The following is a 55,335-nucleotide window of genomic DNA, read 5'->3' on the forward strand; positions in this document are numbered from 1 at the left end:
CGAGAACCATTGCAGCTGAACCGAGAACACCAGGATCAGCAGGATCGCGAACCAGAAATTGGGAATGGCGATACCCACCTGGGTGAGGCCCATCAGGCCGACATCGCCGAGCTTGTTGTGGCGCGCGGCGGCCGTGACGCCCACCAGCAGCGCGAGCACCGTGGTCAAGGCCATCGCGAGCAGCGCGAGGGGTACAGTGAGCGCGAGCCGTTCCAGAATCAGGTCGAGCACCGGCGAGCTGTAGGCGTAGCTGTCGCCCAGGTTGCCCGTCAAAAGGCCGGCAATCCAGTGCCAGTAACGGGTCCAGGCGGGCTGGTCGAGGCCGAGCTTGGTGGCGAGGGCGGCCACCGCCTCGGGCGCGGCGTCTGGCCCCATGAGCATCTGCGCGGCATTGCCGGGCAGGATCTCCAGGACGAGGAAAACTATGACCGAAGCGCCGATCAACGTGGCGATCAGCGTGGTGAGGCGCTTGAGAATGAACAGGCTCATGGGGCGGGGCGCAGCATAACCCGACTCCTGCAACAAGCGTGCCTTGTTCGCGATAATCGGGTATGGCCCTCATGATCACCGACGAATGCATCAATTGCGATGTCTGCGAGCCCGAGTGCCCGAACGATGCCATCTACATGGGCGCGGAGTTCTACGAGATCGACCCGAGCAAGTGCACCGAATGCGTCGGCCACTTCGACGAGCCGCAGTGCGTGCAGGTGTGCCCGGTCGCGTGCATCCCGATCCATCCCGAGCACGTGGAAAGCCGCGAGACGCTGTGGCAGAAGTTCGAACGGCTCGCCGCGGCCAAGGCCGCCGCGGCTGCCGCTGCTTCAGAGCCGCAGCCGCGGACCGAGACGCCCTCAGCTGGCGCTTGAGTTGGACGAGGTCTTCCGCTTTTTCTTTTTGCTGCCCTCGCCGGGCGCAGATGCTTGTTTCCCGTTGGCCGAGCCGCTGAAGCGCGCGCTCGACTTGTGCGGCTCGGCGCCGAGTTTTTGCGCCCGAGCCCGCGCCAGCTGCTCGGAGGATGCGAGCCGGCGTTCGTTGATGGCGGCTTGCCGTGCCTCGTGGGCCGACCTTCGGCTGCGCTCGTAGGCTTCTTTTTCCTCCGACAGTCTGATGCGCTCCAACTGGTCGGCGCGCGCCTCGGCCCTTTGCGTGCCAGCCTCCGAGGCACGGCGGTCCGCATCGGTGCGCGCGTCGTCGACTTTCACCGGCCTGCCGCCCTCGCAGGGGCGGTCGGTGTAGGTGTTGCCGCAGCGGTAGGCTTCGGCCCTTCCTTGCGCTGTGGCGGACAGGCAGAAAGCACCAGAAGCTACCAAAAAGATAGCAACGGCCATTTTTCCGGCGGTGGTTTTTCTTTCCATTTGTTTTTCTCTCCCTCTTTCTCTCGCTCTCCCGCCCTCTGGGCCGGCTGACTAGGGGGCGGCGGGCGCGCCTCCATCGCCGGGCTCTCGCCGCGGCGGTTTGGGCCGGGGCGGTTTGCTCGTGTGAATGATCAAGGTGGCTTTTTCCATCTCGCCCGCCACCAGTGCGGGTGCCGCGTGCAGGGTGCGCGCAATGGCGTCTTCGATGGCTTCGCGCTGTTCCTTCAGCGGCTTCTTGAGCACCCAGTTGATGACCTCCGACTTCACGCCGGGGTGGCCGATGCCCAGTCGCAGGCGCCAGTAGTCGCCGGTGCCCAGCTGTGCGTGGATGTCGCGCAAGCCGTTGTGGCCGGCGTGGCTGCCGCCGAACTTGAGCTTGGCTTGGCCGGGCACCACGTCGAGCTCGTCGTGCACCACGAGGATCTCCTCGGGCGCAATCTTGAAGAATCGCGCGAGCGCGCCCACCGATTTGCCCGACAGGTTCATGAAGGTCTGCGGTTCCAGCAGCCAGACGCTTTGCCCGCCGATGTTCGCGCGTGCCGCGAGGCCGTGATAGCTGCGCTCGGGCGCGAGATTGAGTTTCCAGTCGCGCGCCAGGGCGTCGATCCACCAGAAGCCGGCGTTGTGCCGGGTGGCTTCGTATTCAGGACCCGGGTTACCGAGGCCGACAAACAACTTGATCATGAGGGGAATTATCTCGCCGGCCCCAAAGCAAAAGGCCCGCACGAGGCGGGCCTTTTGCAGGGACGCGAAGAGAATTTACTTCTTCGCGGCGGGCTTTGCCGTCTTGGCGGCAGGCTTGCCATTGGCAGCCGGTGCGGCGCCTTCGGCTGCTGCGGCGCCTTCAGCGGCGGGTGCCGGCTCTTCGGCGACCAGCGGCGGCACGGCCGACACGACGACCGGGTTCAGCTTGCCGTGGCTCACGAACTTCACGCCCTTGGGCAACTTGATGTCGTTGACGTGCAGCGTGGCGTTCTTCTTCAGGCCGGAGAGATCGATCTCGATGAACTCGGGCAGGTCGGTCGGCAGGCAGCTGATCTCGAGCTCGGTCATCACGTGGTTCACGAGGTTGTGGTCGAGCTTGACGGCGTCGGACTCTTCTTCACCCTTGAAGTGGAGCGGCACCTTCATGTGCAGGCGGGTCTTGGCATCGACGCGCTGGAAGTCGATGTGTTGCACCAGCTGGCGGAACGGGTGGTATTGCACGTCGCGCAGCAAAACCTTGCTGGTGGCGCCGCCGAGTTCCATTTCGAGGATCGACGAGTGGAAGGCTTCCTTCTTGAGGGCGTGCCACAGCGCGTTGTGATCGAGCTCGATCAGCTGGGGCTGGCCTTCACCACCGTAGACGATACCGGGCGTCTTGCCCGAGATGCGGAGACGGCGGCTCGCACCCGTGCCCTGCTTTGCGCGCTCAAAAGCGACGAATTTCATAACAACTCCTGTGAGAGTCCACCGCGACCAGTGCGACTCCGGTTCAACAAGGGCGCCGTTCCGTAAAAAAGGAAGGTGGCGCCCGCTTTTTGCTCGGTCAGAACAGGTTGTCCTGGTCCGAGAACAAACTCATCACCGACTCGCCCTTGGCAATGCGCTGGATCGTTTCGGCGATCAGCGGTGCCACGGAGAGCTGGCGAACCTTTCCGCACGCCAGGGCGCCGTCGGAAAGGGGAATAGTGTTGGTCACGACCACTTCGTCGAGCGCGGAGTGGGTGATGCGCTCGATGGCCGGGCCCGAGAAGATCGGGTGCGTGCAATAGGCGTAGACGCTCTTTGCGCCGCGCTCCTTGAGCACCTCGGCCGCTTTGACCAGCGTGCCGGCGGTGTCGATCATGTCGTCCATGATCACGCAGTTGCGGCCATCGATCTCGCCGATCACGTTCATGACCTCGCTCACGTTGGCCTTCGGGCGGCGCTTGTCGATGATGGCGAGGTCGCAGTTCAGTTGCTTGGCCAGCGCACGTGCGCGCACCACGCCGCCAACGTCGGGCGAAACCACGATCAGGTCTTCGTAGTTCTTCTGGCGCAAGTCGCCCAAGAGCACCGGCGACGCGTAGATGTTGTCGACCGGAATGTCGAAGAAGCCCTGGATCTGGTCGGCGTGAAGGTCCATGGTGAGCACGCGCTCGACGCCCACGGTTTCCAGCAGGTTGGCCACCACCTTGGCCGAGATCGGCACGCGGCTCGAGCGCGGGCGGCGGTCTTGGCGGGCATAGCCGTAATAGGGAATCACTGCGCTGATCCGCTCGGCCGAAGCGCGCTTGAGCGCGTCGACCATGATCAGCAGTTCCATCAGGTTCTCGTTGGTCGGTGCGCAGGTCGACTGCACCACGAACACATCGCGTGCCCGCACGTTCTGGTTGATCTCGACGGTGACTTCACCGTCGGAGAAGCGACCCACGCGTGCGGCACCCAGCGAGGTGCCGAGGTTGTGCGCGATTTCCGCGGCCAGGCCAGGATTGGCGTTACCGGTGAAAACCATGAAATCAGGGTTATTAGCCTGCATGAGCGCGTCCCGGCAGTGCGAATTGGCTTTTAGGAAGCCGCCAAAGAGTTTGAATCGTGGCGACCCAGGGGCCGCCGATTATTGCAGCGGGTGGGCTGCAAAAGAAGCACTGCGGCCGGTGGGCCGCAGTTTGAAGCGCTGCGGCGGTTAAACCGCAGCCTGAAGAGCGCTGCGGCGGGTGAGACCGCAGCCTGAAAAGATTTGGCAGGGGAGAAAGGATTCGAACCTTTGCATGCTGGAATCAAAATCCAGTGCCTTAACCAACTTGGCGACTCCCCTACACGGGTCGATGGTTTTCACCACCAACCGACATATGTCGCGTCGGACCCATGACGATCCGACCTATCTTCAGGTCGCCCATCCCCAAAGTGGATGAACGGCCAGGTTGCTGCATTGGCGAACCTGCCAGCCCGCTGGGGCCTCGGCCAGTTCCGCTTTTTGCGGCCCTTGCGGCATTTTCGCGAATACCGAACTTCCGGAGCCGGTCATCCGGGCTTTGAGTCCTTGGGCGCCGAGCCATTCGATGGCGTCGGAGACCGCGGGGCAAAGCCGCTCTGCAACCGGCTGCAGGTCGTTGTGGCCGAAGTCGAAAACCTTGAAAGCGCTGCTTTCTGGGTCTTGGGCTTCAAGCTGTTCGCTATCTGCAGCAAAGCCCGAGATTATAGCAACAGGAGTTGCGCGTTGAAGGTCCGGTGCAGAAAAAATTAGCCGGGTATCGAGTCCCTCGGGTGGCTTGACCACCACGAACCTTGCCGAAGGCACGTTCACGGGGGTGATTTTTTCGCCGATTCCCTCGACCCACGCGTTGCGCCCGTCGAGGAAAAACGGCACGTCGGCGCCCAGTTTCACGCCGATTTCGGCCAAGCGCGACAGCGGCAGGTTCAGCTTCCACAGCCGGTTCAGGGCCAGCAGGCAGGTCGCGGCATCGGAAGAACCCCCGCCCATGCCGGCCTGCGCCGGCACCTGCTTGGCAATACCGATGTGGGCACCCTGGCCCGGCGCCGCATGCGCCTGGAGCGCGCGGGCGGCGCGCAGAACAAGGTCGTCGGCCGGCAGTTCGGTCGTGAGGTCTTCGCGGCTGAGCTGGCCGTCGTGGCGCAACTCGACGTGGAGCGTGTCACACCAGTCGATCAGCATGAAGACTGACTGCAGCAGGTGGTAGCCGTCTTCGCGCCGGCCGGTGACGTGCAAAAAGAGGTTGAGCTTGGCCGGTGCAGGAAGGTCGTAGATCGCCTTCATGACCGTTCGAACACGATGCGCAGGTCCGCCGTGGGGCTGGGGGCTTCGCGGGTGGCCTGCAGGCGACCGTTGGCGATCTGCCCCAGGTCCGGGCGCCAGCCGGGCACGCGGTCGTCGCGGCCCGCAAGCCAGCCGAAGAGAGCGCCCACGGGGATCGCGGCGCCGGTGGCAGCTTCGATCAGCGCATCGACGGATTCGTAGCGCCGAGTCTCGCTGCCATTCTTGAGCAGGGCTTCGCCCGGTGACCAATGCAATTGGGCCAGCGTGCTGCCGATCGGGCTCGTGAGCGAGAGTTCGCCGGTCTCGGGCGAGCCGCGCAATTCGAACAGGGCGGAGAAGGTTTGCACAGGCTGGCTGTCGATGCGCAGCGACATGCGGCCGCTCCATGCGTCCGTGCCCTGGGGCCGCGTGCCGCTCGGGAGTTGTGCGCAGCCGGCCGCAAGCAGCAGCGCCGCGACCCCCGCCGCCAGCACGCTGCGGCGGCCACCCTGAAGCCGGGGGGGGAGCATGGCCGTCACGGCTTGACCCGCAAGCGCTTGAGCGTCTCCTGCAGGGTCTCGTTTTCAGCATCGCTCAACAAGGCCTCCTTCCAGATCGTGACCGCGCGGTCCTTCTGTCCGGTGGCCCAGAGCACTTCGCCAAAATGCGCGCCGATTTCCGGATCGGGACGGGTCTTGTAGGCCGCCTCGAGGATGCGAATGGCTTCGGTCGTGTTGCCCAGCCGAAACTCCACCCAGCCCAGGCTGTCGGCGATGAAAGGGTCTCCGGGCGCAAGCTGCACCGCTTTCTGGATCAGCGTACGCGCCTCGTCGAGGCGGATCTTGCGATCCGCGAAGGAGTAGCCGAGTGCGTTGTAGGCATTCTGGTTCTCGGGCTTGAGCTCGATCAGCCGGCGCAGCAAGCGCTCCATTTCATCGAGGCGGTTCAGCTTTTCGGCCACCATGGCCTGGTCGTAGACCAGGTCGCTGTCGTTGGGAGCAGCGGCGGAAGCCTGGGCCAGCATGTCGTAGGCCGCCTGGTATTGCTTGGCGTCGCGCAGCAGTTGCACTTCGGCAAGGAATTTCTGCTTCTTGTCCTCTGCCGTGCGCTCGGGCAGGCCGCGCACGAGTTCGCGCGCCTGGGGCAGCTTGCCCTGGCGCGCCAGGAGGCCCGCGCGGCGCGTCTGCGCAACAACCAGTTCGTCGGTGCTGTCGACGCGTGCAAGCCAGCGCTCCGCGGCCGTGAAGTCCTTGCGGCGTTCCGCCAACTGCGACAGAACGAGGAAGGCCTGCGTGGTGCCACGCTGGCGATCTTCCGCATCTTTCTGGTTGGGCGCCAGATCGACATAGCGCTTGAGCGACGTTTCGGCCGCCGCGTCCTGTCGAGCCTGGGCCTGGAGGCTGCCGAGCAGCAGCCACGGCTCGGCCAACTCCGGCCGGGACGTGGTGAGCGCCTGCAATTGCGCGGTGGAATCGGCGTAGCGGCGGTTTTCGACCAGCACGCGTGCGTAGGCAATGCGCAGGTCGGGCGAGGCCTTGGGGTTGTTGGCCAGATGGCGCGTGACGATCGGTTCGGCGAGCGGCTGGCCGGGGTCGATCATCTCGAGTGCCAGCGCGGCGGGCGCGTCTGACGCGGGGTCGATCTGCTGGCCCTTGAATGCGGCGTCCAGCGCACCGGAGGTGTCGCCCGCATTCAGGCGCAGGCGCCCGACTGTCGCCCAAGCCAGTCCGCCTGTGGTGGGACTCTTGAGCTCGTCCACCAGGGCCTGCTCGACCACCGACGCAGCCAGCTTCTTGTCGGAGGCGCGCGAATAATTGCGCGCGATCACCGCCATCAGCATCGGCCTTTCGATCTGTGGCGTGGCCGCGATCTCGGCGCGCAGTGGCGCGACGGTTTCACCGATGCGATTGAGCGCAATCAGGATCTGAAGTTCGATGCGGCGTGCATCGCGCGAGTTGGGCAGCGTTTCCTGCCACGCACGGGCGGCCGCCAGGGCCGCGTCGCCTGAGCGCGATTGCAGGGCGATTTCGACCGCGCGCTGGAACAGCTTTCCGTCGCGCAGCCGCCGGGCCGCGTCGAGCACCAGCGCATAGCCCGATCCCGGATCGCCGGAGCGCGTGGTCATCTCGCCCATCAGGATCTCGTAGAACAGTTGCGCAGTCAGGGCCGAGGGCTGCGCGGCGGGTTCGCTCGCGGACTTTGCGTCGGCTGCCTTTACGGCGGGTGCCGGAGCAGGCCTTGTTCCCGGCCGAGATGGTGTCGGCCGCTCGATGATGGGGGCCGGACTCTTGGGCGCGGCGGGGTCGGAGGTTTGCGCTTGAACGGCGCAAGCCAGCAAGACGAGAGACGCGGCCGCCGCAAGGCGGTGTCGGCGGAGCGATGGAATCATCGAACCATAATAATCCAAGCTTTTGAGCCAGCATTACGTGGGGCTTCGTCGCAGCCCGGAGATTTCAATTTCATGCCTGAGCTTCCAGAAGTCGAAGTGACGCGGCGCGGTTTTGCCGAACGCATCGCCGGTGCACGCATCGATGCGGCCCGCCTCGGCAAGCCCCTGCGTTGGGCGCTGATGGTCGCACCCGAAGCGCTGGCCGGGCGCCGGGTGCTGCAAGTGCGCCGGCGCGGCAAGTACCTGCTGATCGACCTGGACCGCGGGCTGCTGCTGCTGCACCTGGGCATGTCGGGCAGCCTGCGCTTCGACGCGGCGCTTCCCGCACCCGGGGTTCACGACCACTTCGACCTGGTCACCGACCGCGGCACGCTGCGGCTCAACGATCCGCGCCGCTTCGGTGCCGTGGTCTACGTGGAGGACGAGGCGGCGCCCTGGGCCATCAAGCTGCTCGGCGGCCTCGGCATGGAGCCGCTGGGCGACGCGTTCGATCTGGATGCGTTTCATGCCGGCCTTCGCAAGCGCCGGACGGCAGTCAAGCAGGTGCTGCTCGCCGGCGACGTGGTGGTGGGCGTCGGCAACATCTATGCGTCCGAGGCGCTGTTTCAGGCGGGCATCCGGCCGACGCTTTCGGCTGCGCGGATTAGCCGGCCGCGCGCTGCCAAGCTCCATGCGGCAGTGCGCGAAATATTGGCCAGGGCAGTGGAAAAGGGCGGCAGCACGCTGCGCGACTTCTCCAACGTCGACGGGCAGAACGGCTACTTTCAACTCGAAGCCACGGTTTATGGCCGGGCAGGTGAGCCCTGTCGGGTCTGCGCAACGCCGATCCGACAGCTGCGCCAGGGCCAGCGTTCGACTTACTATTGCCCAAATTGTCAAAAATAGTGCTTCGGACCGGCGCGTTCGAATATCCTGCACACGGTTGCTTCACAGCTTGCGATGCTATATTTGTAAGTTGTTTCTTACATATTCCCTTTGAGCCGCTCTTTCAATCAACAACTCGATCAGCACGGTGCCTGGCGAAGCAATTTTGCGCATCGCCTCCAGTGGCTGACCCGCTGGCTGACCGAAAACGAGCTGCTCGACCAGGCCGTGGCCGAGCGCCTGCGCGGCTTGGAGCTGCAGATCCGCAACAGCAAGGTCATGGTCGCCTTCGTGGCCGAGTTCTCGCGCGGCAAGTCGGAGCTGATCAACGCGATCTTCTTTGCGGGCTACGGGCGGCGCATCATGCCGGCCAGCGCGGGGCGCACGACGATGTGCCCGACCGAACTGGGCTATGACGCCGCGCAGCCCCCAAAGCTGCGGCTGCTGCCGATCGAAACCCGCCTGGAACCCCATTCGCTCACGCACTGGCGCGAGAAGCCCACGCGCTGGACCGACATCGCGATCGACGTGGAGAACGCCGAGCAACTGGCACAGGCCATGGGCAAGGTGGCCGAGGTGCGCTGGGTCAGCAAGGACGAGGCGCATGCGCTGGGCTTCTGGAACGAAGAGACGCCGGACGACAACCCGGTGCAGGACGCCGAAGGCCGCGTCGAGATTCCACGCTGGCGCCATGCCATCCTGAACATGCCGCATCCCTTGCTGGAGCAGGGGCTGGTGATCCTCGACACCCCGGGCCTGAACGCGATCGGCGCTGAACCCGAACTCACGGTGAGCCTGATCCCACAGGCGCATGCGGTGGTCTTCATCCTGGGCGCGGAGACCGGCGTGACGCGCTCCGACCTGTCCATCTGGCGCGAGCACCTGGTCACCGAGAGCGAAGGCAGCGACACGCGCTTCGTGGTGCTCAACAAGATCGACACCATGTGGGACTCGCTCAGCACGCCCGCGCAGATCGAGCTGCAGATCGAGCGCCAGCGTGAAGTGGCGGCCAAGTTTCTCGAGGTTCCGCTCGTGCAGGTGCTGCCGGTATCGGCGCAAAAGGGCCTGCAGGCCAAGATCCAGCGCGACCCGCGGCTGCTCGAAGCCAGCCGTTTGCCGGCACTGGAAACGCTGCTCGCCGAAGGCGTGCTCGGCAAGCGCGAAACCATGCTGCGGCTTGCCGTCGATGCAGGCATGGTCGCGCTGCGGGTGGAGGCCGAGCGCATCCTGAAGGTGCGACAGCGCGACCTGTCCGAGCAGGCGCTGGAGCTGCAGGGCCTGCGCGGCAAGAATATTTCGGTTATTCGCCACATGCGTGGGCGCATCGACCAGGAACAGACCGAGTTCGAGGGCAGCAACACGCGCATCCTGGCCCTGCGCTCGGTGCAGGGCAAGCTGCTGCGCGAGGTTTACGCCGTGCTCGGCCGCACGGCCCTCAAGGCCGACATGGTGCGGCTTTCTGGCGCGCTCAAGCGCCCGGGCATCAAGCTCAACGTGCGCAAGGTGTATGGCGAGACTTTTGACGCGCTGCGCAACAACCTGCGTGAAGTGCAAGCGACCACGGCCGAAATCCAGTCGATGCTGCACGCCACATTCCGCCAGCTGAACGCAGAGCAGGGCTTTAACTTGCAAGCACCCGCCGAGCCGGACCTGAGCAGCTTCGAACAGGAGCTGAGCCAGATCGAACGCAGCCATATTCACTATCTGGGCGTCGGCAATCTGCTGAAGCTGGCGCAAGCGGACTTCTGCGACAAGCTCGTCCGTGCGCTTGCGAGCCGCCTGCGGCTGGTCAACGAAGCGGCAATGACCGAGGTAGAGCGCTGGAGCAAGGGCGCCAGTGCGCAGATCGATGCTCAACTGAAGGAGCGCCGCCGCAACTTCACCAAGCGCATCGAGGCGATCGAGCGCATCCAGAATGCGGCCGGCAACCTCGACGAACGCCTGCTCGAGCTTTCCGCGCAGGAGAGCAGCCTGGCCGAGTTGCATGTGCGGCTGCAGGAATTCACTTCGATGATCACGCAACAGGGAAGGCCCGCCGCCGCGGCTGCCGCCATCGGCGAACTGCGTGCGGCCTGAACCTACGGTGTTGTCCACCGCGGCTAGCGAACTGCAAGCACCCACCGGTTTCGCCGAGCAGATCGTGGCCTGGCAGCGCACCCACGGCCGCAGCGAATTGCCGTGGCAGAACACGCGGGATCCCTACCGCGTCTGGCTTTCGGAAGTCATGCTCCAGCAGACCCAGGTCTCGACGGTGCTCGGGTACTTCGCGCGCTTTCTCGAACGCTTTCCGACCGTGTCGGCACTGGCTGCGGGCACCGAGGACGAGGTGTTCGGACTCTGGAGCGGCCTCGGCTACTACAGCCGCGCGCGCAACATGCACCGCTGCGCGGCGGAGGTGGTGGCGCGCTTCGGCGGCGAGTTTCCGCGCACGGCCGCCGAACTCACGACTTTGCCCGGCATCGGCCGCTCCACCGCCGCGGCGATTGCGGCCTTCTGCTTTGGTGAGCGGGTCGCGATTCTCGACGGCAACGTGAAGCGCGTGCTGACGCGCGTGCTCGGCTTTGGCGGCGACATGTCTTCGTCGGCGCAGGAGCGCGCGCTATGGGGTCAGGCCACGCAACTGCTACCGCCCGCCGAGCAGAAAGAAGCCATCGCGAGCTATACGCAAGGAGTGATGGACCTGGGCGCCACAGTCTGCCTGCCGCGCAAGCCGAGTTGCATGATCTGCCCGGTGAGCCCGAGCTGCGTGGGACTGAGGGAGGGGCAACCCGAGCGCTACCCGGTCAAGACCCGCAAGCTGAAGCGCAGCGCCCAGTCGCTCTGGGCGTTGTTGGCGCGCGATGCAGAAGGCCGTATCTGGCTCGAGAAGCGCCCCGCGAAGGGCATCTGGGCGGGGCTCTATTGCCTACCGGTGTTCGACACTCGCGAAGAGTTGCTTGCCGCGCTGCCGCCCGCCGAGCAGGACCACACGCAGGACCTGCCGCCCTTCGTGCACGTGCTGACTCACAAGGACTTGCATCTTCACCCGGTGTTGCATCACAACGGCGGCCAGCCGCAGGGCGATGCCGCGCGCTGGGTGGATGCGCAAGAGTGGGGCCGCCTGGGACTGCCAGCGCCCGTGCGCAAGCTGCTTCTAGAGAGCAGCGCAAGTTAGCGTTCTGACTCCTTCGTGGAACACCGAGGAACCGGCTTCGCCGGGCCTCTGGTGTTGCCCCCGGTAGGGGGTTGGCGTAGCGACACGAAGTGCGCGAAGACTGGGGGCGAGCCTATACGGCGTCGAGTTCGCGGTGCCGCTTGAGGGCGCCCCAACGGGTTCCGAAAGCGCGCGCCAATTGTTCGACCAGGAATACCGAGCGGTGCTGGCCGCCCGTGCAGCCGATGGCCACGGTCACGTAGCTGCGATGGTCCCGGGCCAGCGCATCGAGCCAGCGCGAAAGAAATTGCTCAATGTCGTCGTACATGCGCGCCACATCGTCGTGCTCGCGCAGCCATTCGACCACCGGCGCATCACGGCCCGTGAGCGGGCGCAGCGTGGCCACGTAGTGCGGATTGGGCAGCATGCGCACGTCGAATACGAAGTCGGCGTCCAGCGGCACGCCGCGCTTGAAGGCGAATGATTCGAACACCAGCGTCAATGGACTCTGCGGCGCAGAGATCAGTGCCTTGATGTAGCTCTGTAGCTGAGCCGGGCGGATGAGGCTGGTGTCGATCACGTCGGCGCCGTCGCGCAGGTCAGCCAGCAGCTCTCGCTCGAGTTCAATGGCTTGAACCAGCGCGCGCTCCTGTTCGGGAGCATCGGTGCGGCCCTCCTGGCGCGAAAGCGGATGGCGCCGGCGGGTTTCCGAGTAGCGCCGCAGCAGTGCGTCTGTGGTCGCGTCGAGAAAAAGCGATCGCAGCGAGACACCGTCCTGCCGCAAGGCATCGAGCTGCTGCGGAACGATGGGCAGCGACACACCGCTGCGCACGTCCATCGCAATGGCGACCCGCGTGGCCTGCTGTTCGTGCTGAAGGGCTATGAACGGCGTCAGCAGCTCGGGCGGCAGGTTGTCGACGCAGTAGTACCCGGCGTCTTCCAGCGCATGCAGTGCGACCGACTTGCCCGAGCCCGACATGCCGGTGATGAGCACCAGGTCGAGGTCCATCACAGCGCTGCCGAAGTCTTGTGGCCCAGCATTTCGCGGGCATGCGCCAGCGAAGTCTGCGAAACCTTCTCGCCGCCGAGCATGCGGGCAATTTCGCGCGCGCGGTTGTCGTCGTCGAGCCGTGCGACGCCGCTTTCGGTGCGCGGGCCGTCCTGGCCCGCTGCGGTCGTCTGGCGCTTGGCCACCACCAGGTGGTGATCGGCGCAGGCCGCCACTTGCGGCAAATGGGTCACGGCCAAAACCTGGCGGTCGCGCCCGAGCTGTTTCATGAGGCGCCCCACGGTCTCGGCCACGGCACCGCCGACGCCGGCATCGACCTCGTCGAAGATCAGCGTCTGCGCTGCGCCGAGCTGGCTCGTGGTGACCGCAATGGCCAGGGCAATGCGGGACAGTTCGCCGCCCGACGCCACCTTGCCGATCGGACGTGGTGTGCTGCCGGGATGGCCGCTCACCAGAAAGGCGATCTCCTCAAGACCGGCGCGGCCCGGCTGCGCCAGCGGCTGTAGTTCGACTTCGAAACGGCCGCCCTGCATGCCCAGGCCCTGCATGGCCTGCGTGACCGCAAGGGCGAGGCGCGGGGCCGCCTGCTTGCGTGATTTGCCGAGCGCCTTGGCCTCTTTCGTGTAGGCCTGCTGCGCGTTTTGCTCGGCGCGCTCCAGCCCTTCGAGATCGCTCTGCGCATCGAGCGCCTTCAGCTCGGCCTGCCAGCCGGCCAGCAGTGCCGGCAGGTCGTTCGGCGTGCGCTTGTAGCGGCGCGCCAGCGACATCCACAGACCCATGCGCTCGTCGAGCTCGGCCAGACGCTGCGGGTCGGCTTCGGCGTCGCGCAGGTATCCGTGCAATGAATGTGCGGCGTCGGAGGCCTGCGCCACGCTGGAGGCCAGCACCTCGCCCAGCGCGCGGAATTCGGGTTCGATGTGCTCGCAGTTCTGCAGCAGGGTGACCGCGCGCGACAGCGCTGCGAGGGCACCGTTGTCGTCGTCTTCCAGGGCCTGGCTGGCGCCTTGCGCCGCGTCGATCAGCGCCTGTGCGTTGGAGACGCGGGCATGGTTGGTCGAGAGCTCTTCCCACTCACCCTCGGCGGGGGCCAGCTTCATCACCTCGGCAATCTGCCATTGCAGCCGCTCACGCTCGCGCAGCAGCGAATCTTGCGCCGAGCGCGCGTGGTCGAGCGCGGAGAGTGCCTGCCGCCAGCCTTGCCAGGCCGCATCGAGCGCATCGGTGCGCACTCCGGCGTAGGCATCGAGCAGGCCGCGCACGGCCTCGGGCCGCGTCAGGCTCTGCCATGCATGCTGCCCGTGAATGTCGAGCAGGCGATCGCCAAGCTCTCGCAGCTGAGTGGCCGTGGCCGGGCTTCCGTTGATCCAGCCGCGGCTGCGGCCCTGCAGGTCGACGGTGCGGCGCAGCAGCAGGGCGTCACCGGATTCGAATCCGCCTTCATCGAGCCATGCCGCAAAGGCCGGATCGGCGTCGAACTCGGCGCTCACGTCGAGCCGCTCGGCACCCTCGCGCACCGCGCCGGCATCGGCGCGGTTGCCGAGCGCCAGCTGAAGCGCATCGATCAGGATCGATTTGCCTGCGCCGGTTTCGCCGGTCAACACCGTGAAGCCGGTGGACAGATCCAGTTCGAGTGATCGCACGATCACGAAGTCGCGCAGTGCGATGCGTCGCAGCGCCATCTCAGGAGCCCCCTTCGTTCCAATGAAGTTTCTTGCGCAGCGTGTCGAAATAGCTCCAGCCGCGCGGGTGCAGAAAGCGCACCCGGAAGTCGGAGCGGCGCACCACCACGCGATCGCCAATGGCGAGCGACGCCAGCGACTGCATGTCGAAATTGGCGCTGGCGTCGCGCCCGGCGACCAGTTCGATAACGATCTCGTCGGCATCGGGCAGCAGCACCGGACGGTTCGAGAGCGTGTGCGGTGCAATGGGCACCAGCACCCAGCCCGGCACCGCGGGATGCAGCAGCGGCCCGCCGGCCGACAGCGCGTAGGCCGTCGAGCCCGTGGGCGAAGCGATGATCAGGCCGTCGGCGCGCTGGTTGGCCACGAAATGCCGGCCGACCGAAACCCGCAACTCCACCATGCCCGACGTGGCGCCGCGGTTGACCACCACGTCGTTCATTGCCAGCGCATCGAAAACCGACGCGCCGTCGCGCATGACCTGCGCATGCATGAGGCTGCGGTGGTCTTCCTCGTACTCGCCGGCCAGCATCGGGATCAGGGTGGCCTGGTAGTTGTCGAGCGGAATGTCGGTGATGAAGCCGAGTCGCCCGCGGTTGATGCCGATCAGCGGAATACCGTAGCACGCCAGCTGGCGGCCGATGCCCAGCATGGTGCCGTCGCCTCCCACCACAAGGCCCAGATCGCAGCGCTGTCCGATTTCCTCGACACTCAGCGGTTCGTAGCGGCCGCCGACGTTCGCATCCGCATCGGCTTCGCCGTCCGCCGATTTTTCGACGAACACCTGGCACCCTTGAGATTCCAGGAAGGCGCCGATATCTTCCATGACGCCGTCGCGCGCGTCTGCCTGCGCCCGGGCGCCTGAAGCCTGGTATTTGCCGATCAGCGCGACGTGACGAAAGCGGGAAGTCATGTACAAATTACAACACTAAAATCTTCCAATGCTGGACGACCGTGCCAAGTTGCTCCTCAAGACGCTAGTCGAGCGTTACATCGCCGAAGGCCAGCCGGTCGGGTCGCGGACTTTGTCGCGCGCGCCCGGTCTGGACCTGTCCCCCGCGACCATCCGGAACGTGATGTCCGACCTCGAGTCGCTGGGGCTGATTGCGAGTCCGCACACCTCGGCCGGACGCATTCCCACCGCTCGCGGCTACCGGCTTTTCGTCGACACCATGCTCACGGCGCAGCGCGAGCAGATGAGTGCACCGAGTCTTGCGCCCGACCAGCCGCAGAAGGTGATTGCAAACGCCGCCAACCTGCTGTCCAACCTGTCGCAGTTCGTCGGTGTCGTCATGGCGCCGCGGCGCGCCTCGGTGTTCAAGCAGATCGAATTCCTGAAGCTGTCGGACCGGCGGCTGCTGGTGATCATCGTCTCGCCCGATGGCGACGTGCAGAACCGGGTGATCTTTCCGGAGGCCGACTATTCGCAGTCGCAGTTGGTGGAAGCATCCAACTACATCAATGCCCACTACGCCGGCCTGACTATCGAGCAGGTACGCGACCGGCTCCAGTCGGAAGTCGAAAAACTCCGCGGCGAGATTGCCGCGCTGATGCAGGCAGCGGTCAACGTCAGCTCCGAGGTGCTTACCGAGGCGCAAGAAGACGACGTCGTGATTTCCGGCGAGCGCAACCTGCTGTCGGTGACTGACTTTTCGAGCGACATGGGTCAACTGCGCCGTGCCTTCGAGCTGTTCGAGCAAAAGGCGCAACTGATGCGGCTGCTCGACGTTTCGAGCAAGGCGGAAGGCGTGCGCATCTTCATCGGCGGCGAAAGCCAGGTGGTGCCGTTCGAGGAGCTTTCCATCGTCAGCGCCAACTACGAGGTCGACGGGCAGGTGGTGGGCACCTTGGGCGTCATCGGGCCCACGCGCATGCCCTACGAGCGCATGATCCAGATCGTCGACATCACCTCCCGGCTGGTCAGCAATGCGCTGAGCCACCGCAAGTAGCCGGCGCCGCGAATAGAATCATGGCCTCTCGTGGGCCGTTAGCTCAGTTGGTTAGAGCAGCGGACTCATAATCCGTTGGTCGATGGTTCAAGCCCATCACGGCCTACCACTTGGCATTCATTTCTCACTCGGTTCGCCGAGGGGCAAAAATGGATGCTATAATCGATAGCTGTGCGGCTGTAGCTCAGTTGGATAGAGTACTTGGCTACGAACCAAGGGGTCGTGGGTTCAATTCCTGCCAGCCGCACCACTCTTTGAATGGCCTAGAAGGTTTCGATCTTCTAGGCCATTTTCTTTTGGCCCATCGCAAGCGTGCATCCATGCAGCCGCGGTCGCGGCGCGAAGAGAAAGCACGCTCATGCGCCTGGGGCTAAAGTTCAGCCCAGTCATACAACGGGGCAGGGCACCATGAGCATTTCGGCAAAGCGGCTTGCACTCCAGTTTTTCATGTTGTCTTCGGCAGCAGGTGCGGCGTCGGCAGGAACCATCACCTGCGTCCCTGGCGCAAGCAATGGCTCCGCGTCGCCCTTCAACTGGGTCCGCAGGATTTCGATCGACGAGCACTCCCGCACCGTCAACCTGGACGTCGTGCGTTCACGGACGAAAGACACCGAAACCATGGGGAAAATGAGGGCCGACCTCGTGAGCATGGAAGACGGCCAGACGGGAGAGCCGGTCTATGTTTTCAATTCCATTCCCACCGCCGGGACCGAGGTCACGCACCTCTTCAGGCTGTTCAAGGCGGGCGAGTGGCGTCTCATCAGTGCCGCCGTTGCTGTTGCGAGCAAAGTGCCCGCGCTGAGAGCAGTCGAGCAAGGCGTGGTCTTCGACTGCAAGCGCTCGGACATGGGTTGAGGAAAGTTGATTCGGAGCTTCTACCGTGAGCAAAGCATTCACCAGGGAAACCGACACTGATGCCGACGATGATGACGGCGACGGCACCGCCCCCGCACTGCCCAGCGGCAGCAAGAACTACATGACGCCCGCCGGCTATGCCCGGCTGCGCGACGAATTGCTCCAGCTGATGGACGAAGAGCGCCCGAAGGTGGTGGAGGCCGTGCATTGGGCCGCCAAGAACGGCGACCGCTCGGAGAACGGCGACTACCTCTACGGCAAGAAGCGGCTGCGCGAAATCGATCGGCGCATTCGCTTTCTCACCAAGCGGCTCGAGATCGCCGAGGTCACCGACCCCTCGGTGCACCACGGTAGCGACCAGGTTTTCTTTGGCGCCACGGTGCGCTATGTCGACGAGACCGGCGACGAGCGCAGCGTGACCATCCTCGGCATCGACGAAGCCGACAGCGCCAAGTTGCAGGTCAGCTGGATTTCTCCCATCGCGCGGGCGCTTCTCAAGTCACGCGAGGGCGACGTCGTGAAGCTGGTGACGCCGGGCGGCACGCATGAGGTGGAACTGCTGTCGGTCAGCTACCCAGTCCCTGATTCGGGCACGGCCTAGCAATTCGGCCTGCGGCCGTCTTCAGGCGGCGGGAACCATGCGCGCGGCGGTCAGCACCGAGGCGGTCCGCCGCGCAGCGCGCAAGACGGCGTCCAGATGGCTCCGGTCGCGCACGGCAATCACGAAGCGCAGGTCGGTCGAATCTTGTGGCGTCTCGTCGGCCATCTCGACGTGCGTGATGTCGGCCTCGGCATCAGCCAGCGTCGCGGCCACGCGGGCCAGCACGCCTTTGTCATTGCGCACGGTGATGACCACGCCAGTCTCGAAGGCGCGGGTGGGTTCGTCCGCCCATTCGACCGCGAAGAAGCGCTCGCTGTCCTTGTGGCGCAGGCGCTGGCCGACGCCGCAGCTTTCGGTGTGCACCACCAGGCCTTCGCCATGCCCGAGGTAGCCGACGATCTCGTCACCCGGAATGGGTCGGCAGCACAGCGCGAAGCGCACCGACGAGTTCTCGCTGCCATCCAGCGTGACGGCGCCCTGCGAGATGGTTTCGTGCGAAATAAAGCGTTCACGGCTCAGCAGCAGCGCGTCCGGCCGCTCGCCCAGTTCTGACAGCATGGCCACCAGGCGCTTTGCCACGATGCTGGCAATCCGCTTGCCCAGGCCGATGTCGGTCAGCAGTTCGGCGCGGGTGCGGTTGCCGGTGAAGCGCAGCAGCTTGTCCCACAGCGCCTGATGTTCCGCATCGTCGGCCGGCAGCTTGCCGAGGCCTTCGGCGCGCAGTGCCTGGGCCAGCAGCTTCTCTCCGAGGCCTTCGGATTCGGCGTGGGCCAGGGTCTTCAGGTAGTGGCGGATCTTGGAGCGCGCGCGGCCGGTTCGCACGAAGCCGAGCCATGCCGGGTTGGGCGTCGACACAGGCGCGGTAATCACCTCGACCACGTCGCCGTTCTTGAGCTCGGTGCGCAGCGGCACCTGGTCGCCGTTGATGCGGGCGGCCGAGGTGTGGTCGCCGATGTTGCTGTGGATGGCGTAGGCAAAGTCGACCACCGTCGCACCGCGCGGCAGCGCCAGGATCTGGCTCTTTGGCGTGAACACGTACACCGCATCCGGAAAGAGGTCGACCTTGACGTGGTCCCAGAACTCGGCGGCATCGCGGGTTTCATCCTGGATGTCGAGCAGCGACTGCAGCCACTTGGTTCCGAGCCTGTCGTTGCTGGGCGCATTCGGCTCTGCGGCCTTGTAGAGCCAGTGCGCCGCGACGCCCGATTCGGCCACCACGTGCATGGCCTCGGTGCGCAGCTGGAACTCCACGTTCACGCCAGCCGGGCCCACCAGCGTGGTGTGCAGCGACTGGTAGCCGTTGAGCTTGGCAATGGCAATGTGGTCCTTGAACTTGCCCGGCAGCGGCTTGTACATCTGGTGCAGGATGCCAAGGCCCGTGTAGCAGGCGATCACGTTCGGCACGATCAGCCGAAAACCGTAGATGTCGGTCACCTGGGCAAAGCTCAGGTGCTTTTCTTCCATCTTGCGGTAGATCGAATAGAGCGTTTTTTCTCGTCCCGCGATGCGCAGCGTCATGTTGGCGTTGGCAAAGGCGGTCTCGACCTCGCGCTGCACCTTCTGGATCAGATCGCGGCGGCGCCCCCGCGCCCTGGCCACTGCCTTCGACAGGGTGGCGTAGCGCCAGGGTTTCAGGTGGCGGAACGACAGCTCCTGCAGTTCGCGATACGTCTGGTTCAAACCCAGCCGATGCGCGATGGGCGCGTAGATTTCGAGCGTTTCGCGCGAAATGCGGGCCCATTTTTCGCGCGGCGCATCGTCCAGCGTGCGCATGTTGTGCGTTCGGTCGGCCAGCTTGACCAGAATGACACGCACGTCGCGCGCCATGGCCAGCAGCATCTTGCGGAACGATTCGGCCTGGTTCTCTTCGCGGGTATTGAACTGCAGCTTGTCGAGCTTGGTGAGCCCGTCGACCAACTCGGCCACCGGCGCTCCAAAGCGCTCGATCAACTCCGGCTTGGTCACCCCGCAGTCTTCAATGGCATCGTGCAGCAGGGCGGCCATGAGCGCCTGCGCGTCGAGCTTCCATTCGGCGCACTGCGCCGCAACGGCAATGGGGTGGGTGATGTACGGTTCGCCGCTGTTGCGCAACTGGCCCAGGTGCGCCTCGTCGGCAAAGCGGTAGGCGCGGCGCACCAGTTCGGTGTCTTCGGGACTAAGGTAGTCGAGCCGGGCCGTCAGCGCGGCAAAGCTTGCGGCAGCCGCATTCAGCGCCGCCGGGCTCGGCTTTGGCGTGCCCGAAGGGGCATGGGACTGATGTTTGGCGACCGCGCTCATGGCTATCACTTTAGCGTGACCGCTGTATGGACGCGTCCAGACGTAAAAAAAGCACCGCTTTGCGGTGCCTTTTCGTTGCAGGGGTGCGTCAGATCAGCCCGGCACCTTCTTGAGCATTTCGATGCCAATCTTGCCTTCGGCAATTTCGCGCAGGGCGGTCACGGCCGGCTTGTTCTTGCTCTCGATCTTGGGCGCGTGGCCTTGGCTCAGCATGCGCGCACGGTACGTGGCGGCCAGAACCAGCTGGAAACGGTTGGGGATCTGAAGCAGACAATCTTCGACGGTGATGCGGGCCATGATGAGAATCTTTCGGGGTGAGCAGGAAATCAGGGGATGTTCAGGGCGGCGAATGTGTCGGCACGTGCGCGGCGCTGTGCAGAATACCGAAGCCGCTGAGCGTGGACGATCGCCTTGAGATCGAAAAGCGCGCGCTCAAATAACTCGTTGATTATAACGAAGTCGAATTCCCCCGCCCTGGCCATCTCTTCGGCGGCATTCTTGAGGCGCAGTTCGATGACGGCCGCGCTGTCTTCGCCGCGCCGCTCCAGCCGCGAGCGCAATTCTTCCCAACTGGGCGGCAGGATGAAGATCATGACCGCGTTAGCAAAGGTCTTGCGGATCTGGATGGCGCCCTGGAAGTCGATCTCCAGGATGACGTCGGCCCCCTGGGCGATCCGCTCCTCAATGGCTTTCTTGGAGGTGCCGTATCGGTGGCCGTGCACATGGGCCCACTCCACGAAGCCGTCGGCGGCGATCATGGCGTCGAATTCGGATGGCGAGGTAAAAAAGTACTCCCGGCCGTGCTTTTCCTGCCCGCGCGGTGGCCGCGTGGTGTGGGAAACCGAAGGCTGGACGGCCGTGTCCAGCTCCATGAGCGCCTTGACCAGGCTCGACTTGCCGGCACCGCTTGGTGCCGCGACGACAAAAATATTGCCCGGATAGTCCATTCGCTCGCTCATTCGATGTTTTGTACCTGTTCGCGCATCTGCTCGATCAGGACCTTCATGTCCACGCCAATGCGGGTGAGCTCCAGCGCAGCCGACTTGGAGCCCAGTGTATTGGCCTCGCGATGCAGTTCCTGGATCAGGAAATCCAGCCGCTTGCCGATTTCGCCGCCCTTTTTGAGCAGCCGCTCGATCTCGTCGAGGTGGGAATTCAGGCGCGTGAGCTCTTCAGCCACGTCGATGCGGATGGCAAAGGCGGTGGCCTCGTTCAGCGCCCGGTCCTGGGCCGCCTCGGGCAGGGTGCCGCCGGTGAGGCCCATGGCCTCCTGCCAGCGCTCCAGGAAACGCGCCCTCTGCTGCTCAACCAGCTGGGGAATCAGCGGCCCGGCCTGTTCGACCAGCGTACGCAGCTGGGCCAGGTGGGCCTCCAGCATCTTGGCGAGCCGTGCGCCTTCGCGCTGGCGGGCGGACATCAGGGCGTCCAAGGCCTTGGCGGTCACGTCGATCAGGTCGCTAGCCCAGTCGCCACGGGTTGCGCTGTCGCCGCCGGCAAGGCGCAGCACGTCGGCCACGCTCAATTCGCGGGCGCCGGGCAGCCAGGCCTTGATGCCGTCCTGCACGCCGTTCAGCCGCTGCAGCAGCTTGACGGAGGGCTCGACGACGCCGGCCTGGGCGGTGTTCTCGATGGCGGCCCGCACCTCGACCTTGCCGCGCTTGAGCTTGCCGGTGAGCAGCTCGCGCAGCGCGGTTTCATGCTGGCGCAGTTCCTCCGGCAATTTGAAGGTGAGATCGAGGAAGCGGCTGTTGACCGAGCGTATCTCGACCCCGAGTCGTCCCGCGGCGGTAGGCCGTGCTTCGGCTTCGGAGTGGCTGCCAACGGGCCCGTTCTGGCCACTGGCATAGCCGGTCATGCTGTAAACTGGCATTGCGCCTCACTGTGGTTTTTGCTTGCATGCACCGAGGCGTCGGCATGGCGTTCGCTTGCCGCACCATCGCCTTCGGGCGAAACTCCCGGATTATGTCAAAGGTCAAGCCTTCGCCCCTGCTGCCCGATACGGTCATTGGCGGTTACCGCATCGTTCGCCGCCTTTCCGCAGGCGGTTTTGGCGTTGTCTATCTCGCCATAGACCCCAGCGGACAGCAGGTTGCCGTCAAGGAATACCTGCCGTCGTCGCTCGCCACGCGCGGGCCGGGCGAGCTCACGCCCGAGGTTCCGCCCGAAAAGCTCTCCCTCTACAGGCTCGGTTTGAAGAGCTTTTTCGAGGAAGGCCGCTCGCTCGCACAGATCTCGCATGCCTCGGTGGTCAGCGTTCTCAACTTTTTCAGGGAGAACGAAACCGTCTACATGGTCATGAACTACCTGGAGGGCGCGACCCTGCAGGACTTCGTGGTGACCGCGCGCGACCTGAAAAAGCCCAAGGTTTTCCGGGAATCGACCATCCGGTCGCTTTTCGACGAAATTCTGCGGGGCCTGCGCATCGTGCACCAGTACAAGATGCTGCACCTGGACATCAAGCCTGCCAACATCTTCGTCACCGACGAAGACCGCGCGGTGCTGATCGACTTTGGCGCCGCCCGCGAGGTGCTCAGCAAAGAGGGCATCTTCATCCGCCCGATGTACACCCCCGGCTTTGCCGCCCCCGAGATGTACCGGCGCGACTCGTCGATGGGCCCCTGGACCGACATCTACGCCATTGGCGCTTGCATTTACGCCTGCATGCAGGGCTATCCGCCCAACGACGCCCCGCGCCGCATCGAGAAAGACCGGCTCAGCCTGTCGCTGTCGCGCCTGCGCGGCGTGTACTCCGACAACCTCATCGAAGTGGTCGAGTGGTGCATGTCGCTCGATCCGCTCTCGCGGCCGCAATCGGTCTTTGCGCTTCAAAAAGAACTGAGCCGCGAAGGCGAGCGGCGCTACACCAAGCTCACCGTTGGCGAGAAGGTGCGGCTTTCATTCGACAACATCCGCTCCTTCGACAAGAAGGCCCTGCCCAGGGCGGCGGCACCTACGACGCGTCCGGCATGAAATTCTCGGTATTCCAGGTCAGCCGCAAGGGCGGCCGTCTCAAGAACGAAGACCGCATGGGCTATTGCTACACGCGGGAGTCGGGCCTCTTTGTGCTGGCCGACGGCATGGGCGGCCACCCCGAGGGCGAGGTTGCGGCCCAGCTGGCATTGCAGACCATTGCGGCGCTCTACCAGCGCGAGGCGCGCCCCACCGTCAAGGACGCCAAGGCCTTTCTGGCCGAATCGGCCATGGCCGCGCATCAGCAGATCATGCGGTACGCAAGCCACAAGGCCATGCTCGACACGCCGCGCACCACCGTCGTCGCGGCCCTGCTGCAGGGCACCACGGCCACCTGGATGCATTGCGGCGACTCGCGCCTTTACGTGGTGCGCGACGGCCGCCTGCTGACGCGCACGCGCGACCATTCGCACGCCGAGCGCCCGCGACCACAAGGCTCGGACATGCCGGTCAACCGCAACCTGCTGCTCACCTGCCTGGGCTCGCCGACCACGCCGTTGTTCGATATTTCGGCCCCGCTGCAACTGCAGCGCGGCGACCGCATCATGCTGTGCTCGGACGGCGTCTGGGGCGTGCTCGACGACGCCGTCATCGTGCACACGCTGTCTTCCGACAAGCCGGTGTCCGATGCGGCGCCCGACCTCGCCGAAATGGCGCTTCGCAAGGGCGGCGCCCACAGCGACAACGTGACGCTCATCGCGCTCGAATGGGAACAGCCCGATTCGACCCGCGAAGAGCGCGGCGTTTCCACCGAAACTATCGACGAGGGCGTTTTTGCGTCCACCATCCAGGCCGGCATGCCCTCCGATGGAGAGATCGAGGACATGGACGAAGACGCCATCGAGCGTTCGATTGCAGAAATCAACGAGGCCATTCGCCGCTCTGCGGCAAAGAAGATTTGATACCCGGGCGTGCCGCGCTCGCGCCGCCCACCCGTTTTTAAGTAAGGCTGCTGTTCCTACAGCTGCCGGCAATGCCGGCGCCGCGGCACGGTTGGCCGATGAGTTCCGTTTTTATTCCCACGCACCTCTCACAAAATGACTGCTTTCACACGAAGCGCCGGCCGCGCCGCCGACCAGCTGCGCCCGGTGCGCATCACCCGCGGTTTCACCATCCACGCCGAAGGCTCGGTGCTCATCGAATTCGGCCAGACCCGCGTGCTGTGCACCGCCTCGGTTGAAGAGCGGGTGCCGCCGCACAAGCGCGGCAGCGGCGAAGGCTGGGTCACGGCCGAATACGGCATGCTGCCACGCGCCACCCACACGCGCAGCGACCGCGAGGCCGCCCGCGGCAAGCAAAGCGGCCGCACGCAGGAAATCCAGCGCCTCATCGGCCGCTCGATGCGCGCCGTATTCGACCTGGCCGCGCTGGGCGAGCGCACCATCCACCTCGACTGCGACGTGCTGCAGGCCGACGGCGGCACCCGCACCGCGGCCATCACCGGAGCATTCGTTGCCGCGCAAGACGCCGTCAACAAGCTACTGGCCGCCGGCACGATCCCCGCATCGCCCATCAAGGGCCACGTGGCCGCCATTTCGGTCGGCATCGTCGGCGGCACGCCGCTGCTCGACCTGGAATACACCGAAGACTCCGCCTGCGACACCGACATGAACGTCGTCATGACCGGCGCCGGCCATTTCGTCGAAGTGCAAGGCACCGCCGAAGGCGCTGCCTTCTCGCGCGAAGAGATGAACATCCTCCTCGGCCTGGCGGAGAAGGGCATTGGCGAACTGATCGTGCTGCAGCAGCAGTCCCTCGTTTCGAAGTAATCAAGTAGTTAAGTAGTGGCGATGAAACTGGTCCTGGCCTCCAACAACGCCGGCAAGCTTGCCGAGCTCCAGCAGCTGTTTGCGGAGTTGGCCGTAACGCTCGTGCCCCAGTCGGCACTGGGCGTGGGCGAGGCCGAGGAACCGTTTCGCACCTTCGTTGAAAACGCGCTGGCCAAGGCGCGCCATGCCAGCGCCGCGACCGGCCTGCCCGCCATTGCCGACGACGCCGGGCTTTGCGTCGATGCCTTTGGCGGCTTGCCGGGTGTCGACACCGCCTTCTATGCCACGCAGTTCGGGTACGCCAAGGGCGACGCCAACAACGTCAAGGCCCTGCTGGAGCAGCTCGACGGCGTGGTCAACCGGCGTGCCGCACTCGTCAGCACGCTGGTCGCGCTGCGCGGGCACGACGACCCCGAGCCCCTCATTGCCGTCGGTCGCGTGGTCGGCGAAATTACCAAGGCGCCCATCGGCGACAACGGCTTTGGTTTCGATCCCGTCATGTATTTGCCCGGCTTCGGCAAGACCTTTGCGCAGCTGCCGCCCGAAGTAAAAAACGCCAACAGCCACCGAGGCCAGGCGGCCAAGGCCATGCTGGCCTTGATGCGCGAACGCTGGTTCTGACTCCAATGGCCACTGTGTTTCCCATTCAGCCGGCACAGGCCGCGGGCGCGCCGCAGGCCAACGACGTGCTGCACTGGATGCGGCCCGGCCCGCTGCAGCTTGCGGCGCTGCCGCCGTTGTCGCTCTACATCCACCTGCCCTGGTGCCTGCGCAAGTGCCCATATTGCGATTTCAACTCGCACGAGTGGCGCGCCACCAACGAGGCCGAGGCCGAAGGCATTCCCGAGGCGGCCTACCTCGACGCGCTGATTGCAGACCTGGATGCCGCGCTGCCGCTCATCTGGGGCCGCACCGTCCACACCATTTTTATTGGCGGCGGAACGCCTAGCCTCTTTTCGCCCCAGGCCATCGACCGCCTGCTGGGCGACGTGCGGGCCCGCCTCAAGCTGGCGCCCGACTGCGAGATCTCGCTCGAAGCCAACCCCGGCACCTTCGAGCGCAACCGCTTTCGCGCCTACCGCAGTGCGGGCGTCACGCGCCTGTCGGTCGGTGTGCAGAGCTTCAATGACGAGCACCTGAAGGCATTGGGCCGCGTGCACGATCGCGCACAGGCCATTGCCGCCGTCGAAGAAGCTGCGAGTGCGTTCGACACCTTCAACCTCGACCTCATGTACGCCCTGCCGGGCCAGACGATCGAGGGCCTGGACGCCGACCTGACCCAAGCGCTGGCGCTCGCGCCGCCGCACATCTCGGTGTACCACCTCACCATCGAACCCAACACCTGGTTCGCTAAATTTCCGCCGGCCTTGCCCGAAGACGACGTGGCCTACGCCATGCTCGACCGCATCACCGAGCGCACCGCCGCCAGCGGCATGTCGCGCTACGAGGTTTCAGCCTACGCGCGCGCCGGCCACACCTGCGCGCACAACCTCAACTACTGGCAGTTTGGCGACTACCTTGGCATTGGCGCCGGCGCTCACAGCAAGCTGAGCTTTGCCCATCGCATCGTGCGCCAGGTGCGCTTTCGCGAACCGCGCCTGTACATGGACAACGCCCGCGCAGGCGCCGCCGTGACCCAAAGCGAAGAAGTCGCGCTGGCCGACCTGCCGTTCGAATTCATGCTCAACGCGCTGCGCTTGAAAGAAGGCTTCACGCTGCCCCAGTTCAGCGAGCGCACAGGGCTGGCCATGACCAGCATCCAAAAAGGGATGGAAGAAGCCGAGCGCAAGGGCCTCATCGCGCGCGACCTGCACCGCGTGTGGCCCACCGAGCGCGGGCTGGATTTTCTGAGCGACTTGCAGACGCTTTTCCTGCCCGAGGCTTGAGGCCCCAGCGTCAGCATAAAATCGACGGTTCCGGAGAGTTGGGTGAGTGGTTTAAACCAGCAGTCTTGAAAACTGCCGACGAGAAATCGTCCGTGAGTTCGAATCTCACACTCTCCGCCAAATCTGCCACTTCGCGCAACAGCGCTTCGAAGCCGAAGCGCCGGCCGCCCACTTCGCCTCGCTACTCAAACCGTATCTCAGCCACCGTAGGCGCATTCGGTTCCCTGGTGTTGGCATTCGCAATGGCGCCGTCCTTCTCATTCCTGAACCAGTAGCGGCATCCGGTTCGAGAAATCATCGTCACGCACATCGAGCCGTCGGGATTGAAAAACCACTTGCCCGACGCACGGCCGGGGCCGCTTCGATTGGCAAAGTCGACGCGGCCGTCCGAATAGAACTGCCAGCGCGAGACCATGCCGGTCGAACGATTGCTTGAAACGATGGGCTTGCCGATCAAGGTGGTCTCGATCTCGGCTTTGCTCAGAAACACGCGGTCATGGATTGGTGCGTGCTCTTCGGAGATGGCGGGCACGGCGGCAACGCAAAGCAGCGTGCGGATGGCGTAGCGTGTGAACATGACATGCCCCTCTGACGTCGCGTGGTCGGCGGGCGTACAGCCGTGCGCGTGCGTCCAACCGCCTGGTTGGCCTGTCGGTAACGCCGGATGGCGTTACATGGCATTAACTAAAAAGCGCTACATCTCTGCGCGCTAGATCCGGCCGGTGCACGCGAACGAGGCCTGCTTCTTCCTGCGCTCCACAGCCACGCCGGGAGGCTGTGGCCCGAGATCGACCTGCGGAAGGCGGCATTCTTTTTCGGCGATGACACGACTTGTGCTCCGATGGTCCCTCGGTAAGGTGGCCGAAGGGCGTTGTGTGGTGGCTTTCGCAAACTCCTTGGCAAGGCGCCAGCGACCGCGGATGAGCACTATGAATGCAACTGTGCAGATGCTTGTATTGCGCTGTGTCGTGCGTACGGCGCTTGTAAACGCCCGCCTCGTGAATCGCCTTGTGCAGGCGCGGGCGCGATCCCTTCGAGACCGCTGCGGAACGGCCCGCTGGCCGCTTTTTTCTTGGCCTCGGCGTTGCCTAAATCCGTCAGAGTCGCACGGGTTGGTTACCGGATATGTTCGGCTAACCTAGGCCGCGGCTGCCGCTTCCCGATGCCTCGATTTCCGCGCTCCGGCGCTTTTTGCGGACGCGGCTTGGAGAGCTTGCTGGGCAACCCTGAAACCGGCTGGGTTTGCCTGCCGGACGAGGCCTTTCGTTGTCAACAGCGATAAATCCGACGCCACTGTAGGAAGTTAGCTCGACCGAATGGTCGGTCAGGATGTGAAGTCCGCACATCTTGTTGCTCACCGAAGCAGTGGTAATTCGGGTTTAGCCGTACCTTCGTATTGCACTGCAGCATGCGGACGCGGCGGCCCTCGAGGCGCCGGCAGCTCCGCTGGGTTGCGGGCAAGTTCCCTTTCATTCATGGATGTTGCGCCGATTTCCGGCGCACGCCTTCGCATCAAGAGGTGGGGTATGCGTGTGTCGAAACTGCCTTCATTTGTTTTTCCCCGCGGCGATCGCCGCACTGGCAGCGCGAGGGCCCGTCGGGTTCCGCGCAGCCCTCATAGAGCCCGGCAGGGGGGCGCCTTCGTTCCCAAGCTGGCGGCGTATGCGCTGCTGGCCTTCGTGCTGTGGCTGATGGTGGCCACACTCGTCCAGCCGCTGTTGTCTTCGCAGGCCACGCGAGCGGTGCTGCAGGCGCCTGTTGGCCTGATCACGTCGCCTATCAACGGCGTGGTGTCGCAGATGGTGGTGCATGCGCGCGACACGGTGGAGCCCGGCACCATCGTGGCTACGGTGCGCAACCCGACCGTGAGCCAAGAGATTCTCACCACGCTGCGCTCGCAGCACCTCGCACTGCAAAGCCAGTTGGCGCAATTGGGCAACCAGTTCAAGGCCGACAACCAGGAGATGAGGTCGGTCGGACAAGAGGCCACGGTTCACCGCGAGGCGTCCGTGGCGCAAGCCTGGGAGGCCTGGCAGATTGCGCGGCGGCAGCGCGACGTGGCGCACAGCATGGTCGAAGAGCAGGAGAACAAGGTCAAGACCAACCAGGCCTTGCTCGAACAGGGCGCGATCAGCGAGCAAGTGATGAACGCGTCGATGGCGCAGCTGAACACGGCGCGTGCCAATGCGTCGGTGGCGGAACAGGCCTTTGCGGGACAGGCGCAGACCGTCGCCAGCGCGGGCCAGGGAGCGTTCGTAGGCACCGGGGGCAACAGCCTCTTCCAGACGCTCGCAAGCCGGCGCGAGGTGCTTCGCAACAGCGTGGGCCGGGCCCAGCAGGACGGCGCCGCCATCCTCCAGCAGCTCAAGCAAGTGATCAAGCTCGAAGAAGAAGAGCGGCAACGGGTCGAGAAGCTGTCCTCTTACGAAATCAAGGCCACGCAGTCGGGCCAGGTTCACTCGGTGCTCGCCCCCGAAGGCGCGTACGTCACCGCGGGTGCCTCGCTGGTGCGAGTGACCGACTGCAGCCGGCTTGGCGTGGTGGCGGTGTTTCCGGCGCGGGTGGCCAAGCGCCTCAGCATCGGCTCGACGCTCGACGTAACCCTCACCGAAAACGGCGCCGCGGTGCCGGCGCGCGTGGAGCAGTTGCTGCCCGTGGCGTCTGAAGAATTGCAGAGCACCTACAGCGTGCCGTTTCCCTTCGCCGAGCAAGGCTCGATCTACGCGGTGGCGCGCATCGAGGCCAAGGACGTGTCGTCGGCCGCAACCGCCGCCGGCAACAACCTGTGCGCGCCCGGCAAGGTGGTATCGGCCACCCTTAAATCCTGAGCGCCGGCGTACCGGCTTCGAAAGGAAACATGCAGCTCTTCCCGCTCTCCCGGACTCTGGCGCATTGCGCCGTGGCATCGGTGGCCTTGGCGCTGCCGATGTCCGCGGCCTTGGCCCAGCAGCCTCGGCAGCCCGGCAGCGCCGTGCAGAAAGAACTCGCGCGGCAGAGCTGCGAGGGCCTGCGGCGAGCCGTGACGGAGGACCAGAAGGGCGCCGCTTCCGGGCCGCTGTTTCTCGCCAGCTACCGGCTGGCCGACCCGAGGCAAGGCACCCCGCTGGAGCCTGCGTTGGTGGGCGCGGCCTTCACGTATGACAACGCGCTGGCCGGCATTGCGCTGCTGGCATGCGGCGACACCGCATCGGCCAGGCGCATCGGCGACGCGGTGGTGCGTGCGATGGAACGCGACCCGAACACGGCCGACGGGCGTGTGCGCAACGCCTATCGCGCGGGTCCGATGACCGAGGACAAAGCCGCGCTGCCGGGGCGCTGGGACACGGGCAAGAACCAGTGGATCGCGGACGCCTACCAGGTGAGCACGGCCACGGGCAACGTGGCCTGGGCCGCCTTGCTGCTGCTCAACCTGAACGAGGCCGAACCATCGCCCGCCTATCTGGCAAATGCACGCAAGCTGCTCGGCTGGATCGAGCAGCGCACGCGCGCCAAGAACGCGCCCGACGGCTACAACGGCGGCTGGTATGGCTGGGACAACGCGCAGCGCGCGCAGACCTGGAAGTCGACCGAGCACAACATCGACATTGCCATGACGGCCGCATGGGCCGCGCGTGCAGCAGGCGGGCAGGCCGACGCCGAGCGCCAGCAGGCGCGCACCGCGCTCGAGTTCGTGCGCCGCATGTGGAACCCGTCGGAGCAGCGCTTCTACATCGGCACGAAGGAAGATGGCGCCACCATCTCCACCGAGAGCTCGGGATTGGATGCGCAGTTGTGGCCTTTGCTCGCTGCGCCCGAAGGCTCATGCGCCTGGACGCGCGGGCTCGATTGGGTGGAGAAGAACCATCGCTCCGGCGAGGGCTACGGCTTCTCGCGCAATCCCGACGGCATCTGGACCGAGGGCACTGCCCAGGCCGCCGCAACCCTGGTGGCACGCAAGGGCTCGGCGCCCGACGCCTTGTGGCAACTGCTGGCGTCGCAGCGCGCCGGCAACGGCCTGTACTACGCAACGCCCAGTGCACGCATCTCCACCGGCCTGGCCATCGGCCCGGACTCGGCGGGTGCCGACTTCTTCTACTACCGCTGGCCCCACCTCGGCGCCACCGCCTGGATCGCGCTGGCCGCGACGGGCTTCAACCCCTTTACCGGCAAGACCATTGCCGCAGGAGCTGCTTCACCATGTCCCACCTGATTGCCACACCGGAGTTCCAGCTCAACGCACTCGTTGCGGGGCTCGCACTTCTTCTGATGACATGGGGGCGGGTCCAGCGCGCCTCCCATCGCATGCTGTTCGGCGGGCTCACGGCGCTGCTGTTGATGCGATATGCGATATGGCGCGTGGTCGCCACCATGCCGCCTTCGGACCTGGGCTTTGAAACCTTGTTTGCGTGGGTTTTCCTCGCTTTCGAGCTCACGGCCATCGTCTACACGCTGATGTCCATTCACATGCTGGTGCGGCGGCGCGACAACCATGCCCTGGCCGACCGCGGTGAAGCCGAGCTGCGGCGCCTTGGTGCCAAGGTGCCGGCGGTGGACGTCTTCATCTGCACCTACAACGAAGAGCTGGCCGTGCTGGAAAAAACCATCATCGCCGCACAGGCCATCGACTACCCGCAGGTGAAGGTCTGGGTGCTCGACGACACCCGTCGCGACTGGCTGCGCGACTATTGCGAGCGCAAGGGCGTGCACTACGCGCGGCGGCCCGACAACAGCCACGCCAAGGCCGGCAATCTCAACAACGGGCTGAGTATTTCAGCGGGCGTGACCAATGCGCCGTACATCCTGGTGCTCGATGCCGACTTTGCGCCGCAGCGGCAAATCATCTATCGCATGCTGGGCCTGTTTGCGGACCGCAAGGTGGGGCTGGTGCAGACGCCGCAGTTCTATTACAACGCCGACCCCATCCAGCACAACCTGCGCGCCACCGACAGCTGGGTCGACGAGCAGCGCGTGTTCTTCGACGTGCTGCAGCCCGCCAAGGATGCGGTGGACTCTGCCTTCTGCGTGGGCACCTCGTTCATCGTGCGGCGCGACCTGATCACCGCCGCGGGCGGCTTTCCGGTGGGCAGCGTGTGCGAAGACATCCACACCACCTACCTGCTGCTGCGCCATGGCCACGTCACGCGCTGGCTGGGCGAGCGGCTGTCGAACGGCTTGTCGGCCGAGAGCATCATCGACTACATCAACCAGCGCAGCCGCTGGTGCCTGGGCACGGTGCAGCTCGCGCTCCTGCCCCAGGGGCCGCTGCGCGGCAAGGGCTACAGCCTCTCGGCGCGGATGCACTTCTTGCACGGCCTGCTGCATTGGCTCGGCAAGCCTTTCATGGCGCTGATCATGCTGGCGCCGGCGCTGTACTGGTATGCGGGCGTCTCGGTCTTCCATGCCTCGCCGCAGGCCTTCGCCGCCTACGGTTTGCCCCCGCTCGTGATGTTCTGGGCCTACAGCTACTGGATCAGCGAGCGGCGCTGTCTGCCCGTGTTCAGCGAGGTGAGCCAACTGGTGGCAGCCATGGCCGTCACCAGTACGCTCGCAAGCGCCATGCTGCGGCCCTTCGGCCGGCCATTCAAGGTGACGAACAAGGGGCTCGACCGCTCGAAGACGGTCGTGCACTGGAAGCTGGTCGCGATGTTCGGCGGGCTTCTTGTCGCGCTGCAGCTCGGCGGCGCGTCGGTGGCCTTGAGCGGCGAGGCGCTCACGCCCGGCGATGAGCTCAATCTCGTGTGGACCGGCATCGCGCTGCTGCTGTGCCTGGCCGCGCTCATGGCCTGTGTCGACTTGCCGCGCCCGGAACAGGAAGAGCGCTTTCCCTGGCGCGCTCGCACACGGGTGCGCACCGCGGCGGGCGAAGGCGATGCCCGCTTCGTCAACATCGCGGCGGACGGCGCGCTGGTGGAAGCCAAAGCGCCGCTGAAGCGACTGCGCGTGGGGCAGCCGCTTGAGGTGTATGTCGATACCGTGGGCTGGCTACCGGCGCGCCTTGCGCGCAAAAGTTCCGCGGGCGCCGAGCTGCGCTTCGACGCCACCTCCGAGGCTCAGCGCGAACAATTGGTGAGCCACGTGTTCACTGTGCCGCCGAGCCACGTCGCCGTCCAGGTGCGGCCATGGCGAGCCGCTTCGGCATTGCTCGAGAGCGCGGGGTTCGGCGCGCCCGGAGCGGGCTTCATGCGCCTCTTTCTGCGGCTGTTCCTGCTGGTGATCGCGACCTGCGTGGTGCTGGTGGTGAGCGGATGCAATCTGACGCCGCCGATGAAGCAGCCCGACCTCGCCGTGCCCACGCAATGGCCGGCCGGCACCACGGCGCCAAGCGCCGAGCCGGTGGACTGGCGCAGTTTCGTGCAGGACGAAGAACTGCGCGGGCTGATTGACACCGCTCTCAAGCAGAACCGCGACCTGCGCGTCTACGCTGCGAAGGCACGCGAGGCGCGGGCCGTGTATGCCGGAACTCGCGCTTCGCTGTTCCCGCAGATCGGCCTTTCGGGCCACGCTCAGCGCGCGCAGACCACGCCGCAGGGCTCGCTCAGCCCGATTGGCAACGTACCGACCAACGGGGGCGTGTCCAACAGCTTCGATGTGCAGGCCGGCGTGACTTCGTACGAGCTCGACTTCTTCGGCCGCCAGCAGAGCACGGCGCAGCAAGGCGGCGCCTTGGCCGAAGCAGGCGACAAGGACTACGCAGCCGCGCGCATGAACCTGGTGGGCGAGGTGTCGAATGCATACCTCACGCTGCGCGCCGACCGCGCATTGCTCGCCTTGGCGAATGCCAACGAAAGCGGGCTCTCTTCCAATGCCGACATGATCGGCCGCGCCAAGGCGGCCGGCGGCGCTGCGCAGCTCGATGTCTATCGTGCGCAATCGCTGTTGCAGAACGCGCGTGTGCGGCAAGAGGAATACCGCATGCGTGTGGCGCAGGATCTTCAGTGGTTGAACGTGCTGGTCGGTCAGCCGGTGCCGCCCGAGACAGGCAGCACACGGCCCTGGCCAGAGCGCTCGACGGCTCCGGTGACGGCGGGCCTGCCGTCCAGCCTGCTGCAACGCCGACCCGACTTGCTGGCCGCCTATGCGCGGGTCGAGGCCGCCAATTCGGGTGTGGGTGCGGCCAAGGCCGCGATGCTGCCGACCATCTCGCTCACGGCCCTGGCAGGCGGCATCAGCGGGGACTTGTCTTCGCTGCTCAGCAGCGGCAACAGGAGCTGGGCGGGTGTACTCGGTGTGTCGCTGCCCCTGTTCGACTGGGGGCGCCGCTCGGCCAACATCACCGCCAACGAAGAGCGGCTTGCGGCCGCCATGTCGTCGTATGAATACGCGGCGCAAGTGGCCTTCCGGGAAACCGCCAATGCGTTGATTGCCGACGACCACCTGCGTCCGCAGTTGGAGGCGCAGCAGACCCGTGTGCAGTCGCTGGAAAAAGTGGCCAGCATTTCACGGACGCGCTTTCGCGGCGGCCTGGAAGACTACTTCTCGAGCCAGGATGCCCAGCGCGAACTCTATGCGGAGCAACAGCAGCTGATCGAACTGCAGCTCAAGCAGGCCGTGAACCTGGTCAACCTGTACAAGGCGCTCGGAGGCGGATGGAGCAGCGCGCAGGGTTGAACCGGTGCGCGCCGCTGGTCAATGCGGGATCAGCCCCCGTTGATGGCGTCTTTCAGCGCCTTGCCCGCGGCAAACTTGGGACTCTTGCTGGCCTTGATGGTGATCGGCTGGCCGGTGGATGGGTTGCGGCCGGTGCGTTCGGCACGGCTTGCAACGGTGAAGGTGCCAAAGCCGATCAGTTGGACGGACTCGCCGCGTACCAGGGCACGCGAGAGTTGCTCCAACGCCGAATCGAAAGCGCGGCCGGCGTCGGCCTTGCTGAGGTTCGTGTCTTCTGCGATGGCGGCAATGAGTTCGGTCTTGTTCAAAACAGGGTTCCTTTTCGAATAGAACAGTTGTGGAAATTTAGGGGTGACAGCACGCGAGTTTGACGGAAGTGCGCCGCGCAATTTTCTATTAACGAATGTCTCTGATCGTCTATCGAATGGATCGCACATTCGCAAGTGCGTGAAGTACTGGGCAGAGTTGCATCTTAGATACCCCCGCTGGCGAAAACTGAACCCGAGCGTGAAACAGTTCCTGGAAAAATGTTATGGCGCAAAATATCTTGGCGCCCTTGTCGACGACGGCGCCCGGCCGTTCGCAACGGCACACCACAATTTCAACAAGGAGCCCCCATGAAAAAAACTGCTGCCACCCTGATGTTCGCCTTCGCCATGTCTTTGCTCATGAGCGCCTGCGTGGTTCCCGTCTATGAGGGAGGGGGCGCGCAAAAAGGTGGAAACTTCTGCCCGCCCGGACAAGCCAAGAAAGGCAATTGCTGAAACCGGACAAGCCTGAGCACTGAGTCGACCGTGTTCCCGCGCGATCCATGAATAATCCCAAAGCCCCTGCCTTTCGCATCCGGAACTGGCGGGTCACATTGATCGGTGCACTGGTCGGCCTGTTGATCGCGCTCGCAATGGCCATGAAATGGCTTGCCGAATTCCAGGTCGAAGCGGCCGAGGAGCGCCGCTCGCTCGAAGCCATTGCCCGCGCGGCGCAAATGCGCTGCTTCGAACTCGCATCGCATCGCGCCACCGAGGCATGCCGCGCGGCTGCCGCCGCCAAGCAGGGCGCGGCGCCCTGAGCCGCAGCTACTTCTGACGCAATTTCGCCGGCCTTACGGCGGGTGCCTGCGGCTTCTTGCTTGCTGCGGCCTCCAGCGGCGCACACCCCGCGAACTCCTGCGTTCCTACGTTCAACAACGGCAGCAGTGCGGCCGCCGGTGCCACCGCGCCCAGCGCCACCGCCGCGCCCAGCTTGAGTGCGACCGCTCCTTTGTCGACGCCCACGTCGGGGTTCTTGAGGGTGCCCTTGACGTACAGCGGCGAGCGCAGCGAAAGAACGCGCAGCGCCTTGTTTCGCGGCTGGATTTCCAGCGCGAGTTGTTCGTTCGACAAGTTGATGAGCCCGGTCACGTCGATGACTGATTCGTCGGTGTCCAGAACGAAGGAGCGCGTCTGCATGACGCCTTGCGTCACCTTGAAGTCGCTGGCCAGGCAGTTGAGCTGAACCTGCCTGTCGCCGAAGAGCTGGGTCGCAACCACGTTGCCGATGTTCAACCCCATGGCTTCGAGCAGAAATTTGCTCATGGTGCCCTTGCTCACCAGGGCCTTCACCTCGCCGTTGGATGCGCCCAGCAAAGCCGCAATGGAATTGCCGGAGCCGGACAGTGCCGCGTCGCCGCCGACTTCGCCCAGGCTGGCGCGCATCGTGTCCAGGGTTGGAAAGAGCTCCTTGATCTTGAGCTTGCGTGCCGACAGCTGCAGGTTCGCCCGAATGGGATTTTGCCGGCCGTCGAGCCTCGCCGTTGCGGCCAGCGTGCCACCCGCAACGCCGAAGCTGAGCGGCGTGAGTGAAAGCACGCTGTCCTCCAGATGCAGGTCGGCCACAAGGCTCTCGATGGGCAAGTCCTTCGCATGGAGGATCTTGCGGCCCGAAAACTTCACGTCGGCATCGATGCTGCCCCAGCTTGCCGTGTCGAACCTTTCCACCGGCAGCACCTTGTCCGCCGGCTGCACGGCCGGCGCGCCCCGCTTGGCCTTGCTCGCGTTGGAGTCCGCACCGATCAATGGTGCCAGGTCCTGCAGGCGCAGCTGGTTGGATTGCACCTGTCCGCGCAGCAGCGGCCTCGGCTGCCGGGAGATGTATTCCAGCGTGCCCGCAATGTCGCTTGCACCCACGCTGCCCTTGAAGTCTTCATACAGCCAGCGGCCGCCGGCCTTGTCGAGCTTGCCGACCAGATGGCCCTCGGTGCTGAAAGGAGGCGTGTTGGGCAGCGTGATGCCCGTGATCGGGTACAGGTGCGCCATGCTGGCGCCCGACAGCTTGAGCCGCAGGTCGAGTGCCGCCAGCGCATCGGGCTTGGTCAGCGTGCCGGCAACGTCGATGCGGGTCGCGCCGATCTGCACGCCGGCTTGCAGCGGATAGGGTTTGTTGTCTTTCTGCAGCGAAAGCACGGCGCCGGCCTGGCCGCTTCCGCGCACCTGTGCCTGCCGGAAGGTGCCACTGAGCTTCCAGCCGATGCCGTAGCCCTCGGCGCTCTCTTGAGGCAGGCTGTCGATGTCCACCTTCAGATCGACCTTTGCCGTGGCATCCAAGAGCTTCACCGTGCCGCGGCTCAGCACCAGCCGCTGCAACTCGAGCTTCCAGACCGATGGGGCTGTGTTGTCGGAGGCCAGCGTCCAGTTGTTCTTGCCGTCCGCAGTGCGTTCGAGCGAAAGCGCCGGGCCATCGAGTTCCAGCGTCGGAATCCGGATCGTGCGGTTCAGCAAGGGCAGCGGGTTGAGGGAGAAAGTCAGCTGCTTGATCTGGGCCAGGTGCGGACCGGTCTTGCCCCATTCGGCATTGCCCAGGGTGATGTCTTGTGCCTTCAACCGGGGCCAGGGCACCCAGCGCCGCCAGCCGGTTTCGGCCTCGGGGCTGTCCCACTGCAGAACCAGGTCGCCCTGGATCGCGAAGGGGCGGCCGGTCGCTTCGCTGACGCGTTGGCTGATCCAGGGCTTGGCGCGGTTCCAGTCGAAGTTCAGGGCAACCGTGACGCAGATTGCCGCCAGGATCGACAGGATCAGCAGCGTCCAACCCGCGAGGCGGGGGAACATCGATTTCATTCAGACACCCTTGAACGGCCGTTGCGTGATGCAGCAATGCCGTGGACTGTACCTTCCGCGGTTCTGGGCAAACCCACAGAGCGGACAAGGGCTCCCATTAACGCCGTGCGGCTAGCGCAGCACGAGCACCGGAATGTGCGAGTGCGTCAGCACATGCAGTGTCTCGCTGCCCATCAGCAGCCGTGCAAAACTGCGGCGGCCGTGCGAGGCCATCACGATCAGGTCGCACTGCTGGTTCTTGGCCGTCGCGATGATGGCTTCGGCCACCTGGTTGGACTTCATGACGATGGCCTGTGTGCTGCGGACCCCCTTGGCGGTAGCGGCGCTCTGGACCGCATCGACCAGGCGCTGGCCGGTTTGATCGGCTTGCTCTTGCGAAGCTTCGATTTCGCGCTGGTTCAGCATCATCGAGCCTTCGAAATAGCCGTAGGGCTGGACGTGCACGACGTTGACGCTCACCAGTTCGGCCCGGGTCAGCACGGCAAGGTCGATGGCGGTGGCAACCGCCTGTTCGGAGAGCGAAGAGCCATCGGTGGCGACGAGGATGCGCTTGTACATGGCCGACTCCTTGGCCCCCGGCACTGCGGGTGCCTTCCCAATCCAGTCTAGGCACGGGGAAGGGGTCCTTCAAGCAAAGTAGCTTGGCTGCGGCCTCTAATCGCACATGCCGCCTTCGCTCGCGCCATACTTGCGGCTGTCCTGTCCGCCAGTGTTTCTCGTTCCATGCCGAAGCTGCGATCCGTCGTTCTCCTGTTTTCTTCCCTTTTCATTGTTCGGGCGTTTGCTGTGTGCGTGGCGGTCTTCGCCGCGCAGGCGCTGCATGCACAGGCCCTTCCGGCCGGTGTGCGGCTTGGCATGACGGCCGATGAATTGCGGACGGCAATGCCCACGGTCCAACGCGTGCAGCGGCCACAACGGCTCGCCGGCGGGCTACTGGGAAGCTGGCAATCGGCGCCGGTTTCAATGGCAGGTTTGGCGTTCGAGCCAACCTTCTTCTTTGCTGGGTCGCAGCTCCAGCGCGTCGAGTTCGTCGCATCCGCGGAGGCCCTGCCCGATGGCGGGTCGGTTGCATTTGCCGAACTGGTCCGGTGGGGACGCGCGGCCTTCGGCAGCGAGGTGGCATCGAACGATCCCGGTGCCGCCTATGCGGCATGGACGAGCGCCGACGCCGATGTGTACGTGCAGCACATGCGCGACACACGCCGCGCGAGCCTGCGGCTCGTCTACAAGGCGCGGCAGGTCCGCGACGGCAGCGAGCTCTGAGGAAGAGAAAAGCGGCTCAGGCCGCGGTGAGCATGCCGCGCTGTTCGATGAACGCCACCACCTCGGCCACGCCGGTGTGGGTCTTGAGGTTGGTCATCACGTAGGGGCGCTGCCGGCGCATGCGCTGCGTGTCCTGTTCCATCACGTCGAGGTTCGCGCCGACGTACGGGGCGAGGTCGGTCTTGTTGATGACGAACAGATCGCTTTTGGTGATGCCGGGCCCGCCCTTGCGCGGAATCTTCTCGCCGGCGGCGACGTCGATCACGTAGATGGTCAGGTCCGACAGCTCGGGGCTGAAGGTGGCCGCGAGGTTGTCGCCGCCGGATTCGACGAACACCACGTCAGCATCGGGAAAGTCTTCGAGCATGCGGTCGATGGCCTCGAGGTTGATCGAGGCGTCTTCGCGGATGGCGGTGTGCGGGCAGCCGCCGGTCTCCACGCCCATGATGCGTTCGGCGGGCAGGGCGCCAGACACGGTGAGCAGGCGCTGGTCTTCCTTGGTGTAGATGTCGTTGGTGATGGCGATCAGGTCGTACTTGTCGCGCATCGCCTTGCAGAGCATTTCGAGCAGGGTGGTCTTGCCCGAGCCGACTGGGCCTCCGATGCCCACGCGAAGCGGCGGCAGTTTCTTGGTGCGATGGGGAATGTGGTGCAGGGCGGAGGTCATGGGCGTTGTCCGGTTCGAATCAGCTTCTAAAGAGGCGCGAGTATTGTGTTTCATGGCGGGCCGACAACACCGCCAGCAGGGGCGCAAAGGCTTGGCGCTCGTCGTCGCCGAGGCGCATCGCATGGGCGACGGCGGCAGGGATTTCGTGGGCCAGCCGCGCAAGGATGCGCTGGCCCGCGCTCTGGCCCAGCGGCACGGCCTTGACCGCCGCGGCGACCATGTTCTCGGCCCAGCCGAAGGCGAAGGCCAGGCAGCCGTCGTGTGTCGTGGCGCCGGTGCGGCTCAGCGCGAAGGCGAAGGCCACGGGGTAGCTTGCGGGCAGGTCCGCAAAGACCTCGGCCGTGTCCGTATGGTGCAGCTTGAGCCACTCCACAAAGGAGCGGCCCATCTGCTCGGTCTGAAGGAAGAACTCGGCCGATTCGCGCGTGGCGATGACCCATTGGTTGAGCGCGCGGATGCGCTCGACGTCGCCGGCGCGCCAGGCCGGTATGGCTTGCGCTACCAGTGCGAGGTCGCCGCGCGCGAAGCTTAGGTAGAGCTGGTCGGAGAGCCACTCGATGGCGTTGGCTTCCGAATCGATGCCGGCCCATTCGACTGCCGCTTCGATGCCTTCCGAATAGGAGAAGCCTCCGACCGGCAGGGCCGGCGAGGCCAGCCATATGAGCTGCAAGAGGCTGTGGGCGTTGAGCGCGTCGGACAAGTCAGCTTTCCAACGCGACTTGGGTTGCGCGGCGCTTGTGTCTTGATTGCTTTTGTCCAGGGCGCGTGCACAGGCCACCCGGTACTCCCCTCCGCGAATGTCCCCCGTCGGCGGGAGCGCGCCCTGAATCACGCATGGCCATGGTCGTCGAGCAGCTCCGGTGCGAGTACCAGCGGCTTGGGGCCTTTTGCATGCGAGTGACCATGGTCATGTGCGCGGTCATGACTATGGGCTCCGCCGTGCGAATGCTCCTGCGACCCATAGGCGCCCCCCTCGGGCTCGAACGCTTCCTCGACCGCGACCACGATGAGATGCATGGCGCGCAGCATGTCGGCCAGCACATGGTCGGGCTCGATCTTCAAGTGATCGGGCTTGAGTTCGATCGGCACATGCCGGTTGCCCAGGTGATAGGCCGCGCGCGTCAGGTCGAACGGCGTGCCGTGGGCCGTGCAATGCGTGATACGCAACACGGGCTGCGGCGCCGCGATAACGCGGACCAGCGAGCCGTCTTCCGCCACCAGCACGTCGCCGCCGCGCACTGCCGTGCCGCGCGGCAGGAACACGCCGATCTGCCGGCCCTGCGAATCGGTCGCGTCGAAACGGCTTTTCTGGCGCACGTCCCAGTCGAGCTCGATGGTGGCGGCGCGCTTCAGCAGCACGGGCGCAAGGCCGCGGCCTTGGGGCATGAGTTTGTTGGCGGTGAGCATGGTGCTTGCGACTCCGAATGAGGCGGAATAATATAACGCCTGTTATAACTTCGATTGAACGGAGCTTTCCATGTCCGCCCTGAAACTGACCCAGATCGGCAACTCGGTCGGAGTCATCCTGCCCAAGGAAGTGCTGGCGAGCATGAATGTCGGCAAGGGTGACACGGTTTACCTGACACAAGCCGCAAGCGGAGGGTTCACCTTGACCCCGTATGACGAAGAGTTCGAGCGCCAGATGGAAGCAGCCCGCCGCAGCATGAAGAAGCGGCGCAACGTGCTGCGCGAGCTCGCCAAGTGAGCGCTGCGAACGAGTCGTGGGTCTGGCTCAGCGTCCAGTTGATCCATGCTGTGCACCAAGAGCAACTGACGGAGCATGGCGGACCCGCCGGGGTGCGCGACGAAGGCTTGCTTGCTTCGGCGATGGGGCGCCCGCAGAACAGGGCGCTCTATGAATCGCCTGATGCCGCTGCGTTGGCTGCGAGCTACGCTTTCGGCATCGCTCGCAACCACCCCTTCACCGACGGCAACAAAAGAACAGCCTTCGTTGCCATGGAAGTTTTTCTTGACCTCAATGGCTTCGAGCTTCGCGCGTCCGACCATGATTGTGTGTTCATCACGCTCAAGCTGGCCGAAGGCCAACTCGACGAAGAGGCGCTCGCCCAGTGGATTCGCAATCACCTCGTGCCGCGCAGCACCTGACATTCAGAACAGGAAATACCGCTGCGTCAACGGCAGCTGCACCGCCGGATCACAGGTCAGCAGATGCCCGTCGGCGCGCACCGCATAGGTCTGCGCGTCGATCTCCATCTTCGGCGTGTAGCCGTTGTGAATCAGGTCCTTCTTGCGCACGTTGCGGATGTTCTTCACAGCGCTCAGGTGCTTTGCCAGGCCGTAGCGTTCCTTGATGCCCGCGGCCAGACCGGCCTGCGAGACGAAGGTGAGCGAGCTCTTGGCCAGCGAGCCGCCGTAGCTGCCGAACATCGGCCGGTAGTGCACCGGCTGCGGCGTGGGGATCGACGCGTTGGGGTCGCCCATGGCGGCCATGGCGATGGTGCCGCCCTTGATGAGGGTGAACGGTTTCACGCCGAAGAAGGCGGGTTTCCAGATCACGATGTCGGCCCACTTGCCGACCTCCAGCGAGCCGACCTCGTGCGCGATGCCGTGCGCGATGGCGGGGTTGATCGTGTACTTGGCCACGTAGCGCTTGGCGCGGAAGTTGTCGTTGCGCTCGTTGCTGTCCAGCGGGTCCGCACCCGTACCGGGCGCGGGTGGCAGCCAGCCGCGCTGCAGCTTCATCTTGTGCGCGGTCTGCCAGCAGCGCAGCACCACTTCGCCCACGCGGCCCATGGCCTGGCTGTCGGAGCTGAACATGCTGATGGCGCCGAGGTCGTGCAGCACGTCTTCGGCGGCGATGGTTTCCTTGCGGATGCGCGACTCGGCAAAGGCCAGGTCTTCGGCAATGCCGGCGTCCAGGTGGTGGCACACCATGAGCATGTCGACGTGTTCGTCGAGCGTGTTCACGGTGTAGGGCATGGTCGGGTTGGTGGAAGAGGGGAGGAAGTTCTCCTCGCCCACCACGCGCAGGATGTCGGGTGCGTGGCCGCCGCCCGCGCCTTCGGTGTGAAAGGCGCAGATCGAGCGGCCGCCCACGGCCGCGATGGTGTTTTCGACAAAGCCCGATTCGTTGAGCGTGTCGCTGTGGATTGCCACCTGCGTGTCGGTGGCGTCGGCCACGTCCAGGCAGTTGCTGATGGCCGAAGGCGTGGTGCCCCAGTCTTCATGCAGCTTCAGGCCCATGACGCCGGCTTCGATCTGCTCGTGCAGGGCATCGGGCAGGCTGGCGTTGCCCTTGCCCAGGAAGCCCAGGTTCATGGGGAACGCATCGGCGGCCTGCAGCATGCGCTCGATGTGCCACGGGCCGGGCGTGGCGGTGGTCGCGAAGGTGCCTGTGGCCGGGCCGGTGCCGCCGCCGAGCATGGTGGTTACGCCCGAAGCGAGCGCTTCCTCGATCTGCTGCGGGCAGATGAAGTGGATGTGGCTGTCGATGCCGCCGGCGGTGACGATGTTGCCTTCGCAGCTGATGATCTCGGTGCCCGGGCCGATGATGATGTCCACGCCCGGCTGCACGTCGGGGTTGCCGGCCTTGCCGATGGCGGCAATGCGGCCGTCTTTCAGGCCGATGTCGGCCTTCACGATGCCCCAGTGGTCGAGGATCAGCGCGTTGGTCAGCACGGTGTCTACGGCGCCTTGCGACCTGGTGCGCTGCGACTGCGCCATGCCGTCGCGGATGGTCTTGCCGCCGCCGAACTTCACTTCTTCGCCGTAGCCGCCTGCGCGCAGCGTGTAGTCGGCTTCCACTTCGATCAGCAGATCGGTGTCCGCGAGACGAACCCGGTCGCCCACGGTCGGGCCGAAGATCTCGGCGTAGGCACGCCTTCCAATCGTTGCCATGGCTTAGAGCTTTCCTTGAACGAGGCCGCGAAAGCCATAGACGATGCGATCGCCCGAAAAGTCGACCAGCTCGACGGTGCGCTGCTGGCCCGGTTCGAAGCGCACCGCCGCGCCCGAGGCGATGTTCAGCCGCATGCCGCGCGCGGCCTCGCGGTCGAAGCCGAGCGCGCCGTTGGTCTCGGCGAAGTGATAGTGCGAGCCGACCTGGATCGGCCGGTCTGCGGTGTTCTGCACCACCAGCGTGAGCGTGCGGCGGCCGGGGTTGAGCGTGTGCTCGCCGTCGTCGGTGAAAAGTTCGCCGGGTGTCATGGTGTCGCGGCGCCTTTTCAGACGGCCTGCGAGAGCATCGTCGCTCCCAGCGCCAACACGGCAGCACCCGCCAACCGTGGCAGCCAGGCATTGGCATGGCGCAGCGCCCAGCCGAGCCCGATGCCCGCGAGGTGCAGCAGCACGGTGGCGCCGACCATGCCGGCCAGCGTCAATGCCGCGCCCTGTTCGCTCGCGAGTTCGTGGCCGTGCGCCACGCCGTGGAAGATGGCGAACACGCCCACCACCGCCGCGGCCACCGCGGCCGGCAGGCGGATGCGCGTGGCAACCAGCAGGCCCAGCACCAGCAGCGAGGCCGCGATCATCGGTTCAACGGCCGGCAACTGCACGCCCGCCACTCCCATCAGCGCGCCCACGAGCAGCATGCCCGCGAAAGCCAGCGGCGCCCACAGCAGATCGAGGCCGCGGCGCGCTGCCAGCGCACTCCAGAGGCCGACCGCGACCATGGCGGCGAGGTGGTCGGCGCCCGTGAGCGGGTGCAGAAAGCCGGTGACGAAACCGTGGTGCACCCCACCGTCCACGCCGGTGTGGGCGTTGGCCGCAAACGGCAGCAGCAGGGCGACGAGGGCAAGGGTCTTGGAAGCGTTGTGGCGCATGGCAGGTCTTTCTTGTTCTGGAGCGGGAGTCAGACGATGGGCTGGTGGACGGTGACCAGCTTGGTGCCGTCGGGGAAAGTGGCTTCCACCTGGATGTCCGGGATCATCTCGGCGATGCCGTCCATCACGTCGGCGCGGGTGAGCACCGTGCGGCCTTCGCTCATGAGCGCCGCAACGCTCTTGCCGTCGCGGGCGCCTTCCATCACGGCCGCGGAGATCAGGGCGACGGCTTCGGGGTAGTTGAGCTTCAGCCCGCGCGCCTTGCGGCGTTCGGCCAGCAATGCTGCGGTGAAGATCAGCAGCTTGTCTTTTTCGCGCGGGGTCAGTTCCATGAGGGGGCGGCGTCGGGTGCGTGGAGGTCGGCCATTATTGGGCAGGCTTCGGCTTTGCAACAGTCGTGCCGGTGTTCGCCAAACGACGTATGGATGGCACGAAAGATGCACCGAAACGGTGTGAACCCCGCCGAGACTTCCACCAGCCCCGACGACGCGCCCCAGCGCATCGTCAAGGTGCGGCGCGACTACAACAGCTGGGTTGCGAGCGAAACGCTCGAGGACTATGCCCTGCGCTACACACCGCAGCGCTTTCGCAAATGGTCCGAATGGCGGGTCGCCAACACGGCCTTCGGGGCGGCGTCGTTCCTCATCCTCGAGGCGGTCGGCGCCACGCTGCTGGTGAAGTACGGCTTTGCCAACGCTTTCTGGGCGATCCTGGCGACGGGACTCATCATCTTCCTGGCGGGGTTGCCGATCAGCGTGTATGCCGCGCGCTACGGCGTCGACATGGACCTGCTCACGCGCGGCGCGGGCTTCGGCTACATCGGCTCCACGCTCACCTCGCTCATCTACGCGTCGTTCACCTTCATCTTCTTCGCGCTCGAGGCGGCGGTGATGGCCTACGCGCTTGAGCTTGCACTCGGCGTGCCGCCGGTCTGGGGCTACCTGGTATGCGCGCTGGTGGTGATTCCGCTGGTCACCCACGGCGTGTCGGCCATCAGCCGGCTGCAGCTGTGGACCCAGCCGCTGTGGCTGTTGATGCTGGTGGTGCCCTTTGTCTTTGTGCTGGTGCGCGATCCTGGTGCGTTTGCGGGAATCGTGCACTACAACGGTGTCAAGACGGGAGCGAAAGGTTTTGATCTGCACCTGTTTGGCGCTGCACTGACGGTCGGTATCGCATTGATCACCCAGATGGGGGAGCAGGCCGACTACCTGCGTTTCATGCCCGCGCGTACGGCGGCAAGCGCCCGGCGCTGGTGGGCAGGGGTTTTGGCTGGCGGGCCGGGGTGGGTGGTTCTGGGCGTGCTCAAGATGCTGGGCGGCGCGCTGCTGGCCTACCTGGCCATCACGCACATGGTGCCGGTCGAGCGCGCGGTCGATCCGAACCAGATGTACCTCGCGGCCTATGAGTACGTGTTCCCCAATTACGGCTGGGCCGTGGCCGCGACCGCATTGTTCGTGGTGATCTCGCAGCTCAAGATCAACGTGACCAACGCCTATGCGGGCTCGCTGGCCTGGAGCAATTTTTTCTCGCGCGTGGCGCACAGCCACCCGGGGCGCGTGGTGTGGGTGGTGTTCAACGCGCTCATCGCCTTCATGCTGATGGAAATGAACGTGTTCGAAGCGCTGGGCGACGTGCTCGGCCTTTTTGCCAACATTGCCATCGCCTGGATGATGGCGGTGGTGGCCGACCTGGTCATCAACAAGCCGCTGGGCCTGTCGCCGCCGGGCATCGAATTCAAGCGAGCGCATCTGTGGGACATCAATCCGGTGGGCGTGGGTGCGATGGCGCTGGCCTCGGTGTTGTCCATCACCGCGCACCTCGGCGTCTTCGGGCCGCTGGCGCAGGCTTTTTCGGCGCTCATCGCGCTGGGCACGGCATTGGTGGTTTCGCCGCTTCTCGCGTGGGCGACGGGCGGCAGGTACTACCTGGCGCGGGGTTCGGTGGCCCATGGCGCGGTGCCCTTCGCCCCGGCAGCCGGTCCGCGCGCAGTCCGCTGGGCGCGGGTCGAGCACGATGCGTACGAGGGCGGCGCGGAAGGCAGCTACCAGCGCCTGAAGGTGCAGCACTGCGTGATCTGCGAACGCGAGTACGAAGGGCCCGACATGGCCCATTGCCCGGCCTACCAGGGTGCGATCTGCTCGCTGTGCTGCACGCTCGATGCGCGCTGCGGCGACCTGTGTAAGCCGCATGCAAGCCTCTCTGCGCAATGGTCGTCGGCGCTGCGCTGGCTGCTGCCGCGCTTCAGCTGGCGCTATCTGGACACCGGGCTGGGGCACTTCCTGCTGCTGATGCTGATCATCGTGCCGGTGCTGGCGGTGGTGTTCGGCGTGCTCTACCAGCAGGAGCTGCGCGCATTGGGCGAGAGCGCGCTGCAGATCGCGTCGCAATCGGAGCTGGCCGAGGCGCTGGCCAGCGTGCAGCAATCGTCGTTGCGCTCCGGCTTTCTCAAGGCCTATATGGCACTGCTGGTGATCGCGGGCGTCGTGGCCTGGTGGCTGGTGCTGGCGCACCAGAGCCGGAGGGTCGCGCAGGAAGAATCGAACCGGCAGACCCATTTGCTGATGCGCGAAATCGAGTTGCACCGCGCGACCGACCGCGCGCTGCAGTCTGCCAAGCAAACCGCGGATGAAGCGCGCGAGGTCGCAGAGCAGGCCAAGCTCGCAGCCGACGAGGCCCGGCGCGCCGCCGACCAGGCCAACCAGGCCAAGAGCCGGTACATCAGCGCCATCAGCCACGAGCTGCGCACGCCGCTCAACAGCATCCTGGGCTACGCGCAGTTGATGGGCGAAGACCAGTCCGTGCCGCCGCACCGTCAGCAAGCCGTGGCGGTGATCAAGCGCGGCGGCGAGCACCTGCTGTCGCTCATCGAGGGCACCCTGGCCATTGCCCACATCGAGGCTGGCAAGCTCACGCTGCATGCGAGGCCGATGCGCTTTGCCGACACCTTGCGCGAGCTGGCCGACATGTTCGAGCTGCAGGCGGCCGAGAAGGGGCTGCGGTTTCGCGTCGAGACCACAGGCACCTTGCCCGATGTGGTGCGTGCCGACGAGAAGCGGGTGTGCCAGATCCTCATCAACCTGCTGGGCAACGCCATCAAGTTCACCGCCGCGGGCGAGGTGACGCTGCGGCTTTCGTATGCGCGGGAATTCGCCTCGGTCGAGATCGAGGACACCGGACCCGGCATGTCGGCCGAAGACATCGAACGCATCTTCGAGCCCTTTGCGCGCGGCGATGCGGCTGCGGCTTCCACGCCGGGCGCGGGGCTGGGCCTCACCATCGCCAAGATGCTGACCGACCTGATGGGCGGAGAGATGAAGGTGCGCAGCACGCCCGGGGAGGGCTCGCTGTTCTGCGTGAGGCTCTTCCTGCCGCGCGTGCACGACGCTGCAGGCGCCTCGGGCCGGCCGGCCCCGGTGCAGCGCGCGCGGCGCGGCTATGAAGGCCCCCGCCGGCGGCTGCTGGTGGTCGACAACGAGGAAGCCGACCGCGACTTGCTCGGCCACGTGCTGTCGCCGCTCGGCTTCGAGCTGCGCACCGCCGCCAGCGGCCACGACGCGCTCGACCTCATCGCGGCCGGCTACCGGCCCGATGCGATGTTCGTCGACCTTGCCATGCCGGGCATCGACGGCTGGGAGACGATTCGCCGCGCGCGCAAGCTCGGCTTGGCCGAGGCCTCTGTGGCCATCGTCTCTGCCAATGCCTTCGACAAGGGCCTGGACAACGACGTGGGCATTGCGCCCGAAGATTTTTTCGTCAAGCCGGTGCGCCACACCGAGTTGCTCGACTGGCTCGAACGCCGCCTCGGCCTGCGGTGGACGGACAGCGCCGCCAAGCCACCGCCCCTCGCCGAGCCGCTCGCCATGCAGGCGCCTTCGCTTTCCCGCCTGCGCGCTCTCGACGAAGCCGTGAGCCTGGGCTATTTTCGCGGCATCATGAACCAGCTCGACGAGATCGACAGCGACCAGCCCGAATGCATGGCGTGGACCGAGGCGCAGCGCGTGCTCGCGCGCCAGTTCCAGTTCGAGGCCATGGGCCGGGCGCTGGCCGCCGCGGTGAGCGCGGCCTGAAAAGACAAGTCTTCATGGAAACCACACCGCTCGCAAAATCGCTGCGCGAACAGGGCGCCAACAGCGACCTGGTGCTGATCGTCGACGACGTGCCCGACAACCTGGCGGTGCTGCACGATGCGCTGGACGAGTCGGGTTACACGGTGCTGATTGCCACTAATGGCGAACAAGCGCTGCAGCGCGCCGCGCAGGCGCGCCCCGACATCGTGCTGCTCGACGCGATGATGCCGGGCATCGACGGCTTCGAGGTGGCGCGCCGGCTCAAGGCCGATGCCGCAACGGCGCACATTCCCATCGTGTTCATGACCGGGCTCACTGAAACCGAGCACCTGGTGGCTGCGCTGGAGGCCGGCGGTGTCGACTACGTCACCAAGCCGATCAAGCCCAAGGAAGTGCTGGCCCGCATGAACGTGCACCTGCAGGGCGCCCGCCGCGCCCGGCAGGATGCGCGGCAGGCCGGCCAGGCGCGCAATGCGCTCGACGCCTTCGGCTACGCCAGCATTACCGTGCGGCTGCCCGAGGGCCGGCTGATCTGGCAGACGGCGCTCGCGCGCGATCTGCTGCAGCGCTACTGCGACACCCGCGCGCCCGAAACGCCGCCCGTGGTGCTCGAGTGGCTGCGGCGCCACGCGCCCGATGCCCGGCAGCAGGGCATCGAGCCGCCGGCGCTTTCCATCGTGCAGGGCGCGGCCGGGCCGGGTGTGGGGGATACGCCGAGCGCAAGCAGCCTCAGCTTGCGCTTGCATCGGCAGACCGGCCAGGACGACGACGGCGATGAATGGATGATCGTCATGCGCGAGGTTTCCGATACTGCCGTGATCGAAGCCATGAGCCTGAGCCTGAAGCTCACAGCGCGCGAGGCCGAGGTGCTCTACTGGGTGGTGAAGGGCAAGACCAACAAGGACATTGGAGAAATTCTCGGCAGCAGCCCCGCCACGGCCAAGAAGCACCTGGAGCGGGTGTACGTGAAGCTTGGCGTCGAGACCCGCACTGCAGCGGCCGGGGTGGCCATCAAGCGCATTCGCGAGTTGCAGCCGCAATTCGAGATCTGAAGGCGCGTCTTCATCCCTAGAATCTCCCGGTCCTCGGGGGATGCAGGCGATGAAAGACAACAAACGCACAAGAATGATTCGACCGCCGCGAGCTGCCTGGCTGCTGGCGGGTGCTTGCAGCCTTGCGAGCACGGGTGCGCAGGCCGCGGGGCATTTCGATATCGACGATGCTGGCACGCTCGATCCGGGCCAATGCCAGTACGAAGCCTGGTGGGGCCGCACCGGTCCGGAGCCGGTAAACGGCCTGCACATCGGCCCCTCCTGTCGCGTGGGGCCTGTCGAACTCGGGCTGAACCTCGACCGGTTTTCAGCAGCGGGCATGCACTCGGTCGTCGCAGGCCCGCAGGTCAAATGGAATTTCTTCGGCGCGGCGGCCGACGCGCCGTGGAGCGCGGCGCTTTCGGCCGGTGCCTTGTTCGACGTGACGCGTGGCGGCCGTGCGGGCGGCCAATTCGTGCTGCCGGTCACGTGGCGCCCGACGGACAGCCTGCAGATTCATGCCAACGTCGGAGCCGACTGGGCGCCCGGCATCGGGGCTCGCACGCCGCGCGGCGGGTTGGCGGCGGAGTGGGCGATCGACGACAAGGTGTCGCTCATCGCGGAGCGCAGCCGCGCATCGGGTGTCTGGACCTCGCGCATCGGTGGGCGCTTCAGCCTCACGCCGCTGATCAGCGTGGACATCAGCGCTTCCAGGACGGGACCGCAGGGCGTGCGCGGCTTTGTCGTGGGGCTGAACCACGAGTTCCCCTGGAAGTAGGCCCGTGCGCATTCAGCGCAGGTAGCGCTGAATGCGCTTCTCGTCTTCCGCCAGTTGCTGGCGCATGAGCGAAAGAAAGTCGCGGGCGGTGGTGGAAAGCACCTTGCCCGCGGGCAGGGCCAGCACGCAGCTAAAAAACACGTCGACGGAGAGCCGGCGCACGACGAGGCCGCGTTCCGCGTAGTCAAGCGCGGTGATCGGGTTGACCAGCCCCACGCCCAAGCCGCGCACGGCCATCTCGCACACACTGGCCGCGTAAGGCGTCTGCACCATCACCCGAAGCGCTGCGCCGCGTTCGGCAAGTGCGGTTTCGAGCCCGCGGTGCGAAGGGTCCTCGGGGTTCAGGGCCAGGAAAGGCGCCTCTGCGAGCTGCTCCGGCTGGATGCACTTGAAGCGTGCCAGCGCATGGCCTTGCGGCATCACGACCACGCCGGGAAACCGCGCGAAGGTCGAGTGCTCGATGCCTTCGAGCGGCAGTTCGTCGGCCATCAGGCCGAAGTCGGACAGGCCCTTGGTCACGCGGTCGCGCACGTCCTTGGAACTGAGCACCTGCAGCGACACCTGCGGCCAGGGACGGTCGCCCCGGTGCGCCTTCAGGCGTTCCAGCGCACGGGGCATGAAGCCGAGACCGAAGGCCGGATAGCAACTGAGTTCGAGCTGGTTGGTGCCGAAGTCGCGCAGGCTGCGCATGCGGTGCTCGATGGCCTCCATGCCGATGAAGACGCGCTCCACCTCGGTCCACAGCGCGCGCGCCTCGGGCGTGGGCACCAGCCGCCCACCGGTGCGCTGGAACAGGAGCATGCCGGCTTGTGCCTCGAGCCGCTTGAGCGACTGGCTGATGGCGGGTTGCGTCACATGCAGCAATGCTGCGGCCTTGCGGGTGGAGCCGGCACGCATCAGGGCCCGGAACGTCTCTATTTCGGTGAAGCGCATCGATAAGTCTATTTATCGCTTGAGTATTTCAAGCTAGATGATTTTATTTCCAGATGCCTAAGATTTGGGCACGACTTACCCGCCAAGACCGCCTGTGAACACACCTCCGCCCGTTCCGGACTTCAAGTCCGCCGCGCTTCCCGACCCGTCGGCAAAACCATCGGGCGGCGCGCTTGTCCGAACGCTGCCGCCGGTGAGAAACCCTCGCCTGCAAGGCTTTCGGTGCCTGCGATGCGATGCCGCCTATCCGCTCACATTGGCGAACGATGGCTGTCCTGCATGCCGGGGCATCGGCATCCATGTCGGATTGCGCGCCAGCTACCTGCCCGACAGCGGCAGCCCTGTGTCCATGCCCTACACGCCCGGCTTCACGCTGGGCGAGGGCCAAACGCCGCTCACGGAGATGCCCGAGCTGGCGCGGGAGTTCGCCGTGGCGCGCCTCGCGATCAAGGACGAATCGCGCAACCCCACAGGCTCTCACAAGGACCGCATGACCGCGGTGGGCGTGGCTCAGGCGCTGGATTTCGGCGCCCACACGCTGGTGCTGGCCTCTTCGGGCAACGCCGCGATCTCGGCGGCGCACTATGCGTGGGCCGCGGGCCTGGTCTGCGAAGTGGCGACCTACGAAGGTTTGCCCGCCGCCTATGCACGGCAGCTCGATGCCCTGGGCGCCCGGCGCCATGTCTTTGCGGACAACGCTGGCCGCTGGGATTTCGTGCGTGAGCGCTCACGACGTCCGGGCTATTTCGCGCTGACCAACTACCGCCTGCCGGCATTGGGAAGCGCGCCGCTGGCGATCGAGGGCTACAAGCCCATTGCCCTGGAGTGCCTGACCGACGGCGGCCTGCCCGAACATGTCGTGATCCCCACGGCGCGCGGCGATCTGGCCTGGGGCATCTACGCGGGCTTTTGCGACCTGCTGGCCACCGGACGCATTTCGCGCCTGCCGCGGCTCTGGCTGGTGGAGCCTTTTGCGCGCCTCTCGCGCGTGCTTGCCGGCGGCGCGCTCAACGGCATGTATCCCGGCGACACGGCACAGTTTTCCACCGCCGGGGCCACCGTGACTTTCCTGCAGTGGCAGGCCGCCGTCGCCTCCGGTGGGGGCGCGGTGGTGGTGAGCGACGACCAGGCCCGCGCGGCGCGGCGAAAGCTCACGGCGGCCGGCGTGAGCGCCGAACTGTGCGCGGCGGCCGGATTGGACGCCCTGCGCCAGCTGCGCGAAAGCTATGCCATTGCCGGCGACGCCCACGTGGTGCTGATGCTCACCGCCAACGCCTCGCGCGACCCGACTTGGCCCGACGAGGCCGCGTGAACGTCCGAGCCACCCTTAAGGAATCGAAACCATGCAAGCAATGCAACGCCGCGCCTTCCTGGCTGCCGGTTCAGCCGCCCTGTTCACCGCCGCCGCGCCGCGCGCCTGGGCGGCTTTTCCCGACAAGCCCATCAAGCTGATCGTGCCGTGGGCGGCTGGCGGGAGCACCGACGCCATTGCGCGCGCCATGGCGCAACGCATGAGCCAGACGATCGGCAGCTCGGTGATCGTCGACAACCGCCCGGGTGCTGCCGGCCAGATCGGCACCGAGGCGGCGGCCAAGGCGGCGCCCGACGGCTACACACTTTCCATCGTCGAGTTGCCGCACGCCATTGCGCCTGCGGTGACGATGCGGTTGCCCTACGATCTGCTGCGCGACTTCACGCCGGTGACGATGATCGGCACGTCGCCGCTGGTCTTCTTTGCAGGCATGGACGACGACAGCCGTGATTTCAAGACCTTCATCAAGACGGCAGCCTCCCGGCCGATGCCGCCGGCCATCGCGCACAGCGGCGCCGGCACGGTGAGCCATCTGGCGGCCGAGCTGCTGGCGAGCCGTACGAAGATCAAGTTCAACATGGTTCCCTATCGTGGCTCGGCGCCCGCGCTCACCGACGTGGCGGCTGGTACGGTGGCCGGGCACTTCGCGACGCTGGCCAGCGGTTCCAGCCTCGTAGGCGGCAACAGGATCCGCCCGCTGCTGGTGACGAGCGCGCAGCGCGTGAACATTCCGGGCCTCAAGGACGTGCCCGGCTTGGCGGAGAGCGGGCTCAAGGGCCTCGAGATCGACCAGTGGTGGGCCATGGTGGCACCCGCCACCACGCCGCTGGAAGTGATCGAGCGGCTGCGGCGCGAGGCGATCGCGGCGCTGGACCATCCGTCGGTGAAGGAGCGCATGGCGGTGCTGGGTGTGCAGCTGAAGGGTTCCACCACGGGCGAATTGCGGGCTTTCATGCGCGCGGAAGCCGAGCGCTGGCAGAAGGTGGCGCACGACATCGGGCTTCAGCCGCAATAAGCCAGGTTCCGATGGGGGGCCTTTGGCGCGGCCGGCCGTTTTTTGGTTCAGCGCCCGGATTGCACCTTGATCCGGATCGTGTTCACGTCCCAGCCCTTGCTGCGCAGCCGGGTGACCAGCATCGGAGACAGCTGGCGCAGCTTGGCGGCCGCGGCGCTGCCGTTGACCAGCAGGCACCACACGTCCCCTTCCGCCGGACCGGCCTGCACGGCGGGCCGCATGGCCGGCGGTATCAATCCTTCGACTGCCCGCAGCCGCTCGCTGGCGTCGCGTGCGCGCGCAATCAGGCTCGCCAGGGTGGGCGAGCCTTCAGCGGCCTGCTGCAACGTGAAGGGAGGGACGGAGCGGCGATTCATGGGTAATCCGGAGGATGGAACAAGACAGCTAAAATGCCCGGTTTGCCGACGCTTGCGCCGGCAGTTCGGTCTGGAGCCGCTTGCTTTCGAGGCTTGCATTCGAAGAAGGCGCGCCCAACTGCTTTCACCATATCTTAGGGAATCCGGTCGCAGTGCCTGTGTGTCAGGTGCCCGTCCATCTCCACGCCAATGGCAACCAACTTCCTGACCCAGATTTTCGGCAGTCGCAACGACCGGCTCCTCAAGCAGTATCGCAAGACGGTGGAGCGCATCAATGCGCTCGAACCCGAGTTCGAGAAGCTCAGCGACGATGGGCTGCGCGCCAAGACGCAGGAGTTCAAGGACCGCATCGCCAAGGGCGAGTCGCTTGACGCCCTGTTGCCGGAGGCATTCGCCACCGTGCGCGAAGGCTCCAAGCGGGTCATGAAGATGCGCCATTTCGACGTGCAGCTGCTCGGCGGCATGGCACTGCACAACGGAAAGATCGCCGAAATGCGTACCGGCGAAGGCAAGACCCTGACCGCTACGCTGCCGGTGTACCTGAACGCGCTCACGGGCAACGGCGTGCACGTGGTCACCGTGAATGACTACCTCGCCAATCGCGACGCCCAGTGGATGGGCCGCCTGTACAACTTCCTGGGGCTGTCGGTGGGCATCAACCTGCCGCAGATGCCGCGGGAAGAGAAACAGCAGGCCTACGGCAGCGACATCACGTACGGCACCAACAACGAATACGGCTTCGACTACCTGCGCGACAACATGGTGTACGAGCCCGGCGACCGGGTTCAGCGCGGCCTGAACTACGCCATCGTCGACGAGGTGGACTCGATCCTGATCGACGAGGCCCGCACACCGCTGATCATCAGCGGCCAGGCCGAAGACCATACCGACCTGTACCTGGCCATCAACAAGGTGGTGCCCCTCTTGACCAAGCAAGAGGGCGAGGCCGATCCGCGTACGGGCGAGGGCGTCACGGTGCCTGGCGACTTCACGGTCGACGAGAAGACGCACCAGGTGTTCCTGACCGAAGACGGCCACGAGAAGGCAGAGCAGCTGCTGAGCGAATTCAAGCTGCTGCCCGAAGGCGCGTCGCTCTACGACCCGGCCAACATCACGCTGATGCATCACCTGAACGCGGCGCTGCGTGCACGGCACCTGTACCACCGCGACCAGCATTACGTGGTGCAGCAGGGCGAGGTCGTCATCGTCGACGAATTCACCGGCCGTCTGATGACGGGCCGGCGCTGGAGCGACGGCCTGCACCAGGCCGTGGAAGCCAAGGAAGGCGTGCAGATCCAGGCCGAGAACCAGACGCTCGCCTCCATCACCTTTCAGAACTATTTCCGCCTGTACAACAAGCTGGCCGGCATGACCGGCACGGCCGACACCGAGGCCTACGAGTTCCAGGAAATCTACGGCCTCGAGACCGTCATCATTCCGCCGAACCGCATCAGCAAGCGGGACGACCAGCTCGACCGCGTTTACAAGACCACGCGCGAAAAGTACGAAGCGGCGATCCAGGACATCCGCGAGTGCTACGAGCGCGGGCAACCGGTGCTGGTGGGCACCTCGTCGATCGAGAACTCCGAAATCATCGACGGCCTGCTCACCAAGGCGGACCTGCCGCACCAGGTGCTCAACGCCAAGCAGCATGCGCGCGAAGCCGACATCGTGGCGCAGGCCGGCCGCGCAAAGATGATCACCATCGCGACCAACATGGCCGGCCGCGGTACCGACATCGTGCTGGGCGGCAACATCGAGAAGATGATCGAGGCGATCGAGAACGATGAAGGCCGCGACGAAGCCACCAAAGAGGAAGACATCGCGCACGTGCGCGCCGAATGGACCAAGGACCACGAGTTCGTGAAGTCGCTGGGCGGCCTGCGCATCATCGCGACCGAGCGCCACGAGTCGCGCCGCATCGACAATCAGCTGCGCGGCCGTTCGGGCCGCCAGGGCGACCCAGGCTCCTCGCGCTTCTACCTGAGCCTGGACGATC

Annotated in this window: 54 protein-coding genes and 4 tRNA genes (2 of these 58 cut by a window edge); 29 read left to right on the forward strand and 29 right to left on the reverse strand. The window is 65.6% G+C overall.

Going from position 1 to position 55,335, the window contains the following annotated elements:
- Positions 1-489 carry the 5' portion of an ABC transporter permease gene (locus tag ASC78_RS15110; protein ID WP_055802713.1) on the reverse strand. The gene continues 462 nt to the left of window position 1, outside the view, so only the first 489 of its 951 coding nucleotides appear in the window; the start codon lies at positions 487-489; its stop codon lies beyond the left edge, outside the window.
- Between the two features lie 62 nt (positions 490-551).
- Between ASC78_RS15110 and ASC78_RS15115 the strand changes: the two genes are divergently transcribed.
- Positions 552-866 (forward strand): YfhL family 4Fe-4S dicluster ferredoxin, encoded by a 315-nt coding sequence (locus tag ASC78_RS15115; RefSeq protein WP_055802715.1) that lies wholly within the window; start codon positions 552-554, stop codon positions 864-866.
- Here ASC78_RS15115 and ASC78_RS15120 read toward each other — a convergent pair.
- The 8 genes from ASC78_RS15120 to ASC78_RS15155 all read right to left on the reverse strand — a co-directional run bounded on the left by ASC78_RS15120 (position 852) and on the right by ASC78_RS15155 (position 7,462).
- Entirely contained in the window at positions 852-1,355 is a 504-nt protein-coding gene (locus tag ASC78_RS15120) for a hypothetical protein (protein ID WP_055802716.1), read from the reverse strand. The genes ASC78_RS15115 and ASC78_RS15120 overlap by 15 nt on opposite strands.
- Positions 1,356-1,406: 51 nt before the next feature.
- Positions 1,407-2,039 carry an aminoacyl-tRNA hydrolase gene (pth, locus tag ASC78_RS15125; RefSeq protein ID WP_055802717.1) on the reverse strand — a complete coding sequence of 211 codons (633 nt, stop codon included), beginning with the start codon at positions 2,037-2,039 and terminating at the stop codon, positions 1,407-1,409.
- A gap of 75 nt (positions 2,040-2,114) precedes the next feature.
- The gene (locus ASC78_RS15130) at positions 2,115-2,786 is read right to left on the reverse strand and encodes a 50S ribosomal protein L25/general stress protein Ctc (RefSeq protein ID WP_055802719.1); all 672 of its coding nucleotides are present in this window, start codon (positions 2,784-2,786) and stop codon (positions 2,115-2,117) included.
- Positions 2,787-2,883: 97 nt separating this feature from the next.
- Entirely contained in the window at positions 2,884-3,855 is a 972-nt protein-coding gene (locus ASC78_RS15135; RefSeq protein WP_055802721.1) for a ribose-phosphate pyrophosphokinase, read from the reverse strand.
- Positions 3,856-4,057: 202 nt separating this feature from the next.
- A tRNA-Gln gene (locus ASC78_RS15140) sits at positions 4,058-4,134 on the reverse strand.
- Positions 4,135-4,203: 69 nt separating this feature from the next.
- Complete coding sequence (ispE, locus tag ASC78_RS15145; RefSeq protein ID WP_055802723.1) at positions 4,204-5,094, reverse strand: 4-(cytidine 5'-diphospho)-2-C-methyl-D-erythritol kinase; 891 nt, start codon at positions 5,092-5,094, stop codon at positions 4,204-4,206.
- The gene (locus ASC78_RS15150) at positions 5,091-5,603 is read right to left on the reverse strand and encodes a lipoprotein insertase outer membrane protein LolB (RefSeq protein ID WP_055802725.1); all 513 of its coding nucleotides are present in this window, start codon (positions 5,601-5,603) and stop codon (positions 5,091-5,093) included. The genes ispE and ASC78_RS15150 overlap by 4 nt, the downstream gene beginning before the upstream one ends.
- A gap of 5 nt (positions 5,604-5,608) precedes the next feature.
- Positions 5,609-7,462 carry a tetratricopeptide repeat protein gene (locus ASC78_RS15155; RefSeq protein ID WP_055802728.1) on the reverse strand — a complete coding sequence of 618 codons (1,854 nt, stop codon included), beginning with the start codon at positions 7,460-7,462 and terminating at the stop codon, positions 5,609-5,611.
- Positions 7,463-7,534: 72 nt separating this feature from the next.
- Here ASC78_RS15155 and mutM point away from each other — a divergent pair, with 72 nt between their 5' ends.
- The 3 genes from mutM (at position 7,535) to mutY (ending at position 11,480) form a co-directional block, all read left to right on the forward strand.
- Positions 7,535-8,347, forward strand: a complete 813-nt coding sequence (gene mutM, locus ASC78_RS15160) for a bifunctional DNA-formamidopyrimidine glycosylase/DNA-(apurinic or apyrimidinic site) lyase (protein ID WP_055802730.1) — start codon at positions 7,535-7,537, stop codon at positions 8,345-8,347.
- Between the two features lie 90 nt (positions 8,348-8,437).
- Entirely contained in the window at positions 8,438-10,402 is a 1,965-nt protein-coding gene (locus ASC78_RS15165; protein ID WP_055802732.1) for a dynamin family protein, read from the forward strand.
- A gap of 10 nt (positions 10,403-10,412) precedes the next feature.
- Positions 10,413-11,480, forward strand: a complete 1,068-nt coding sequence (gene mutY / locus ASC78_RS15170) for an A/G-specific adenine glycosylase (RefSeq protein ID WP_055802734.1) — start codon at positions 10,413-10,415, stop codon at positions 11,478-11,480.
- A gap of 112 nt (positions 11,481-11,592) precedes the next feature.
- Here the strand turns inward: mutY and rapZ are convergent, their stop codons facing one another.
- The 3 genes from rapZ to ASC78_RS15185 are packed head-to-tail and all read right to left on the reverse strand — an operon-like array spanning position 11,593 to position 15,060.
- Positions 11,593-12,468 carry an RNase adapter RapZ gene (rapZ, locus tag ASC78_RS15175; protein WP_055802736.1) on the reverse strand — a complete coding sequence of 292 codons (876 nt, stop codon included), beginning with the start codon at positions 12,466-12,468 and terminating at the stop codon, positions 11,593-11,595.
- Positions 12,468-14,147, reverse strand: a complete 1,680-nt coding sequence (gene recN / locus ASC78_RS15180) for a DNA repair protein RecN (RefSeq protein ID WP_055802738.1) — start codon at positions 14,145-14,147, stop codon at positions 12,468-12,470. Before recN ends, rapZ begins: the two co-directional genes overlap by 1 nt.
- A 1-nt stretch (position 14,148) precedes the next feature.
- Positions 14,149-15,060 carry an NAD kinase gene (locus ASC78_RS15185; protein WP_055802741.1) on the reverse strand — a complete coding sequence of 304 codons (912 nt, stop codon included), beginning with the start codon at positions 15,058-15,060 and terminating at the stop codon, positions 14,149-14,151.
- 28 nt (positions 15,061-15,088) lie between these two features.
- On the opposite strand from ASC78_RS15185, the gene hrcA reads away from it, so the two are divergent.
- The 5 genes from hrcA to greB all read left to right on the forward strand — a co-directional run bounded on the left by hrcA (position 15,089) and on the right by greB (position 17,552).
- The gene (gene hrcA, locus ASC78_RS15190) at positions 15,089-16,096 is read left to right on the forward strand and encodes a heat-inducible transcriptional repressor HrcA (protein WP_055802742.1); all 1,008 of its coding nucleotides are present in this window, start codon (positions 15,089-15,091) and stop codon (positions 16,094-16,096) included.
- A gap of 32 nt (positions 16,097-16,128) precedes the next feature.
- Positions 16,129-16,205, forward strand: a tRNA-Ile gene (locus ASC78_RS15195).
- A 64-nt stretch (positions 16,206-16,269) separates the two neighbouring features.
- A tRNA-Arg gene (locus ASC78_RS15200) sits at positions 16,270-16,346 on the forward strand.
- A gap of 158 nt (positions 16,347-16,504) precedes the next feature.
- A complete protein-coding gene (locus ASC78_RS15205) occupies positions 16,505-16,951 on the forward strand; it encodes a hypothetical protein (protein ID WP_055802744.1) in 447 nt (148 codons plus the stop codon).
- Positions 16,952-16,976: 25 nt separating this feature from the next.
- On the forward strand, positions 16,977-17,552 hold the full coding sequence (gene greB / locus ASC78_RS15210; RefSeq protein WP_055802746.1) for a transcription elongation factor GreB: 576 nt from the start codon (positions 16,977-16,979) through the stop codon (positions 17,550-17,552).
- Between the two features lie 21 nt (positions 17,553-17,573).
- On the opposite strand, the gene ASC78_RS15215 is transcribed toward greB, so the two are convergent.
- The 4 genes from ASC78_RS15215 to ASC78_RS15230 all read right to left on the reverse strand — a co-directional run bounded on the left by ASC78_RS15215 (position 17,574) and on the right by ASC78_RS15230 (position 21,699).
- Complete coding sequence (locus ASC78_RS15215) at positions 17,574-19,829, reverse strand: RelA/SpoT family protein (protein ID WP_055802748.1); 2,256 nt, start codon at positions 19,827-19,829, stop codon at positions 17,574-17,576.
- A gap of 93 nt (positions 19,830-19,922) precedes the next feature.
- Complete coding sequence (rpoZ, locus tag ASC78_RS15220) at positions 19,923-20,126, reverse strand: DNA-directed RNA polymerase subunit omega (RefSeq protein WP_021009011.1); 204 nt, start codon at positions 20,124-20,126, stop codon at positions 19,923-19,925.
- Positions 20,127-20,155: 29 nt separating this feature from the next.
- Complete coding sequence (gmk, locus tag ASC78_RS15225) at positions 20,156-20,776, reverse strand: guanylate kinase (protein ID WP_015867099.1); 621 nt, start codon at positions 20,774-20,776, stop codon at positions 20,156-20,158.
- An 8-nt stretch (positions 20,777-20,784) separates the two neighbouring features.
- Positions 20,785-21,699, reverse strand: coding sequence for a YicC/YloC family endoribonuclease (locus ASC78_RS15230; protein ID WP_055802750.1), 915 nt, complete (start codon positions 21,697-21,699; stop codon positions 20,785-20,787).
- 92 nt (positions 21,700-21,791) lie between these two features.
- Between ASC78_RS15230 and ASC78_RS15235 the strand changes: the two genes are divergently transcribed.
- From ASC78_RS15235 to ASC78_RS15260, 6 genes are all read left to right on the forward strand, one after another.
- A complete protein-coding gene (locus ASC78_RS15235; protein WP_055802752.1) occupies positions 21,792-22,799 on the forward strand; it encodes a serine/threonine protein kinase in 1,008 nt (335 codons plus the stop codon).
- The gene (locus ASC78_RS15240) at positions 22,796-23,701 is read left to right on the forward strand and encodes a PP2C family protein-serine/threonine phosphatase (RefSeq protein ID WP_055802754.1); all 906 of its coding nucleotides are present in this window, start codon (positions 22,796-22,798) and stop codon (positions 23,699-23,701) included. Before ASC78_RS15235 ends, ASC78_RS15240 begins: the two co-directional genes overlap by 4 nt.
- Positions 23,702-23,836: 135 nt before the next feature.
- Positions 23,837-24,568 carry a ribonuclease PH gene (gene rph / locus ASC78_RS15245; protein ID WP_055802756.1) on the forward strand — a complete coding sequence of 244 codons (732 nt, stop codon included), beginning with the start codon at positions 23,837-23,839 and terminating at the stop codon, positions 24,566-24,568.
- A gap of 21 nt (positions 24,569-24,589) precedes the next feature.
- Positions 24,590-25,189: a non-canonical purine NTP pyrophosphatase gene (locus ASC78_RS15250; RefSeq protein WP_055802758.1), complete on the forward strand. Its 600-nt coding sequence runs from the start codon at positions 24,590-24,592 to the stop codon at positions 25,187-25,189.
- 5 nt (positions 25,190-25,194) lie between these two features.
- Positions 25,195-26,454: a radical SAM family heme chaperone HemW gene (gene hemW / locus ASC78_RS15255; protein WP_055802760.1), complete on the forward strand. Its 1,260-nt coding sequence runs from the start codon at positions 25,195-25,197 to the stop codon at positions 26,452-26,454.
- A gap of 32 nt (positions 26,455-26,486) precedes the next feature.
- Positions 26,487-26,574, forward strand: a tRNA-Ser gene (locus tag ASC78_RS15260).
- A gap of 61 nt (positions 26,575-26,635) precedes the next feature.
- On the opposite strand, the gene ASC78_RS15265 is transcribed toward ASC78_RS15260, so the two are convergent.
- Positions 26,636-27,031 (reverse strand): hypothetical protein, encoded by a 396-nt coding sequence (locus ASC78_RS15265; protein WP_055802762.1) that lies wholly within the window; start codon positions 27,029-27,031, stop codon positions 26,636-26,638.
- 1,114 nt (positions 27,032-28,145) lie between these two features.
- Here ASC78_RS15265 and ASC78_RS15270 point away from each other — a divergent pair.
- From ASC78_RS15270 to ASC78_RS15280, 3 genes are read left to right on the forward strand one after another with little or no spacing between them, the layout of a single operon-like run.
- Positions 28,146-29,282 carry an HlyD family efflux transporter periplasmic adaptor subunit gene (locus ASC78_RS15270; RefSeq protein ID WP_235505104.1) on the forward strand — a complete coding sequence of 379 codons (1,137 nt, stop codon included), beginning with the start codon at positions 28,146-28,148 and terminating at the stop codon, positions 29,280-29,282.
- Positions 29,283-29,311: 29 nt separating this feature from the next.
- Positions 29,312-30,643, forward strand: coding sequence for a hypothetical protein (locus tag ASC78_RS15275; RefSeq protein WP_055802767.1), 1,332 nt, complete (start codon positions 29,312-29,314; stop codon positions 30,641-30,643).
- Positions 30,631-34,041, forward strand: coding sequence for an efflux transporter outer membrane subunit (locus tag ASC78_RS15280; RefSeq protein WP_055802769.1), 3,411 nt, complete (start codon positions 30,631-30,633; stop codon positions 34,039-34,041). The genes ASC78_RS15275 and ASC78_RS15280 overlap by 13 nt, the downstream gene beginning before the upstream one ends.
- Positions 34,042-34,070: 29 nt before the next feature.
- Here ASC78_RS15280 and ASC78_RS15285 read toward each other — a convergent pair whose 3' ends face one another.
- A complete protein-coding gene (locus tag ASC78_RS15285; protein ID WP_055802771.1) occupies positions 34,071-34,349 on the reverse strand; it encodes an HU family DNA-binding protein in 279 nt (92 codons plus the stop codon).
- Positions 34,350-34,658: 309 nt separating this feature from the next.
- Between ASC78_RS15285 and ASC78_RS27720 the strand changes: the two genes are divergently transcribed.
- Together ASC78_RS27720 and ASC78_RS15290 are read left to right on the forward strand one after the other, a co-directional pair.
- Positions 34,659-34,805, forward strand: a complete 147-nt coding sequence (locus ASC78_RS27720) for a hypothetical protein (RefSeq protein ID WP_200934315.1) — start codon at positions 34,659-34,661, stop codon at positions 34,803-34,805.
- Between the two features lie 47 nt (positions 34,806-34,852).
- Positions 34,853-35,110: a hypothetical protein gene (locus ASC78_RS15290; RefSeq protein ID WP_055802773.1), complete on the forward strand. Its 258-nt coding sequence runs from the start codon at positions 34,853-34,855 to the stop codon at positions 35,108-35,110.
- Between the two features lie 7 nt (positions 35,111-35,117).
- Here ASC78_RS15290 and ASC78_RS15295 read toward each other — a convergent pair whose 3' ends face one another.
- Positions 35,118-37,124, reverse strand: a complete 2,007-nt coding sequence (locus ASC78_RS15295; protein ID WP_055803400.1) for an AsmA family protein — start codon at positions 37,122-37,124, stop codon at positions 35,118-35,120.
- 120 nt (positions 37,125-37,244) lie between these two features.
- On the reverse strand, positions 37,245-37,691 hold the full coding sequence (locus tag ASC78_RS15300; protein ID WP_055803403.1) for a universal stress protein: 447 nt from the start codon (positions 37,689-37,691) through the stop codon (positions 37,245-37,247).
- A gap of 165 nt (positions 37,692-37,856) precedes the next feature.
- On the opposite strand from ASC78_RS15300, the gene ASC78_RS15305 reads away from it, so the two are divergent.
- Complete coding sequence (locus ASC78_RS15305) at positions 37,857-38,396, forward strand: hypothetical protein (protein ID WP_055802775.1); 540 nt, start codon at positions 37,857-37,859, stop codon at positions 38,394-38,396.
- A 16-nt stretch (positions 38,397-38,412) separates the two neighbouring features.
- Here ASC78_RS15305 and ureG read toward each other — a convergent pair whose 3' ends face one another.
- The 3 genes from ureG to ureE all read right to left on the reverse strand — a co-directional run bounded on the left by ureG (position 38,413) and on the right by ureE (position 40,470).
- Positions 38,413-39,063 (reverse strand): urease accessory protein UreG, encoded by a 651-nt coding sequence (gene ureG, locus ASC78_RS15310; protein WP_055802778.1) that lies wholly within the window; start codon positions 39,061-39,063, stop codon positions 38,413-38,415.
- Between the two features lie 19 nt (positions 39,064-39,082).
- A complete protein-coding gene (locus ASC78_RS15315; protein WP_055803406.1) occupies positions 39,083-39,763 on the reverse strand; it encodes an urease accessory protein UreF in 681 nt (226 codons plus the stop codon).
- A 128-nt stretch (positions 39,764-39,891) separates the two neighbouring features.
- Positions 39,892-40,470, reverse strand: coding sequence for an urease accessory protein UreE (gene ureE, locus ASC78_RS15320; RefSeq protein ID WP_055802780.1), 579 nt, complete (start codon positions 40,468-40,470; stop codon positions 39,892-39,894).
- Positions 40,471-40,540: 70 nt separating this feature from the next.
- On the opposite strand from ureE, the gene ASC78_RS15325 reads away from it, so the two are divergent.
- Together ASC78_RS15325 and ASC78_RS15330 are read left to right on the forward strand one after the other, a co-directional pair.
- Positions 40,541-40,768, forward strand: a complete 228-nt coding sequence (locus ASC78_RS15325) for an AbrB/MazE/SpoVT family DNA-binding domain-containing protein (protein WP_055802782.1) — start codon at positions 40,541-40,543, stop codon at positions 40,766-40,768.
- On the forward strand, positions 40,765-41,169 hold the full coding sequence (locus ASC78_RS15330; protein WP_055802784.1) for a type II toxin-antitoxin system death-on-curing family toxin: 405 nt from the start codon (positions 40,765-40,767) through the stop codon (positions 41,167-41,169). Before ASC78_RS15325 ends, ASC78_RS15330 begins: the two co-directional genes overlap by 4 nt.
- A gap of 3 nt (positions 41,170-41,172) precedes the next feature.
- On the opposite strand, the gene ureC is transcribed toward ASC78_RS15330, so the two are convergent.
- Genes ureC through ASC78_RS15350 form a run of 4 tightly spaced genes read right to left on the reverse strand, consistent with a single transcriptional unit; the run spans position 41,173 to position 44,176 of the window.
- The gene (gene ureC / locus ASC78_RS15335) at positions 41,173-42,921 is read right to left on the reverse strand and encodes an urease subunit alpha (RefSeq protein ID WP_055802786.1); all 1,749 of its coding nucleotides are present in this window, start codon (positions 42,919-42,921) and stop codon (positions 41,173-41,175) included.
- A gap of 3 nt (positions 42,922-42,924) precedes the next feature.
- Positions 42,925-43,230, reverse strand: coding sequence for an urease subunit beta (locus tag ASC78_RS15340; RefSeq protein WP_055802788.1), 306 nt, complete (start codon positions 43,228-43,230; stop codon positions 42,925-42,927).
- Positions 43,231-43,247: 17 nt separating this feature from the next.
- The gene (locus tag ASC78_RS15345; RefSeq protein ID WP_055802790.1) at positions 43,248-43,844 is read right to left on the reverse strand and encodes a HupE/UreJ family protein; all 597 of its coding nucleotides are present in this window, start codon (positions 43,842-43,844) and stop codon (positions 43,248-43,250) included.
- A gap of 29 nt (positions 43,845-43,873) precedes the next feature.
- Positions 43,874-44,176 carry an urease subunit gamma gene (locus ASC78_RS15350; RefSeq protein WP_015867014.1) on the reverse strand — a complete coding sequence of 101 codons (303 nt, stop codon included), beginning with the start codon at positions 44,174-44,176 and terminating at the stop codon, positions 43,874-43,876.
- Positions 44,177-44,281: 105 nt separating this feature from the next.
- Here ASC78_RS15350 and ASC78_RS15355 point away from each other — a divergent pair, with 105 nt between their 5' ends.
- The 3 genes from ASC78_RS15355 (at position 44,282) to ASC78_RS15365 (ending at position 49,720) form a co-directional block, all read left to right on the forward strand.
- Positions 44,282-47,911 carry an ATP-binding protein gene (locus tag ASC78_RS15355; RefSeq protein WP_055803409.1) on the forward strand — a complete coding sequence of 1,210 codons (3,630 nt, stop codon included), beginning with the start codon at positions 44,282-44,284 and terminating at the stop codon, positions 47,909-47,911.
- Between the two features lie 14 nt (positions 47,912-47,925).
- Complete coding sequence (locus ASC78_RS15360; protein ID WP_055802792.1) at positions 47,926-48,963, forward strand: response regulator transcription factor; 1,038 nt, start codon at positions 47,926-47,928, stop codon at positions 48,961-48,963.
- A 73-nt stretch (positions 48,964-49,036) separates the two neighbouring features.
- Positions 49,037-49,720, forward strand: coding sequence for a hypothetical protein (locus tag ASC78_RS15365; protein WP_235505105.1), 684 nt, complete (start codon positions 49,037-49,039; stop codon positions 49,718-49,720).
- A 12-nt stretch (positions 49,721-49,732) separates the two neighbouring features.
- On the opposite strand, the gene ASC78_RS15370 is transcribed toward ASC78_RS15365, so the two are convergent.
- Positions 49,733-50,653, reverse strand: coding sequence for a LysR substrate-binding domain-containing protein (locus ASC78_RS15370; protein WP_055802794.1), 921 nt, complete (start codon positions 50,651-50,653; stop codon positions 49,733-49,735).
- Between the two features lie 94 nt (positions 50,654-50,747).
- Between ASC78_RS15370 and ASC78_RS15375 the strand changes: the two genes are divergently transcribed.
- Both ASC78_RS15375 and ASC78_RS15380 read left to right on the forward strand, forming a co-directional pair.
- Positions 50,748-51,965 carry a threonine synthase gene (locus tag ASC78_RS15375; RefSeq protein ID WP_082517551.1) on the forward strand — a complete coding sequence of 406 codons (1,218 nt, stop codon included), beginning with the start codon at positions 50,748-50,750 and terminating at the stop codon, positions 51,963-51,965.
- A gap of 31 nt (positions 51,966-51,996) precedes the next feature.
- The gene (locus tag ASC78_RS15380) at positions 51,997-52,980 is read left to right on the forward strand and encodes a Bug family tripartite tricarboxylate transporter substrate binding protein (RefSeq protein WP_055802796.1); all 984 of its coding nucleotides are present in this window, start codon (positions 51,997-51,999) and stop codon (positions 52,978-52,980) included.
- Between the two features lie 47 nt (positions 52,981-53,027).
- On the opposite strand, the gene ASC78_RS15385 is transcribed toward ASC78_RS15380, so the two are convergent.
- Positions 53,028-53,336, reverse strand: coding sequence for a DciA family protein (locus tag ASC78_RS15385; RefSeq protein WP_015867007.1), 309 nt, complete (start codon positions 53,334-53,336; stop codon positions 53,028-53,030).
- Between the two features lie 189 nt (positions 53,337-53,525).
- Here ASC78_RS15385 and secA point away from each other — a divergent pair, with 189 nt between their 5' ends.
- Positions 53,526-55,335: the 5' portion of a preprotein translocase subunit SecA gene (gene secA, locus ASC78_RS15390; protein ID WP_055802798.1), read on the forward strand. Its footprint extends 983 nt past the window's final position; only the first 1,810 of its 2,793 coding nucleotides appear in the window; the start codon lies at positions 53,526-53,528; the stop codon falls past the right edge of the window.

It is taken from the genome of Variovorax sp. Root318D1 (assembly GCF_001424835.1).
Lineage (GTDB): Bacteria > Pseudomonadota > Gammaproteobacteria > Burkholderiales > Burkholderiaceae_C > Variovorax.

Coding starts and splice junctions, on each gene's coding strand:
- ASC78_RS15135 (WP_055802721.1), bottom strand. CDS start 3,855: ATGCAGGCTAATAACCCTGATTTCATGGTTTTCACCGGTAACGCCAAT.
- ASC78_RS15290 (WP_055802773.1), top strand. CDS start 34,853: ATGAATAATCCCAAAGCCCCTGCCTTTCGCATCCGGAACTGGCGGGTC.
- ASC78_RS15380 (WP_055802796.1), top strand. CDS start 51,997: ATGCAAGCAATGCAACGCCGCGCCTTCCTGGCTGCCGGTTCAGCCGCC.
- ASC78_RS15185 (WP_055802741.1), bottom strand. CDS start 15,060: ATGACTTCCCGCTTTCGTCACGTCGCGCTGATCGGCAAATACCAGGCT.
- hemW (WP_055802760.1), top strand. CDS start 25,195: ATGGCCACTGTGTTTCCCATTCAGCCGGCACAGGCCGCGGGCGCGCCG.
- ASC78_RS15240 (WP_055802754.1), top strand. CDS start 22,796: ATGAAATTCTCGGTATTCCAGGTCAGCCGCAAGGGCGGCCGTCTCAAG.
- ASC78_RS15150 (WP_055802725.1), bottom strand. CDS start 5,603: ATGCTCCCCCCCCGGCTTCAGGGTGGCCGCCGCAGCGTGCTGGCGGCG.
- ASC78_RS15280 (WP_055802769.1), top strand. CDS start 30,631: ATGTCCCACCTGATTGCCACACCGGAGTTCCAGCTCAACGCACTCGTT.
- ASC78_RS15120 (WP_055802716.1), bottom strand. CDS start 1,355: ATGGAAAGAAAAACCACCGCCGGAAAAATGGCCGTTGCTATCTTTTTG.
- ASC78_RS15365 (WP_235505105.1), top strand. CDS start 49,037: ATGATTCGACCGCCGCGAGCTGCCTGGCTGCTGGCGGGTGCTTGCAGC.
- ASC78_RS15340 (WP_055802788.1), bottom strand. CDS start 43,230: ATGACACCCGGCGAACTTTTCACCGACGACGGCGAGCACACGCTCAAC.
- ispE (WP_055802723.1), bottom strand. CDS start 5,094: ATGAAGGCGATCTACGACCTTCCTGCACCGGCCAAGCTCAACCTCTTT.
- ureC (WP_055802786.1), bottom strand. CDS start 42,921: ATGGCAACGATTGGAAGGCGTGCCTACGCCGAGATCTTCGGCCCGACC.
- mutM (WP_055802730.1), top strand. CDS start 7,535: ATGCCTGAGCTTCCAGAAGTCGAAGTGACGCGGCGCGGTTTTGCCGAA.
- hrcA (WP_055802742.1), top strand. CDS start 15,089: ATGCTGGACGACCGTGCCAAGTTGCTCCTCAAGACGCTAGTCGAGCGT.
- ASC78_RS15265 (WP_055802762.1), bottom strand. CDS start 27,031: ATGTTCACACGCTACGCCATCCGCACGCTGCTTTGCGTTGCCGCCGTG.
- ASC78_RS15370 (WP_055802794.1), bottom strand. CDS start 50,653: ATGCGCTTCACCGAAATAGAGACGTTCCGGGCCCTGATGCGTGCCGGC.
- ureG (WP_055802778.1), bottom strand. CDS start 39,063: ATGACCTCCGCCCTGCACCACATTCCCCATCGCACCAAGAAACTGCCG.
- recN (WP_055802738.1), bottom strand. CDS start 14,147: ATGGCGCTGCGACGCATCGCACTGCGCGACTTCGTGATCGTGCGATCA.
- ureE (WP_055802780.1), bottom strand. CDS start 40,470: ATGCTCACCGCCAACAAACTCATGCCCCAAGGCCGCGGCCTTGCGCCC.
- ASC78_RS15235 (WP_055802752.1), top strand. CDS start 21,792: ATGTCAAAGGTCAAGCCTTCGCCCCTGCTGCCCGATACGGTCATTGGC.
- ASC78_RS15305 (WP_055802775.1), top strand. CDS start 37,857: ATGCCGAAGCTGCGATCCGTCGTTCTCCTGTTTTCTTCCCTTTTCATT.
- ASC78_RS15345 (WP_055802790.1), bottom strand. CDS start 43,844: ATGCGCCACAACGCTTCCAAGACCCTTGCCCTCGTCGCCCTGCTGCTG.
- ASC78_RS15115 (WP_055802715.1), top strand. CDS start 552: ATGGCCCTCATGATCACCGACGAATGCATCAATTGCGATGTCTGCGAG.
- ASC78_RS15350 (WP_015867014.1), bottom strand. CDS start 44,176: ATGGAACTGACCCCGCGCGAAAAAGACAAGCTGCTGATCTTCACCGCA.
- ASC78_RS15250 (WP_055802758.1), top strand. CDS start 24,590: ATGAAACTGGTCCTGGCCTCCAACAACGCCGGCAAGCTTGCCGAGCTC.
- ASC78_RS15270 (WP_235505104.1), top strand. CDS start 28,146: ATGGTGGCCACACTCGTCCAGCCGCTGTTGTCTTCGCAGGCCACGCGA.
- ASC78_RS27720 (WP_200934315.1), top strand. CDS start 34,659: ATGAAAAAAACTGCTGCCACCCTGATGTTCGCCTTCGCCATGTCTTTG.
- ASC78_RS15325 (WP_055802782.1), top strand. CDS start 40,541: ATGTCCGCCCTGAAACTGACCCAGATCGGCAACTCGGTCGGAGTCATC.
- gmk (WP_015867099.1), bottom strand. CDS start 20,776: ATGGACTATCCGGGCAATATTTTTGTCGTCGCGGCACCAAGCGGTGCC.
- ASC78_RS15385 (WP_015867007.1), bottom strand. CDS start 53,336: ATGAATCGCCGCTCCGTCCCTCCCTTCACGTTGCAGCAGGCCGCTGAA.
- rapZ (WP_055802736.1), bottom strand. CDS start 12,468: ATGGACCTCGACCTGGTGCTCATCACCGGCATGTCGGGCTCGGGCAAG.
- ASC78_RS15295 (WP_055803400.1), bottom strand. CDS start 37,124: ATGTTCCCCCGCCTCGCGGGTTGGACGCTGCTGATCCTGTCGATCCTG.
- ASC78_RS15300 (WP_055803403.1), bottom strand. CDS start 37,691: ATGTACAAGCGCATCCTCGTCGCCACCGATGGCTCTTCGCTCTCCGAA.
- ASC78_RS15230 (WP_055802750.1), bottom strand. CDS start 21,699: ATGCCAGTTTACAGCATGACCGGCTATGCCAGTGGCCAGAACGGGCCC.
- ASC78_RS15205 (WP_055802744.1), top strand. CDS start 16,505: ATGAGCATTTCGGCAAAGCGGCTTGCACTCCAGTTTTTCATGTTGTCT.
- pth (WP_055802717.1), bottom strand. CDS start 2,039: ATGATCAAGTTGTTTGTCGGCCTCGGTAACCCGGGTCCTGAATACGAA.
- rph (WP_055802756.1), top strand. CDS start 23,837: ATGACTGCTTTCACACGAAGCGCCGGCCGCGCCGCCGACCAGCTGCGC.
- ASC78_RS15360 (WP_055802792.1), top strand. CDS start 47,926: ATGGAAACCACACCGCTCGCAAAATCGCTGCGCGAACAGGGCGCCAAC.
- ASC78_RS15155 (WP_055802728.1), bottom strand. CDS start 7,462: ATGATTCCATCGCTCCGCCGACACCGCCTTGCGGCGGCCGCGTCTCTC.
- ASC78_RS15215 (WP_055802748.1), bottom strand. CDS start 19,829: ATGAGCGCGGTCGCCAAACATCAGTCCCATGCCCCTTCGGGCACGCCA.
- ASC78_RS15130 (WP_055802719.1), bottom strand. CDS start 2,786: ATGAAATTCGTCGCTTTTGAGCGCGCAAAGCAGGGCACGGGTGCGAGC.
- ASC78_RS15275 (WP_055802767.1), top strand. CDS start 29,312: ATGCAGCTCTTCCCGCTCTCCCGGACTCTGGCGCATTGCGCCGTGGCA.
- ASC78_RS15355 (WP_055803409.1), top strand. CDS start 44,282: ATGCACCGAAACGGTGTGAACCCCGCCGAGACTTCCACCAGCCCCGAC.
- rpoZ (WP_021009011.1), bottom strand. CDS start 20,126: ATGGCCCGCATCACCGTCGAAGATTGTCTGCTTCAGATCCCCAACCGT.